Source organism: Mesorhizobium sp. M1050 (assembly GCF_040318715.1).
Taxonomy (GTDB): domain Bacteria; phylum Pseudomonadota; class Alphaproteobacteria; order Rhizobiales; family Rhizobiaceae; genus Mesorhizobium.
Genome location: NZ_JAMYMV010000017.1, coordinates 1 through 56310, shown reverse-complemented (window position 1 = coordinate 56310; position 56310 = coordinate 1). Strand labels below are relative to the sequence as shown.

Below are 56310 nucleotides of genomic sequence, written 5' to 3'. Positions count from 1 at the left end.
AACATTCATGAGAATGGCGACAACTCGAAGATCGTGCGCGCCATCACCGAGCTTGCCCGTGGCCTCGGCATCTCCATCGTCGCCGAAGGCGCCGAAACCGAAGCCGAACTCGAATCGCTGATGGCGATCGGCTGCGACCAGGTGCAGGGCTACTCCATCGCCTTCCCGATGCCGCACGACAAGGCGCTGGAATGGCTGACTGCCCGCATGCCGAAGAAGGCCAGGCTGACGGTGCTGCAGGGAAGCCTGGCATAGGCGTCGCCCAAAGCGTATCGCGCTTGAGCGGAACCGAGCGACGCGCTTTGTTATCCCAAAACCGCTGCGCACTTTTGGGCGAGATGTTCCAGGACGGCTTCGACGCAAGACGAAGCTGACCAACCTGATCACCGCTCTGAACCTGCGCCATTACACTTTTGGAACAATCCGGGGCTACGACGACTGAGCCGATGAGCCGGGCCCGCCCTCCTATCCCCCGACATTCGCCCGCAACGCCGCCAGAACCTGCGCGAACTCCGCCAGCCGCTCGTCGGACAGTCCGACCCGTAGCCGCTTGTCAAAGGACAACGCAGCCTTGCGCAAGGTCTCGAACATCGCTTCTCCCGCCGCGGTCAGTTCGACCAGATGAACCCGGCGGTTCACGGGATCGCGGCGGCGTATCAGCAGGCCCTGCGCCTCCATCGCATTGAGATGGTGGGTCAGCGTCGCCCCCTGGATGCCGATCATGCCGGCAAGCTCGCGCTGATTGGCAAGCTTGCTCGATTTGACCGACAGCAGAGTGAGCCAGACCGGCAACGTACCGCCCGCTTCGACAAGAGCAGCATCGAAGGCCTGGGCGACAAGTTTGGCGGTGCGGCCGAGATTCATGCCGACTGGCGGGCGGTCAAAGGGCGTCATCGTCGGACACTAGGCGGTGTTCTCCGTAGAGGGAACTGGGTGACAGTCTTATACATTGACATCTAATCATTTGATATCTAATTATATGCGAACGGCGGGCAAAAAAGAGGAAATGCGGTCATGCAATATGTCTACATCGTCGTCCTCGGTCTTCATGTCATGGCCGGCGTGTTCTGGGCCGGCACCACCATCGCGGTCGGCCGCGATCCGGAGATCCGGGCGGAACGGTTCTTCCGGCCCCAAATGGGCGCGGCCGGCCTGGTTTTCCTCACCGGCATACTGCTTTGGTATTTCTTCCATCAAGGCCTTTTCGGCCCGATGGAGAAGGTGCTGGCGCTGGGCATCGCCACGGCTCTAATTGCCGCCGGCGTACAGGGCGCGCTGGTCGGTTCTGCCGCCAGGCAGCTTGCCGGCACCGACGCGGCGACAGAAGCCCGGTTGCGCGCGAAAATGACAAGAGGCGAGCGCATCGCCGGCGGTCTGCTGGTCATCACCGTGCTGTGCATGGCCGTCGCGCGGATGGTCTGAGGCGCAGCACAATTTCACGGAATCGCATGTTGTCTGGCGACGAGCCAATAACGTGCGGGCGCGTGGTCGGACCGAAGTACACGGGCTCTCGTACGCAAGCCCGACCGCGCGCCACCGAGTCCCCTGGCAGCAGATTTCAAATCCGCAAGCCGAACCTGATGCCGTCATAGATGGCGGCATGGATGTTGCGCGAGGCGACCGCGTCGCCGATGCGGAACAGCACGAAGCGCGCTTCTGGATTGCGCTCGGGAAAGATGTCGCCACCACTCACCAGCCGCTCATAGTCGATCGCGCCGCCGTTCTTCGACAGCGGCTTCAGCGAGAGATAGAGATCGTCGATCGGCAGCGTGCCGTGCTCGACCACCACCTGGTCGACCCTGCGCTCGCCGCACCAGCCATCGGCGAAATCCGAGGCCAGTTCGGCGACCAACAGATTGCCCTCGCGCCTCACCGAGCGCAGCCGGGTGTTGATGGTGATGGTGACCCCCTTTTCCTGGAAGGCGCGCATGTATGGCACATGGTTCATGCCACCCATTTCCGGTGCGAAGAAGCGCTCCGGCGAAACAAGCTCGAGTTTCGAGCCGGCATTGGCGATCAGTTCGGCCGCGCCCATGCCCTGATGGCCGCCATTGTCGTCATAGAGCAGCACATTTTCGGCCGCCTTGACGCTGCCGGCCATGATGTCCCAACTCGAGGTGACGAGGTTGTCACCAGCCGTCAGCGGCGGGTTCTGCGGCAGCCCGCCGGTGGCAACCACCACAATGTCGGGCGATAGTGCCAGAACGTCGTCTTTCTCCGCCCAGGTGTCGTAACGGATCTCGACCCCGAGCCGGTCGAGTTCGGCCAATCGCCAGTCGATGATGCCGATCAATTCCTTACGCCGCGGGTTCTGCGTCGCCAGCCGAACCTGGCCGCCGGCCTGTGACGATGCTTCCAGGATCGTGACTTGATGGCCTCTCTCTGCCGCGACTCGCGCCAGTTCCAACCCGCCGGCGCCGGCGCCGACGACGACGACTTTATGCTTCGGTCCTTCAGTCTTGACGATGATGTGCGGGATGTCGGCCTCGCGGCCGGTCGCCGCATTGTGGACGCACAGCGCTTCACCGCCTTCGTAGATGCGATCGAGACAATAGGTGGCGCCGACACAAGGGCGGATTTCGTGCTCCCTGCCCTCCATCACTTTTTTGACAATGTGCGGATCGGCGATGTGGGCGCGGGTCATGCCGACCATGTCGAGCTTGCCGGTGGCGATGGCGTGCCGCGCGGTGGCGACATCGGAAATGCGCGCCGCATGGAAGGTCGGGAATTTTGTCGCCGCCCTCACCTCGCCGGCGAAATCGAGATGTGGCGACGAGCGCATGCCAGTCACCGGGATAACCTTGGTGAGTGCCGCATCGCTCTCGATCGAGCCGCGGATGATGTTGAGGAAATCGACCTTGCCGGAGCCGGCCAGCCGTTTTGCAATCTCTATGCCTTCCGCCTTCGATAGGCCTTTTTCGAAATCTTCATCGGCGACCATGCGGATGCCGACGACGAATTTATCGCCGACCGCCGCACGCACGGCATCAAGCACCATGTTGGTGAAGCGTAGGCGGTTGTCCAACGAGCCACCGAATTCGTCGTCGCGGTGATTGGTGGCCGGCGACCAGAAGCCGTCCATCAGATGCCCGTAGGCCTCGAACTCGATGCCGTCGAGGCCCGCGGCGTGGCAGCGCTGGGCCGCTGACGCATAGTCGGCGACGATGCGCTCAATGTCCCAGTCCTCGATGGTCTTCGGGAAAGCGCGATGCGCCGGTTCGCGCACGGGCGAAGCCGAGAGCACCGGCAGCCAATCGGCCTTGTTCCAGCCGGTACGGCGGCCGAGATGGGTGATCTGGATCATCACCTTGCAGTCGTGCTCGTGACAGGCGTCAGCGAGTTCGGCCAGCCACGGCACGATCCTGTCCTCATAGACATGCAGATTGCCGAAGGCGGCCGGACTGTCGCGCGAAACGATCGCCGAGCCGGCGGTCATGGTCAGCGCCATGCCGCCCTTGGCCTTTTCGGCATGGTAGAGCCGGTAGCGCTCTTTCGGCATGCCATCTTCGGAATAGGCCGGCTCATGGCTGGTCGACATGACCCGGTTCTTCAGCGTCAGATGTTTGAGCTGATAGGGCTGGAGAAGCGGATCGCTGCTGGTCATCGTCTTCCTGCGGTTTCAAATTGTGCTAATGAGCGGCAAATTTCGTTTTCAAGCATGTCGTCCCCACATTTCCCGGCATGCGATAAGGATCCCGCTCATGATCGACACCAAAACCCTCACCCAGCTCGGCGCCCACGTCGAGACGCCACAGAGCCCCGAAGCAGCGATCCTGGAGACCGTGCCGTTTGCGCGCGGCGACGGGCCGCCGGCGATCGTGCGCTTCACCTGCCCGGAATTCACCTCGCTGTGCCCGGTCACCGGCCAGCCGGATTTCGCCCATATCGTCATCGACTATGCGCCCGATGCGCTGCTGGTGGAATCCAAGTCGCTCAAACTGTTCATGACCTCGTTTCGCAACCATGGCGCCTTCCATGAAGACTGCACCGTAGTGATCGGCCGCCGTATTGTGGCGGCAACCAAGCCCTTGTGGCTGCGCATAGGCGGCTACTGGTATCCGCGCGGCGGCATTCCGATCGACGTGTTCTGGCAGACCGGCGCGCCGCCCGAAGGCGCCTGGCTGCCTGACACCGGCGTCGCGCCCTATCGCGGGCGCGGCTAGCTCGCTCATCATTCGCACTGATATTGGCTGAGTGCCCATTCACCGGTCACCGACAACAGATCCGTGATCTTCCAGTCGCCGTCGACCTTCTTGAACTTCCACTCCAGCCGGTGCGGGTTTCCAGCGATGACGAAGGCGACAATGACCTTGGCCTGGTCGCCGCTGATCGCCTCGAGCGTCTTCAGGCTCTTGGCGATCTCGGCCTTGTCGTAATCAGCGTTGTCGAGCGCCATGTTGGGGTCGAGGCATTCGCCCTGCCCGGATTTGCGCAAGGCGTCGCTCTTGTCGAGCACGGTCTTTGCCGGATCGATGAAATGGCTGCGCTGCGCCGGATCGATCTCCAGCCCAGCCTGATCGTAAAACGGCCGCACCACAGCGGTCGGGGATCCCGGCTGGACGGGCGCTGCCGGCGCTGCCTCGGCTGGCGACCATCCGACCGGCGGCGTTGTCGGTTCCACGGCCCCGCCGGGCGCATTTGCCGGCGGCGCCCCGCTGTCGCCCGGCGCGGTGTCAGCCGGGGTGTTTGCCGGCGGCGCACCCAACAAACCTTGGGCGGCGGCACCGCTCAGACTCACCGCCAGCAGGCACATGGTCGAGAGTGCCAGGAACGGGCGATGGGCCATCGCATCACTCCGATGTCTGGCCGGCCATGCATTCCAGCGCGCTGAGCTTCCAGTCGTTGGTCTTCGAGGCAATGTCCGATATCTTCCATTTGCCTTCGATCTTCTTGAGCGACCATACCATTTCGCGTTTGGAATCGTCGCCTTCGGAGAAAAGGCTGAAGGACGCTGTAACCTCTGCATTGTCGCCATCCAGCTTCTCAGACAGTTTCAGCGTTTTCGAGACGGTCTTCTGATCGAAATCCTGAGCGTCCAGGCCAGGATCGAAATCGATGCAGGCGACCTCGTCCGGGTTCTTTTTCGTTGCCTGGTCGTTCAGGTCGAACAGTTTCGTCACCGGCTCGGTGAACCGATCCCGGTATTGTTCGTCGGCCTCGAATTTGACCGCCGGAACATAGAAGAACTTCACGGCGTTGGACGCCGGTCCGGCGGCGGCGGCCGCCGGCAAACCTATCGAAACGGCGGCAACGAGCACTGTCAGTCTCATGCAGAATCTCCGGCTTTTGATGGCTTGAGCCTATCAATACCACGCATCCTGCATATCTGCTTTTTTTCGGCTCATGAAGCCCCGCAACGCTTGTTTCAACGATCCAGCCAGACGTCCTGCAGGTCCATCTCGAAAGTCTGATGGACGCCGTAGTTCTTCACCTTCTTGTTCATGTGGCTGTAGAGCTTCTGCCAGAACGGCTGAACGATGACGCCCGAATCCTGCAGGATCTGTTCGACGTCCTTCATCACTTCGCGGCGCTTCGCCACGTCGATGAGCGAGAGAGCCTGCTTGAGCTTGGCGTCGAAATCGGGATTCGAATATGCCGTTTCATTCCAGGCCTCGCCGGTGCGATATCCCAGCGCCAGCACCTGGACGCCGAGCGGGCGCATGTACCAGATCGTCATCGAGTAGGGATATTTCGTCCAGTCGTTCCAGAAGGTCGAACCCGGCAGCACCGTGCGCTTGACCTTGATCCCGGCATCGCGCAGCTGGCCGGCGATCGCGTCGCCCGTATTCTTCTGCCAATCGTCCTCGACGGTGATCAGTTCATGCTCGAAGTCGGCCTGCCCGGCTTCCGCCATCAGCTTCTTGGCGCCGGCGGCGTCACGTGTCTTCTTGGGCAGCGGGTAATATTCCGGGTGGATCGGGGCGACGTGATGGTTTTCGCCGGGGGTGCCTCGTCCGGCATAGCCAAGTTCGAGAACCGCATTGTTGTCGACGGCCATTTGCAGGGCATTGCGCACCCGCTGGTCGTCATAGGGCTTGTGGGTGATGTTGGTGCGGGCAACGAGCGTCGTCGCCGTCGCGACCTCCGATTTCACCAGGCCCATCTTGTCGAGTATGTCGATGAAGTCCGCGGGCGTCTCGAAATTGAGGTCGATCTCGCCGGAGTCGAAAGCATTGACCGAAGCGTTGAAGTCGGTGCCGTAGTCGATGAATTCGACACTGTCGAGCGGCGCTTCCCCACCCCACCATTTGCCGTTCTCGCGGCGCTTGACCACCGCCTTCTGGCCGACATCGTATGAGACCAGTTCGAACGGCCCCGTGCCGATCGGCTTCTTGATCGGATCGGCGCCGTCGGCATCGAAGTTGCGATGAACAACCAGCGCGGGATAGTCGGTGAAGTTCGGGATCAGCGAAATGTCGGGTTCGGCGAGTTTCAGCTTGACCGTGTTGTCGTCGACCTTGGTGATCGCGCCATCCCTGGCCTTGCCGGTCTTTGCGTCGATCAGCGCGCCGACGCGGGCGGCCATCGAATTGCCGGCGACGCCTTTCTCGCACCAGCGGGTCAGATTGTAGGCGACGTCATCGGCGTTGAAAGCATCGCCGTTGTTCCAGGTGATGCCCTTGCGCACGTGCAGCACGTATTCTGTGGCATCGTCGTTGATGTCCCAGCTTTCGAGCAGAACCGGTTCGAATGTGAATTGCCTGGTGTAGCGGACAAGCGGCTCCAGCCAGCAGCGCGAAATGTTGGCCAGTTCCACCCAGTCGTAAGTGCGCGGATCCTTCTGCCCCTTCACCGACATGGAAACGCGCAGCGTTCCGCCTTTCTTCGCCTCCTGCGCCACCGCCCTGTCGGGCACGGCTAGGCCGATCATGCCATAGGCAAGCGCCGTTGACGCGCCGAAGGCGCTTGCCAGCGCCAGGAATTCGCGCCGGTCGACACGACCCGCGCGTGCTTCGGCGGCCATTGCTTCGATGGCGCTCGGCACCTGATCGCCATTGCTTCTGAATAAGGTCATTGTTTCCTCCCGTCTGATTCCCTTGGTCTTGGTTCGTTGCGTCAGCTGACGCTGTCCGGCAGCTTCTCCTCGCGCCGCGCGATAAAGTCTGTCAGGCCGTCGGCGATGCCTTCGTCGAGCTTCGGCTCCTCATAATCCGCCAGCATGTTGCGTGCCTTTTCGCGGCCGCGCGTGTCGTGGTCCTTCGCCCCTTCGGCCTTCCACTGTTCGAACGAGTTGAAGTCCATGATGGTGGGCATGAAGAAGGCGGACTCGAAATGTTCGAGCGTATGCTGGGTGCCCAGGAAATGGCCCTGCGGCCCCACTTCGCGGATCGCCGCCATCGCTTCCTTGAAATCGTCGAACGGCAGCCCGCCGGCGTATTTGTACCAGCCGACAAGCTGTTCGCAGTCGGTCGCGAATTTCGAATAGCCGCAAGTCAGGCCGGCCTCGAGCCATCCGGCGGAGTGCCAGATGTAATTGGCGCCTGAAAGGATGGCGGCATGCATCAGCATGTTCGCCTCGTAACCGGCCTGCGCATCGTTCAGCTTCGACCCGACATGGAAGCCAGACGTGCGCCACGGCAGCCGGTATTTCCGCGCCAGCGCCCCCATCAGATACATCATTTGGGCCGCCTCCGGCGTGCCGCCCATGGGAGCGCCGGTCTTCATGTCCACCGTCACCATGAACTGTCCGTAGACCTGCGGCGACCCCGGGCGCAGCAGTTGCGTGAACGCGACGCCCGCCAGCGCTTCCGCATTGACCTGCGCCACCGCGCCCACGGCGGAGGCCGAGGTCGAGGCGCCGCACAGTGCGAAGGGCGCGAGGATCAGCGGCTGGTTGCTCCGCGCATAGACCTTCATCGCGTCCAGCATGGTGGCGTCCCACACAAGCGGCGAATTGCAGTTGGTGATTGACACCAGGACCGGGTTGTCGCGGACATAATCCTCGCCGAACACGATGCCCGCCATCGCCATCGTGTCTTCCGCCCGATCCTTGGACGTGACGATGCCCATGAACGGCTTGTCGGAGTGCTTCAGCGCTGAATGGATTATGTGGAGGTGACGCTTCGGCACCGCAATCTCCATCGGCTCGCAGATGATGGAGCTCGATGAATGCAGCGCCGGCGCCATGTAGGCGAGCTTGTGGAAATTGTTGAGGTCGGCGAGCGTGCCGTAGCGCCTGTTGTTGTCGAGGTCGCGCACATAAGGCGCGCCGTACATCGGCACGAAGATGGAGTTGTTGCCGCCCACGCGCACCGAGCGCTGCGGATTTCGCGCATTGAGCGTGAATTCCGACGGGACCTTCGACACGAGCTCCATCAGCAACGCGCGGTCGATGCGGACACGCGTCTCCGAAACGTCTGCCCCGGCCGCCTTCCAGATCGCAATCGCCTCGTCGTCGCGGAACTCGCATCCCACCTCTTCGAGGATCGAGAGCGACTCCTCATGGATCAGTTCCACCGCCTCATCGGGAACCATCTGATAGACGGGGATCTTGCGGACCAGCGTCGGAAACGACATTACCGGCGCTCCGCGCAGCGCCTTGCGCCCCAAGCGGCCGCCACTTCGACGGTTGGCGTGTTCGGTCACTTCAGGGGCCGGTGCGTTCATGGCAACTCCATTCCACTCATTGAGACCAGCCTAACGGGACAAAATGGTGATGTGACGCTGGAAAATCCTGATCGCTTGTATAAGCTGAGCTTATGCGAAGCCTGCGCCACCTCCTGCCCTCCGCGGGCAGCCTGATCGTCTTCGAGGCGGCCGGGCGTCTGTCGAGCTTCACCGCCGCCGGGCGCGAACTCGGCATGACGCAGGCTGCCGTCTCCTATGCGGTGCGCGGACTGGAAGAACAGCTCGGCGCCAAGCTGTTCCAGCGCCGCCATCGTCAGGTCGTCCTCACCGAGGCCGGGGAGCGCTTCCACGCCGATGTCTCGCTCGGCCTCTCGCATATCCGCAAATCGGCGGAGGATCTGCGCCTGCAGGCAACCGGCGGCCATGTGACGCTGGCCGCGTCGACGGCCTTCGGTTCCTTCTGGATGATGCCGCGCCTGCAGCAGTTCCGAGACGAACTGCCGGGCATCGACCTGCGCATCCAGACCGCCGACCGCGATCTTGACATCATCGCCGAAGGCATCCCTCTCGGCGTGCGCGGCGGCGAGCCGCGGGATTGGCCGGACTATCATTCGCTGCCGCTGGCCGACGAGGAGATATTTCCCGTTGCCGGCACCAGCTACGCGGCGAAGTTCGGCCTGCCCAAATCGGTGGCGGAACTGGCCACGCACCGTCTCATCCATCTGGAAGAGCCGTACCGCGAGGCGGCCAGTTGGGACGAATGGTTCCTGTCGGCCGGCGCCAGCCTAAGCGACACCGCGCGCGGCCTGCGCATAAACGACTATGGCCTGGTGATCCAGGGCGTCATGGAAGGGCAAGGCATTGCCCTCGGCTGGCGGCATCTTGCCGAGCGGCTGCTGGCATCAGGCCTGCTGGTGCCGGTGACGGATCATGTGCTGAGGACCGGCAAGGCGTTCTACGTCGTCTGGCCGAAGAATCGCGAGCTCAGCGACAACGCCCGCAAGGTGCGGGATTGGCTGGCCGCGCAGGCGTGAGGGACAGTGCCTCCCAGTTCCTTGGAAGTCGGCGGGACAGCATCACCGCTATTCCGCCTACATCGAATGCTTCCTCATCGGCGTCGAATCCGCCTATAGTGACGGCATGCCCATCCGCCAGCTTTCCGAAACGATGATCAACCAGATCGCCGCCGGCGAAGTCATCGAGCGTCCGGCGAGCGTGGTCAAGGAACTGGTCGAGAATGCGCTCGATGCCGGTGCCGGCAGGGTCGAGATCGTTACGGCCGGCGGCGGGCTGAACCTGGTCCGCGTCACCGACGACGGCTCCGGCATTCCAGAACCGGAGCTGGCGCTGGCGATTGCCCGCCACTGCACCTCCAAGCTCACCGAGGATATCAACGATATCCGATCACTCGGCTTCCGCGGCGAAGCGCTGCCGTCGATCGGCTCGGTGTCGCGGCTGTCGATCCGTTCGCGCACGGCCGCCGGCGACAGTGCCGCCGAGATCGGCATCGAGGGGGGCCGCGTCTTGCCCGTCCGACCGGCGGCGGCCAATCGTGGCACCACGGTGGAGGTGCGCGACCTGTTCTTCGCAACGCCGGCCCGACTGAAATTCATGAAAGGCGAGCGTGCCGAAAGCTCGGCGACCAGCGACGTGGTCAAGCGCATCGCCATCGCCTTCCCCTCCGTGCGCTTCACGCTGGCCGGCTCGGATCGTTCGACACTGGAATTGCCGGCGGCCGACGACAGCGCGGAAGGCAGCCTGCGTCGCATCGCCCAGGTGATGGGTGCCGACTTTCCTGACAATTCGATTGCCCTCAATGCGATGCGCGAAGGCGTGCATCTGACCGGTCACGTGTCGATCCCGTCCTTCACCCGCGCCAACGCGCTGCAACAATATGCCTATGTCAACGGCCGCCCGGTGCGCGACAAGCTGATCGCCGGCGCCATTCGTGGTGCCTTCGCCGACGTCCTGCCGCGCGACCGCCATGCGGTGACGGTGCTGTTCCTGACGCTCGATCCGGCCATCGTCGACGTCAATGTCCATCCGGCGAAGGCCGATGTGCGCTTCCGCGACCCTGGCCTGGTGCGTGGGTTGATCGTCGGAGCAATCCGGCAAGCACTCGCCGATTCCGGCATTCGTGCCGCGACCACGGGCGCTGCCGGTATGATGGCGGCCTTCCGGCCCGGTGCCGCATCCTACGGTGGCCCGGCGAACGGCCACCGCAGCTACGACGCGGCCTACCGCGCGTCGGGCTCGTCCGGCTTCGATGCTGCCCGTTCATCCCAGCGCCCTCTCGACATGGGTTTCGAAGGGGCTGGCTTTGAGCATCGCGGTTTGCGCGAAAATGATCAGGCTGCGTTCGATGCCGGTCCGCTTGCCAGCGCCGATGCGCGCGCCGGACAGGGCGAAGCCGCCGAGACATTGCTTGGCGCGGTGCTGGGTGCGGCGCGCGCCCAGGTGCATGAGAACTACATCGTCGCGCAGACCAGGGATTCGCTCGTCATCGTCGACCAGCACGCAGCGCATGAGCGGCTGGTCTACGAGGCGCTGAAAAATGCGCTGCAGTCGCGCCCCGTGCCCTCGCAGATGCTGCTTCTGCCTGAAATCATCGACCTGCCGGAAGAGGATGCCGAACGGCTGGCGATGCATTCGGAGACGCTGGCCCGCTTCGGCCTCGGCATCGAGCGCTTCGGCCCGGGCGCCGTCGCAGTGCGCGAGACGCCGTCGATGCTCGGTGAAACCAATGTCCAGCAATTGGTGCGCGATCTTGCCGACGAGATCGCCGACAACGACACGGTCGAGACGCTGAAGGAGCGGCTGGACAAGATCGCGGCGACCATGGCCTGCCACGGCTCGGTCCGCTCCGGCCGCCTGCTCAAGGCCGAGGAGATGAACGCGCTGCTGCGCCAGATGGAAGCGACGCCGGGTTCCGGCACCTGCAACCACGGGCGACCGACCTATATCGAGCTCAAGCTGGCGGATATCGAGAGGCTGTTTGGGCGGCGTTAGTTCAGTTCTGGGAAAGACGATGCAGGAGGAGCGTTTGGTCGGCGAAAGAGCAGACCGTAGGTGCCAGTGTTCACCAGCAATGCCGAGACAACCGTTCGCCGCGCTCGCCCCGAATGCGGCGCCGGCTTCACGCACGGCAATCGCCAGCATCGCAGCAGCCAGCAGGTAGCGCATCGCCGCCAACAGAAGTGGGGGGTAAGTCATTGAGACCGAACTTGATCGCCGTCCAGGTCAGCCCCCACATCAGCGACATCACCGCGAAGAAAGGTGAGGTTGCGAATGACCACGTGGCCGTCAGCGCAGTCCCTGCCTATCGACGAGTATCCGATGGACATCGATCCGCTTGGGCAATTCTATCAGGAACTCGGCATCGCGGTCCAAATGGTGGACTTTGGTCGGTTCGCCTTTGGTGAAGGCGGTCATCGCTTGCATATCGGCCCAATAGGAGATGGTCGTGAACCACGTCTCCTCGCCGCGGTCCTCGCGCAACAATTGGACGCCGAGCGCGGTCTTCTCGAGGGGTGGAATACCCTCGGCGCGAATGTATGACTCATAGGCGTCGGCAACCTCGCGGCGTGTGCGACCGCGCCAAATGCGCGCGATTGTCGGCTTAGTCGGCATGATAAACTCCTTCGCACAGACGGGCACGGGCACTGCGAACCCCAACCTTGAGCGACGATCAGGCGTGGACACGTGCCAAAAACTCGCGAATCAGTGGCAGGGCATCGTCGAAATGTGTCTCCAGCAGCCAGTGGCCCGCGCGATCGATCAAATACAGTTCCGCATCGGGCAGATCGCGATGATAGGCCCGGGCGGACGCTGCCGGCATATAGCCGTCCTCTGGCCCCCAGACGAACAGCGTCGGCGGATGATGGGCGCGCAGATAGGCTTGATATCGCGGGAACCAGGCAAGGTTGGCCTCCAGTTTCTCCATTAGATCGACGGCGACCTGTCGACGGACGGGTGTGTCCATCAATGGCCAGTGAAGTTTCCACAGATCGGGCGGCACGCGCATGGCGACGTCGTCCGCCACTTCGCCGATGAACTCGGCGCGAAACCCGTCCTCGCTCACCGCCGCCTCGAGTGGGCGGTGCTTGTCGGGCGTCTTGTCGGCCCACCAAGCTTTGATCACGGCGTATTTGGGACCGAGGACGTCCTCGTAGATATCACCGTTCTGGATGATGAGCGCGGTGACCCGATCCGGATACGAGATCGCGTGCCGGAGTCCTATCTGCGAGCCATAATCATGCAGCCACAAGGCGTAGCGCTCGAGACCGAATGCATCGGCAAGTTTGGCAAGCACGTCGGCATAGGCGTCAAAATCATAGCCGAAGGCGGTCAGATCGGGTGTGCTGCTGTACCCGAAGCCCGGCCAGTCGAGTGCAATCGTCCGCCAGCGGTCGGCGAGCGCGGGCATCAATTGGCGGAATTGGAATGAGGAACAGGGATAGCCGTGCGGCAAGAGCAAGACAGGTGCTTCGGGTGGCCCTGCGTCGCGGTAGAAAATGGATAAATCATCCAGTTGCATGCGCCGGTGCGTCGTTGCACCCACCATTCGGGCCTCCGTCGAATAAACACCGGCAAAACGCGTCTAGCCGGGGTTCGTTCCGGGATTTATCGGAGCGCAAGGGACACTGGCCGATCAGGTAGACGTCGGAGGGTCGGGCTTCAGCATTTCTTTGGAGTCGGACAACTCCAGCATTCATCTCTTCAAATTCACCACGATGACGCCGCCAAGCGCCAGCGCGCCACCAAGGATGCCGAGCAGGGTCGGCACTTCGCCCAGCCAAAAGAAGCCGATCAGGGCAGACATGGGCGAAACCAGGTAAAGGAAGTTCGAGGCGCGTGCCGCGGGCAGACGCGACAGTGCGGTCGCCCAGGCGGCATAGGCGATCAGGCTGGGGACGATGCCGAGAAAGATCACAGCGCCAAGGCCTGCGGTGTCAGCAGCCGCCGCCTGCGAAAAGGCTGACGGCAGGAAGGGCGACAGGCAGAGTGCGCCGAGCACCATGTTCGAAGCCGAAATGGTCAACGGATGGTGGCGGGCAAACAGCGGCTTCTGGACGATGGTGTTGACGGCCGAGCATAAGGCCGAGCCAAGTACCAGCAGGGCACCGGCGTTGAAATGCAGGCCCTGCCCGTCTGCCGTGGCGATGATGCCAATGCCGGCAAAGGAAATCACCGTGCCGAACCACGCCATGCCCGAGAAGCGCTCGCCAAGCAATGCCATCGCCATGATGGCGGTGAAGATCGGGCTGACATTGATGATGAAGCCGGCGGCACCTGCCGAGACGGTCAGTTCGCCGAAATTGAGCATGACGGTGTAGAGCGCGACGAAAATGGCGCCGCCGAAGACGAGGCGCCACACTTCGTCCAGCCTGGGCAGCGCCGGACGCTTGACCGCGAGGAAGACCGCCGCCGGCACCGCGGCGATGGAAAAGCGCAGGGCGCCGAGTTCCAGCGGCCCGAAGGCGGCAAGACCGGCGCGGATCGCCGGAAAGGCTGACGCCCAGCCAACCACCGTCAGCGCCACCGCAATGGCTGCCGTGGTGTCCACTCGCTGTGTCGAATTCAACGTGCCCGTGATTGCACCCATCTCACCGTCCTCGCATTCTTCGGTCCTGAAAGGCAGAAAACGCCTTTTCGGGCCAGTTGACAAACGACCAAATCGAGGATCACCTGTGACTATGGATCACAGCTCAGACACAATGGTGCCGCTCGAAACGCTGCGCGCCTTCGATGCGGCGGCGCGAACAGGGAGCTTTTCGGCGGCGGCCGAAAAGCTCAACATCACCCACGGCGCCGTCAGCAGGCAGATCGCCAAGCTCGAAGACTGGCTGGGACTGAAAGTCTTCGATCGTGGCGCGCGCGGCGTTTCGCTGACCATCGAGGGCAACCGGCTGCATCTGCGCACAGCCGAAGCTTTCGCGCTGATTTCCAGCCATTCCGACCGCTGGGTCGAACCGCGCGGCACCGCCGTGGTGCGTCTGACCTCGATCCCCTCGGTCAGCGGGCTGTGGCTGATGCCGCGCATGGCAGCGCTGGAGAACGATCCCTCCAAGCTGCGCATCGTGCTGGATGTCGATATACGTCAGACCGACCTTGCCGACGAAGGCATTGACCTCTCGATCCGCTGCGGCCGCGGCGGCATTCCAGGCCGCGTCTCGGTGCAGCTCTTCGAGGAACATGTCTTCCCCATCGCCTCGCCCGAGCTAGCCCGCGAGATCGGTCGCGGCGACCCTGCCCGGCTGCTCAAATTTCCGCTGATCAACGATTCCGATGCGTCGGCCTGGCGCGCCTGGTTCGCCGCGCAAGGCATGGACTACCGCCCGCGCCCGCAGGACCGTCGCTTCGAGGACTACAATCTGGTGCTCGACGCCGCTGCCTATGGGCTCGGCATCGCACTGGCGCGCCCGCCGCTGACCGGACATCAATTGAAGTCGGGCCGCATCGCTCCCGTCGACGAGCGCACCGCGCTCAATCCGGTGTCCTACTGGCTCGACCGGCCGATGGGACGGCCACGGGCCGCCGCGGCGGAACTGGCGCGCCGTATCGCGGTGCAGGCAGGACTGCCGCCGGAAAAGATGGAAGCCTTCATCGATGCTGAGGGTTAGCGTAGCACCAGAAGGACGAACCCGACGATCGCCGCGACCAACAGCCCGGCAGCCAACGACGTTAGCCCGACGCTCATCTGCCTGCTTTCGGGTTGCGCCACGTCGTTCGACCGGGAAGCCGCCCGCCCTCGTCCTGCAACCGCATTGGCTACCGCCGCGCGGCGCAGGGCTGGAACCTCACGTGAGAGGAGCGCAAGCCACGGCAGTGCTGTGGGCCTTGCGGCGGCTGCCTCATCGACCCTTGCCGGCGGCGGCGCCAGGCCACGTCGCGTATCGTCGTCGGCCGATGTCCTCGCCGCAGTCGCTGCGGGATCGCCGGTCGTTTCGCCGTCCGGTTCCGCGAGCGCCAGATAGGCCTGCAACATCTCCGCCGATGCTGGCTGCTGGGCTCTCACCGTTGTTGCCGGCAATATCAGCATAGGCAGTGTCGGTGTCACTGCCGGACGCACGGGCGCGCCGGATGGCGCCGGCGGCGCCACCAGTGCCTTCACGAGGGCGGCTTTTACCGGATTGGCCCTCGCCGACGGCACGGCCTGCGGCGTTATTGCTTCCCGAAGCAAGGCGGCAAGACGAGCAGAGGAAATATCCATAGCGCCCTGTCAACAGCGTTTTTCTTCCCAACATTAGGGGTTCAGCATTGTCTCAGGCTTGTCACATGCTTGACCTCGCCGGAAATTTATGGCGATGAAATCCCCATGAACCTCGGCGTCCCTGCATGATGAACCGTTTCGAAGGCCCCGGCGGCAGCAAGGAAGCCCGCATCCGCTATCTCGATGGCGATTTCCAGGTTACCAGCCCCGGCGCATTCGTGCGCTGCGCGGTGACCGGCGAAAGCATTCCGCTCGATGAGTTGAAATACTGGAGCGTCGCCAGGCAAGAGCCCTATGTCAGCGCAACTGCATCCCTGCGCCGCGAAATCGAGGTGCATCCGGAGCTGCGTAAGCGCGGTTAGCCCCTCATTTTACGCTGGCGCCAGGCATCGAGCGTCTCGTCGATGATGCGCGCGGGCACGTGATCGAGTTCGAAAACAGTGTCGATCTCCAGCACTTCGAGCCGGTCGAGAAAGTCCTGTGAGGCGCCGTACCGCAGCCGGGCGGCGTCTTTGGCGGTGGTGATGAGGCCAAGCCCCTCGTTGCGTGCGGTCGCCGCCAGTTCGGCAAGTTCATCCTCGCCATAGAAATGATGGTCCGGAAACGGCCGAGTCAACGCCAGCTCGCCGCCGGCATTGCGCACCGTGTCGAAGAATTTCTCGGGGTGGCCGATGCCGGCGAAGGCCAGGAGCCGCTTTCCGGCAAGCCCTGCCTTGCCGGTTGGTTCGGTATGGGCTTCGAAGATCGCCCGGCCGGCGCGCGCCGCCTGGCGTACCACGGCGTCGGCGGCGGTGCCCTCGCCCATCTTCAACAGCCCGCTGGTGAAGACCAGTTGGTCGACGATTTTGGCCCGGAGCGGACCGCCCGGAATGACACGGCCATTGCCAATCCCGTAGCGCGCGTCGACGACGACCAGCGCGTAGTCGATATGGATGCGCGCGCTCTGGAAGCCATCGTCCATGATCAAGAAATCGCAGCCATGCTTTTCCAGCAGCAGCCGGGCGCCGGCGGCGCGGTTCGGCGTCACCGCCACTGGCGCGTGTTCGGCCAAGAGCAGCGGCTCGTCGCCGACATGCCTGGCGCTGTCGTGATTGACATCGACGACATGCGGCTCGGCGAAGGAGCCGCCATGGCCGCGCGACAGGAAGCCGGGTTTCAGATGCATGCGTTTGGCCTGTTGGGCGAGCGCGATGGCCACCGGTGTCTTGCCGGTACCGCCAACAGTGAAATTGCCGACGCACAGAACCGGTGCCTCGATTTTCTCACGCTTGGCCCGCCGCATGCCCCGGCCGGCGGCAAGCGCATAGATGGCCGACAGCGGCGACAGTGCCAGGACCCGCCAGTCCGGCTCTTCCCACCAGAATGGTGGTGCTTCGGAAGCCACGTTAGCGCCCGTTAGCGCCCTTCAGGCGCGATTTGATGACCAGCGGCTGGATGTAAGGCTCAAGGGATTTCAGCGTGCGCGCCAGCGCACCGCGCATCTCATCGACGGTCGCAACGCCCGCCGCCATCATTTCGTGGCGCGCCACTTCGTTGGTCAGGAGGAAATTGACGGCGCCGGCCAGCATGTCGCGATCGCGCACCAGCTTGGCGCCGCCGCTGTCGAGCAGACGCTGGTAGGCCTCGCGAAAATTCTGCACATTGCGGCCGGCGAGAACCGCGGTGTCGAGCATGGCCGGCTCCAGCGGATTCTGGCCACCCTCCGAGGTCAGCGAGCGGCCGACGAACGCGATTTCCGTCAGCCGGAGATAGAGCCCCATCTCGCCGATCGTATCGCCGAGCAATATGTCGGTGTCGGCAGTGATCCTGTCGCCCTTGCTGCGCCGCGCGACCTTAAGGCCCATGCCGGAAATCTGCGTGGCAAGCGCCTCGGCGCGGTCGGGATGACGTGGCACGACGATCGTCAGAAGACCAGGGTGACGCCTGTGCAGTGTCGCGTGGACTTCCGCGGCGACCACCTCCTCGCCGTCATGGGTCGAGATCGCCGCCCAGGTCGGACGCGCGCCGATCTGCCGCCGCAGCGTCGCCAGCACCCGTTCGTCGACCGGCGGCGGCGAAGTATCGACCTTGAGGTTGCCCGACACGGTGACCGGCCTGGCGCCGAGCGCGAGGAAGCGCTCGCCATCGACATCCGACTGCGCCACCACATGAGCCAGATTCTCAAACAACGCCTCGGCGATGTTTGCCCGTTTCTTCCACGACCTGAACGAACGGTCGGACAGCCTGCCATTGACCAGCACCTGCGGCACGCGGCGCGCGCCAAGCTCGAGGATGGTCATCGGCCAGATCTCGGATTCGGCGATGATCGCCAGATCCGGCTGCCAGTGATCGAGGAACCGGCTGACCGCCGGCTTGAGGTCGAGCGGCACATATTGGTGGATGATGCGATCACCGAGCCGCTCGTCGGCGACCTGCGCCGAAGTGACCGTGCCGGTCGTCAGCACGATGTTGACGCCGTAGTCGAGAATGCTTTCGACCAGCGGCACGACGGCTATTGTCTCACCCACGCTTGCAGCATGGATCCAGATCACCGGACCCTGGGGCCGCGGGCGGCCGGCGACGCCATAGCGCTCGCGCCGGCGATAGCGGTCTTCCTTGCCGCGCGAGGTGCGCCAGGCGACATAAGGCCCGACCAGCGGATAGGCGGCCGCACCCGCGAAGCGGTACGCCGACAGCATGGCTCGCGCCCAGCGACCGCTCATCGCGTGGCGTCCACAAGACGGTAGGCCTCAGCGGTCGCGGCATTGAGCGCGACCGTCACTTCCTGGCGCTTGCGCTCCATTTCGGTGTCATCGGCATCAGGCGCCACGAAGATCGGCGGGCCAATGACGATCGACGAGCGGCCAAACGGCAGGTTGATGGTGGTCCTGTCCCAGCTCTTCTCGAGCACCTTACGGCGGCTTGTGGTGATGGCGACTGGCACAAGCGGCCGGCCCGAGAGGCGGGCCAGGAGAACGATGCCAAGTCCTGCGTCGCGCGGTGTACCGTGCGGAATGTCTGCGATCATGGCGACGTTCTTGCCGCTGGCGAGCGACTTTTTCAGGGCGATAAGGGCTCTTGCCCCGCCCTTGTCGAGATGCCTGGCATTTTCACGCCCACCTGAACCGCGCACCGCCTCGATGCCGAATTTCTCCAGCATCAGCGCGTTGAGCTCGGCATCGGCGCTGCGCGAAACCATGGCGACCAATGGCTTGCGCTTGGGGTAATAGGCTGGCGTCAGCAGGTGCTGGCCGTGCCACAGGGCAATGATGCCGGGCTCGAACTCGGTATAGTCACCGCCTGAAAACCGCGCCGATCCCTCGACGACACGGTTGGTGAGGCGTACGAACCGGACGAACTGGGCGAACAGGCTGGCGATGGCGTTCTTGACGAACCGCGATTCCGCCAGTGGTTGGCGAATCTTGCGCCAGAAGGCCTTGGTCGTGCGGCTGCGTCCCCTGCCCGTGGGCGAGGCCTCTCTCGCTGGCCCTTTCGCCAGATCATGCTCCATCGAAGTCAACCGGCAGCCTTGTTGTCGGGGTCCAGCAGCCGATGCAGGTGAACGACGAAATAACGCATGTGGGCATTGTCCACGCTGGCTTGCGCCTTGGCTTTCCACGCCGTGTGCGCGGATTGATAGTCCGGATAGATGCCGACGATGTCGAGCCCGTCGAGATCGCGGAATTCGGTGCCGCCAAGCTTCTTCAGTTCGCCACCGAACACCAGATGCAAAAGCTGTTTCTTTCCGTCTTCCGCGGCCATGTCGGTCCTTCACATATCGTGAGTTTGTGACAGGTCTAGACCAAAGCCGCCGACTTTGGAACCTTAGAGCCTGATGAATTCATCTCGTTCAGGAAAGCGCTTTCACGCATCCAGCCCGGCGATGACGCCGGCGAGCACGGCCAGCAGTTCGCCACTGCCGGCGGCGAGCGCGCCGTGACGGGTCACCTCGCCGGCATAGAGCGGGGCGCGGCCATGCTGGTCGAGCAACTGGCCGCCGGCCTCGCGCAGGATGAGATCGGCGGCCGCAATGTCCCAGTCATGCGCGTTCGGCTTGACGAAAGTGGCATCCAGCGCGCCATTGGCGATCATGGCCAGCCGATAGGCGAGCGAAGGACTGTAAGGCGCGCGCTTCATCCGCGCCTGCCATTCGGCAGGCATCAGGTCGGTCAACTGCTTCAGCCCGGAAATCTCGGCCGGATCTGCCAGCTTGCGCACCGCAATCCGCTTGCCGTTGCGAAAGGCGCCATGACCGGGCAGCGCCCAATAGGTCTCCTCCATCGCCGGACATTCCAGTACGCCGGCCAACGAGCGGCCATGCTCGACGACGGCAACGCTGACGCACCAGGTGCGCTGGCCCTCCAGGAACCCGCGCGTGCCGTCGATCGGATCAACGACGAAGGTGCGGCGTGCCGAAAGCCGAACCGGATCGTCGACTGTTTCTTCAGACAGCCAGCCATAATCCGGCCGCGCCGCCAGCAGCGTTTTGTGCAGAAAGGCGTCGGCGGCGTGATCGGCCTCGCTGACCGGCGATGTGCCGCCCTTCATCCAGACTTGTGGGCTGTTGCCGAAGTAGCGCATGGCGATGACACCAGCCTCGCGGGCGGCATCGCGCAGCAGCTCCAAATCCTCGGTGGCGCCGGCAGTGGTCAGGTCATGCTCCGGCAAGGGTCATCCCTTCGATCAGGAGCGTTGGGGCGGCGGTGCCGAAATTGCGGTCAAGATCGCTTGCCGGCACCATGTTGAGGAACATGGTCTTCAGGTTCGAGGCGATGGTGACCTCGGCGACCGGATAGGCCAGTTCACCATTCTCGATCCAGAAGCCCGAGGCGCCACGGCTGTATTCGCCGGTAACCATGTCGACGCCCTGGCCAAACACCTCGGTGACGTAGAAGCCGGTCTTGAGCGATTTGATCAGCTCTTCCGGCGAGCGCTCGCCCGGTTCGATGGCGAGATTGGTGGAGGACGGCGAGACGGAAGAGCCGTTGCGCGCGCCACGTCCGTTGGTGACGAGCCCAAGCTCGCGCGCCGCCGAGGTCGACAGGAACCAGTGGTTGAGCACGCCCTTTTCGACCATCAACAGCTTTTCGCCCTCGACGCCTTCGCCGTCGAACGGACGCGAGGCCTGGCCACGCCGCCTGAGCGGCTCGTCGGTGACGGTGATGGCCGACGCGGCCACCTGCTTGCCCATCATGTCGCGCAGGAACGATGTCTTGCGCGCGACCGAGGCGCCGTTGATAGCGCCGGCAAGATGGCCGGCGATGCCACGCGCGACGCGCGGATCGAACACCACGTCGACCGGTCCGGTCGCCGCCTTGCGCGCGCCGATGCGGCGCACCGCGCGTTCGCCGGCCTTGCGGCCGATGTATTCGGGCGTGTCGAGATCGGCAAAATGCTGGCGCGAGGAGAATTCATAGTCGCGCTCCATGCCCGTGCCCTCGCCGGCGATGACGCTGGCCGAGCGCGAGAAACGCGAGCCGACATAGTGGCCGAGGAAGCCGTGCGAGGTGGCCAGAACCAGCCCGCCCAGGCCCGCACTGGCGCTGGCGCCGGCCGAATTGGTCACGCCCTTGACGGCAAGGGCTGCCGCTTCCGTCGCAAGGGCTGCTTCCTTCAACTGATCGGCCGACACTTCGGTGGCATCGAACAGGTCGAGATCGCGCGTCTGTTTGGCGAGCAATGCCGGGTCGGCTAGCCCCTGGTAAGGATCCTGCGGCGACACTTTCGCCATCGCGACGGCGCGCTCGGCCAGCATCTTCGGATCCGAGGCCGCCGTCGCCGAGACACTCGCCACCCGGCCACCGACAAAGACGCGTAGCGCGACATCCTCGCTCTCGGACGATTCGGTGCCCTCGACCTTACCGAGACGCACCGACACACCGGTCGAGCGGCCGCGCACGGCCACCGCGTCGGCGGCATCGGCGCCGGCCTTTTTGGCAGCCTCGACCAGAGCCGCGACGCGGTCGGTCAATTTTGCTGCGTCTGATATATCGGTCATGCCTGAAATCCTGCTGGTGCGGCCGACGTCCGGTCGTTGCCCACCCATCTATTGTTCCGGTCCGGCTTGTGCAATGGCATAGGCTTCAATCAAAATGCAGGGTTGACGGTTCAAATCTCGAACCCCGCGACGCATAACCAGTCCGCAGCCTGCTCGGAGCATTTTCGATGACGCCTTTCCATCTCGCCTTCCCGGTCCGTGATCTCGATGAAACCCGCGTTTTCTATGGCGAGGTGCTGGGCTGCGCGATCGGCCGCTCGTCGGCGACCTGGGTGGACTTCGACCTGTTCGGCCATCAGATGTCGGCGCATCTACGGCCGCAGGCAGCACAAGCCCCCAGTGACGGCAAGGTCGACGGCATCACCGTGCCTATCCCCCATTTCGGCGCTGTGCTGCTGATGGAAGACTGGCAGCGCCTGGCGACGCGGCTGGAGGCGCGCGACGACATCGACTGGCTGAAACGGCCGATGGTCCGCTTCAAGGGCGAACCCGGCGAACAGGCGACGCTGTTCATCCGCGACCCCTCGGGCAATGCGCTGGAATTCAAGGGCTTCCGCTCGTTGGAGCAGGTTTTCGCGCATTGAACGGGTCAGGAACGGCTACCGAGTGATTCAGGGCGCCGCGACCGGCGTCCAGATGACGTCCTCGATCTTCTGTGCGCCGGTCGCCAGCATCGCCAGCCGATCGAAGCCGAGCGCGATGCCGCTGGCCTGCGGCATGATGGCTAGGGCGGCGAGGAAATCCTCGTCCAGCGGATAGCGCTCACCGTAGATGCGCTGTTTCTCATCCATCTCGATGACAAAGCGCCGGCGCTGCTCCTCGGCATCGGTCAGTTCGCCAAAGCCGTTGGCGAGTTCGACGCCGCAGCAATAGAGCTCGAAGCGCTGGGCAACGCGCGGGTCGATCGAGCTCGGCCGCGCCAGCGCCGCCTCGGCGACAGGATATTCGCACAGGATGGTCGCCCGCCCCTGCCCGAGGAACGGTTCGACCTTCTCCACCATCACCCGGCTGAACAGGTCGGCCCAGCTGTCGTCGGGTGCGGTGCGCAGGCCGGCCCGGGTCAAGGCGGCGTACAGCGCGTCGCGGTCGGTGCCGCCGTCGGCGGCGACCGTAGCCAGCAAATCGATGCCGGAATAGTGGGTGAAGGCATCCGCAACCGTTAGCCGTTCCGGCTCGGCGAACGGATCACAGTCTCGGCCGCGGAAGGAAAAGCGCGTCGCCCCTGCCCTTGTCGCGGCCAGCGCCAGAAAGGCGGCGCAATCCCGCATCAGGCTCTCATAGCCTTCGCCGACCCGGTACCATTCGAGCATGGTGAATTCGGGATGGTGCAAGGGGCCGCGCTCGCGGTTGCGGTAGACCGGACCGAAGCTGAAGATGCGCTGCTCGCCGGCGGCAAGCAGCTTCTTGCAGGCGAATTCCGGCGAGGTGTGGAGATAGAGCGGCGACCGCGCGTCGTCCGGCCCTATCGCTTCCGTGGCGAAGGCCGCCAGATGCGCCTCGTTGCCGGGCGAGACCTGCAGGGCCGCCGTTTCCACCTCGACGAAATCATGGGCGGCGAACCAGTCGCGCAGGCTGGCGGCGATGGCATTGCGCAGCATCAGCCGCGGGCGGCGGTCGGCATGGACATGCGGCGTCCACCAGGGTGAAGCTTCGGTCATGGGGCCCAGATCATGGTGGAGGGGGGCTGGCGGCGGCGGCCAAGATGCGGTAGGCCCCCATCCAGCGCCGCACAAGCCGGCAAACGCCAATCAACTATCGCAGGATTTAAAACCGTGGTGAAAGTCATCGCCAGTTCGCTCCGCAAAGGCAATGTCGTCGAAAAGGACGGCAAGCTTTATGTGATCCTCTTTGCCGAAAACATCCACCCAGGCAAGGGCACGCCGGTGACGCAGCTCGACATGCGCCGCATCGGCGACGGAGTGAAGGTTTCGGAGCGCTACCGCACCACCGAACAGGTGGAGCGCGCCTATGTCGAAGAGCGCGAGCACACCTTCCTCTATCGCGACGGCGAAGGCTTTCACTTCATGAACCCGGAAACCTACGACCAGGTGGCGGTGTCGGAAGCCGTCGTCGGCGACATGGCGCCTTACCTGCTGGAAGGCATGGCCGTGCAGTTGTCGCAGTTCAACGGCATTGCCATCTCATTGGTGCTGCCGCAGCGCGCCACCTTCGAAGTGGTCGAAACCGAGCCGACGACCAAGGGACAGACGGCCTCCTCATCCTACAAGCCGGCCGTGCTGTCCAACGGCGTGCGCACGCTGGTGCCCCCGCACATCGCGCCGGGCACCCGCGTGGTGGTGATGACGGCCGATGGGGCTTATGTGGAGCGGGCCAAGGACTGAGGGGCTCCTGTCACGTGGGATGGCTGCCTCGCAGCCGCCGCCCTCCGATAGCTCATGGGCGGCTTGAGGCGGCGATCGCGGGATAGTCGGTATAGCCAGCGGAGCCGCCGCCATAGAGCGTCGCCGAGTTGAATTCCGTCAGCGGCGTGCGCGTCTTCAGCCGTTCCACAAGGTCAGGATTGGCGATGAACGGGCGCCCGAAGGCGAACAGGTCCGCCTTGCCCTCGGCGAGCCGCGACGCCGCGAGTTCGAGGTCATAGCCGTTATTGGCGACATAGGTATTGTTGAAGCGCCGGCGGAGCGATCCGAAGTCGAACGGCGCGACATCGCGCGATCCGCCCGTGGCGCCCTCGACGACATGGATATAGACGATGCCCAAAGCGTCGAGTTGATCGACGATATAGTCGAACTGCGCCTGGGGGGCACTGCTCGAGACGCCGTTGGCGGGCGAGACGGGCGAAATCCGGATGCCGGTGCGCTCTGCGCCGATCTCCTCGACCACCGCAGTCGCAACCTCCAGCATAAGCCGGGCGCGGTTCTCGACCGATCCGCCATAAGCATCGGTGCGGACATTGGCACCGTCCTTGGCGAACTGGTCCAGCAGATAGCCGTTGGCGCCATGAATCTCGACGCCATCGAAACCGGCCTCAATGGCGTTCGCGGCTGCTTGCCGGAAATCGTTGACGATCCCCGCAAGCTCGTCGAGCCCCAGCGCGCGGGGCTCCGAAACCTCGACAAAGCTGTTGTTCACGAACGTCTTGGTCGCGGCCCGGATTGCTGAGGGCGCCACGGGCGCGGCGCCGTTCTCCTGCAGATCGACGTGCGAGACGCGGCCGACGTGCCAGAGCTGCAGGAAGATACGCCCGCCCTTGGCGTGCACGGCTGTCGTGACCTTGCGCCAGCCGTCGATCTGAGCCTGGGAGTGGATGCCGGGCGTGTCTTGGTAACCTTGTCCCTGCCGCGAGATCTGCGTGGCCTCGGAGATCAGCAGCCCGGCGGAGGCCCGCTGGCCGTAATACTCGGCGACAAGATCGCCCGGAACGAAGCCCGGGCCAGCGCGATTGCGTGTGAGGGGCGCCATGACGATACGATTGGAGAGCGTCAGCGAGCCGAGAGAATAAGGCTCAAAAAGTGCTTTGTTGGTCATAGGTCACCTTGTTTGTCCCCGCCGCGACGAGGTCGTTATCAAATGGATTCATTGGTGCTCAGGCGACCTTGCGGTACCGCTCGGCGGGATGTTCGTTCCGATAGTTCGGAAGCATGGCCTGGCGCGCGGCCTGAAGCGCGTCCCACTGACCGGCATCGGGGAGTGGCGGGATGGTCACCGGTTCGCGGCGGTCGAAGCCGACCAGCGCCGCGTCAACCAGATCGTCCACCTCCATGACGTTGGAGAGCGAGTTGATGTCGGCGCCGACGTGGCCCCAGATCTCGGTTCGCGTCGTGGCGGGTAGCACGGCTTGGACGTAGACGCCCTTCGGCTCAAGCTCGAGGCTGAGCCCCTGCGACAGGAACAGCACGAAGGCTTTGGTTGCGCCGTAGACCGTCATGCCGAACTCCGGCGCCAACCCGACCACGGAACCGATGTTGACGATCGCCCCTGCACCCGCCTTCGCAAGTCGCGGGGCGATGGCGCTGGCAAGTCGCAGAAGCGCGGTCGTGTTGAGCGCAACGAGCCGGGCGACGTCATTGGTCCTCTGCTCGATGAAGCTTCCGCCGATGGCTGTTCCGGCATTGTTGACGAGAATCCCGATGCGGGCGTCGTCGCGCAGCCTCGTCTCTATCGTTGCAAGCTCGGCAGGCTGCGTAAGATCAGCCTGGATGATGTCGATCGCAACGCCAGTTTCCTGACGGAGCCGGGCTCCCAGTGCCTCCATTCGTGCCACGTCACGGGCAACCAGCACGAGGTCGTGTCCGCGGCGGGCGAACCGTTCGGCATAGGAAGCGCCGATGCCCGTGGAGGCGCCGGTGATGAGGACTGATGGAATGGTGGTCATGGCATTGCTCTTTTCTCTGATGGAACCTATATTCATGACGATCATCATGATTGCTGCTAAATATGATGGGCATCATGTAAATGTCAACGGGGCCGACGGAGAATTTTGAAATGAAGGTCAGTCGAGAGCAGATGGCGGAGAACCGTCACCGGATATTGGATGCGGCCAGCCGACTGTTTCGCGAGAAGGGGTTCGACGCGGTCAGCGTGGCGGAAGTAATGAAAGCCGCCGGGCTCACCCATGGCGGCTTCTATGGTCACTTCAGTTCGAAGGACGACCTGATCGCGCAGACCCTTGCCCACGTCCTCGCCGCGGACTCAGTTGGAGGGGGCGATCTTCGCGCTTATGTGGCGTCCTATCTTTCGCCCCGTCATCGCGACAACGCCGCCGGCGGCTGTCCGACGGCGGGTCTTGCCGCGGCTGTCCGCCATCAGACCCCGGCTGCCCGCTCAGCCATGACAGAGGGCCTTCGATCGCAGATCGACCATATTGGCAAGGCGCTCCCGAAGCTGGAAGCGGCGGACAGACGCCGCGCGGCGATCGGAAGCTTTGCGGCGATGGTGGGGGCAGTGATCCTCGCCCGGGCGATCGACGATCCCGCGCTGTCGGATGAAGTGCTTGAGCAGACGCGTGCCTGGGTCGATGCCGGGATCAGCCAAGTGTCTGCCAGCTAGGTGGTCTGCGGCGGGAGTGCTCTTGTCGAGAGCAATGCGGCTATCGTCGGTGGTTGGGTGGCTATCTTGCAGAATATCGCACCGCAGCGTGCAATCAGGGGGATTCGCGAACCAAGAGGATTTCGAACTTCCCTGTTGAGGCAACCACGCTGTCGCCGGCAGCCGCGAGCGGCTGCGGCTCGTGCGCATGGGCTTGGCCTTGCCGTCGGTCGTAACACGGTATGCCTCAACCGGCTCCGCGATGCTCTTGACCTTCTGCAGGCCCATCGACTGAAAGCCGAAAGCCAGCTTCTTCTCAACCTCGCGCGACCTTCGCCGAAACCCAGATACCGCCAGGCTCAGCAAGTTGTTCTAGTCGCGCCGCGATATTTACGCAACGAAACCGCGCATTCCATCGCCTCGATGACAGAAGAAAACTCCGCCAGCAGACCGTCGCCCATCAGCCTGAAGATAGTGCCATGATGACGCGTCACTGTCGGCTCGAAAAGTTCCTTATGACCGGCGCGCACCCGCTGATGCGCACCTGCCTCGTCTCGCTCCATCATGGTAGAATATGACCGGGCAGGCCAAAAACCTGCATGGGGTTCTCCTATGATTCGAGCTTCGCAACCCGAGTTACGGAGAACCCTCCTCAACTGCAAGAATCTCATATCTGTCTGAGCGCGGTCAGCGACTTGATGGGGGCCGTAACCGGAATGGCAGCTTCTGGCGCCCGCATTCAAGCAGATGGGATTGTCTCTGCCTGACTCACACACGACAGCCGACATCACGGCTAAGAGGTCGGTTTGCACTAAAACCGAAGTTCCGAAGCATATCTCAACCATCGGATGGAGCGGGATTGGAACCACCGTGAACTCGTGTCCGCGCCGGTTTTCAAATCCGGTGCCTTGGCTAAAGCTTCGTGACTGAACGGATTCATGCGACGCCTTAGGTTATTGCTTCCATCTCGTTTTACTAAAACCGCTGCGCACTTTTGGGCGACATATACTAGTGCCCGGTTCCCGCAGCCTTTTGCCGACGACACTTGACCGCCTCCAGCAGTTCGCGCTCGCCGGTGTGAACATTTTGAAAAATGGCCACGACCATCACCGCCAAGATTTCGGCGTCCGGGTCTAAAGGGTCGAGATGTTCATTCGCGCAGACCCGATCGAACACACGTTCGCAAATAGCCAGATCGTGAGGGCTGAGGCAGGAGTGATTGAAACGCCGACGCAGCATCTGTGCGAACCTTTCAGCGCCTGCCGCCCGTGCTTTGCGGCGGGCTTTTTAGTGATGAACCGCTGTCACGATGGAATGCTTAGGTGACAATATCGTCCACAGGTGTATTGGAATCAGTTTACCTGCTACCTGATGATTGCTCTGTTAAGAGTCCCAAAATCAGCGCGCACTCACGAGCTCTATATTGCCCGGCAGTCATAAGCTGGTAGTAATCTCGCTGCTTGTCTTCCGGGACCTGAAATCCGCGTCGAAATTCCGCCGCTGCTTTCGGAGTTCGTGTACAGCCGAGTTTGCTGGCGGTGACTTTCAAACTGGCCAGCGAGCATCCGATCTTTGCCGCTATAGCTTTCAACGGCTCATTGTTACCGTATCCCTCAAGAATTACCTTGCGACGAGCTTCGCCGTTGAGCTTTGTGGTCATTTCGGTGACATCCTCAACTCACTATTTCACGATGCCAGATTTTATACGCATCAGGTTGAGGAGTGTCGTTATCTTCGCATCCAGAAACTTATCCCGGAATGCATTTCTTACTGTAATCCAGCGTGATCGCCGTTTCGGTCGACTGGAGTTCCGCCGGCCTTGCCAGATGCCTGAAATACACCACATGATTGAAAGGGGCATGGGCATACCCGATTCGGATATGGCGCCACGCGATGGACACCAAGAGGCAAGACGAGGCTCCTGCGAGGCAGCCGCGGGACCGTGAGCGACGTCGTTGGTCGCGCGAAGACCAACCCCGCAATGAGGCCGCTCCATCGTTCGCGCCGGCGCTGGAACCTCTGTCCTTTTCAACGCTCGAGCTGGCGCCAGGGGATCAATTCGCCGCTTGGCAAGCGCAAATGGCGCCGCTTGTCGAAGTTAGTTTGCCGGACGACAAATCGCTGGACGATGGTTTCCCCGCCGACCACACAGCCTGGAATCTCGGTGGCATGCTGATCGTTCAACAGCGCGCGCCGGCACATAGCTACATGCGTTCCGCCGCGAAGCTCCGATCCAGTTCGATCGATCATTGGTACATCGTCTTGCCGCGTAGCGGCCGGTCATGGACGGAGGTCGATCGCCGCGTTGCGGAAAACCAGCCGGGCAAGTTGGAGATCAGATCGCTTGGCTACCCGTTTCGCGGGAGGGTAACGGACTCGGAAAGCCTCTTTCTCTATCTGCCGCGTGATTTGTTCTCTGATGCGGCGTCAACCCTCGACGCAAAGAACAATTCAATTATGTCCGGCAACTTTGCCAACCTCTTTGTCGACTATGTCAACAGCATAGAAGCGAGACTGCGCAGTCTCACGGCTGAAGATCTGCCCCGCATCGTACACGCAACACGCAGCATGATCATTGCCTGCCTCGCGCCTCCGGCGGAACATGCCGCGGCCGCCGAACAATTGGCGAGTGTCGCGCTGATGGAGCGAGCGCGTCGATATGTCCAAACCAATCTGGATGCGGCTCATCTGGCACCCGATTCAATGTGCCGAGCGCTCGGCGTATCGCGCTCTCGTCTCTATCAATTATTCGAACCGAGCGGTGGTGTTCTCCATTACATACAAAGTCGTCGACTTCTGGCAGCCCATATTGCGCTTAGCGATCCGGCAGACAGCCGACGAATTGTCGATATCGCTGAGGCCTTCGGGTTTAGTTCAGCGGCTAATTTCAGCCGAGCATTCAGCAAGGAATTCGGTTACAGCCCCCGCGAAGGTCGCAGTACTGTGGTGTTGCCGCGCCCCGCCCACTCTGTTTCGCTTGCTGAACACGAGAAGGCGTGTTCCTTTGAAGGTTGGCTCAAAGCGCTCGGAAGCTGAGTACAAGATTGGCGGTGGTTGAGGGGGCGGGCTCAAAACAGGGGAAGGCCACGCCGCCTCACGGACCAGAATATTTCGTGCCGCGTCTACCGCGCCATCAATCATATAGCCAATTCGAAACAATTCCCGAATTATTAACCAACTGTGACTGTTGATCATTATCGTCGAAAACCACAGCGGAGCACGCATTGCACCTATGCCGTATGCCGCACTTGTTAAGACTGCGAGTTAAAAGTTTGCCAAACTTGATAGTTATGTTATTTTTGAACTGGCGGCGTGGATTCGCGCCGCTTATGGAGGTGGCTCTTGGCTCCAGAGGCATCAGGCGTCGGCAAGGGGAGTGACGGGCCTTCCTCAAGCGATGTTCGACGTCCCGGCGAAGCGCTTCTCGCTGACCTTTTGGCCAACACGACCGAGCTTTTGTCGTTCTACGACCGCGACTTCTGTCTGACCCACTACGCAACCAAGCTCAGGGGCGTGTACGGAGGCGCGGTGACACCGGGTGCCGCCCTTTGGGAGATCTACCCGAGCTTCCTCGATGCGAGGTATCGCGGCGAATTTCTTCGTGTGTTCCACGGTGGCTCACCCGCAAGCATCGATTTGCCGCGGTCATCGGGCGAAGTGCTGCGGTCCGTTTTTGTTTTCGCCACTGCAAATGGTGTGGGAATCATTGAATCAAGGGGGCGCGATGGGCGCACCATGACGGACGAGCAAGAGCATGTAATTCTGCTCCATCAGGCGACGCACGACATGCTGACCGGACTGCAGAATCGGCGGCGATTCGGCGAGCGGCTTCAGCAAGCGTTAGCGGCCCTCGGTGAACTGAAGCCGAAAGCCGCCCTGCTGCAGATCGACCTTGACGATTTCAAAGCAGTCAACGACACGCTTGGGCATGGAGCAGGCGATACGCTTCTTCAGCTCGCGGCGGGCCGTATCCGCGACGCGCTGCAGGACGGCGAATCCGCGTACCGGTATGCCGGCGATGAGTTCGCTGTCATTCAATTGGGAAAAGAGCAGCCAGCGGAAGCTGAGCGCCTCGCCGGATCGCTGGTCGACGCGTTCAAGAACCCGTTCGTCATCAACGGCATTCCCGTCTTCGTCGGCTCGAGTATCGGAATTGCTTTCGGGCCGGAGCACGGGACCGATGGCGAACAGTTGATGAAAGCCGCTGACATTGCTCTTTACGCGGCCAAGACAGATGGACGCGGCTGCGCTCGAATATTCAACCGTTCGATGCTGCTCTTGCTTGAGCAACGCGAGAATCTGAGACGCAGCCTTCGAACCGCGCTGGAGCGGGGCGAGCTTTATCTGGAGTATCAGCCGCTCATTCGGCCCCCCTCGTCGGTGATCGGTTTCGAAGCGCTGCTGCGGTGGCGGCACCCTGAGGTCGGAATCATTCCACCTAATGTGTTCATACCGATCGCCGAAGCCGACGGTCTGATGGAAGAGATTGGACGATGGGTGCTCGAGGAAGCCTGTCGCCAGGCATTGACGTGGCCTTCCTCGCTGACAGTCGCGGTGAACCTGTCACCAGCCCAGTTCCTTAGCGGTTCCCTGACGGACACCATCGCCCAGATCATCGACGCAGTTGGAATCGAAGCCGACAGACTTGAACTTGAGATAACGGAGACGGTCCTGCTTGAGAAGACGATCGACAATATCGATACGTTGAATACCCTGAACGTCCTGGGAATACGTATTTCGCTCGACGATTTTGGAACATACTACTCATCGCTAAGCTACCTTAAGAACTTTCCCTTCGATACTTTGAAGATCGATCAGTATTTCATTGCGGACCTGGAAACCGACCTCAAAAGCCAAACGATCGTGCGATCGATCATGAACCTGGCGCACGGCCTAGGGATAAGTGTCACTGCCGAGGGGGTCGAGACATCGGCACAGGCACGGTGGCTGATCAACGAAAATTGCGATTGTCTGCAAGGTTATTTCCTGGGGCGGCCTCTCCGAGCCGAGGCGATCGGCGATTTCATCAAGCGGTCCCCGCCGAGGATGGCACGAGCGATGCAGGAATCAAATCGGGCGCTCTAGCGCCTCGAACCCTTTTGCTAACGACGAAGTGGGGATTTGTGGAACGATCGAGGGGAATACCGCGCAATTGTTCAAGTCGGTGCCAGACTGCCTGACCACGGGCGGTGAAGTTTTTCGTCGCGGAGGCCATCCACTCCGCGGGGTTCAATACTGAAGTAACAAGTGAGAATGCCGATGGGACCTGTTCATCATGACCTGGCTGGCGGCGAACCGACCTTTGAACCCATGATCCAGATCGACATGGGAATCAAAGCTTTTGTCTCAGCCTGGAGACACTGCGATTATGTCTCGACATACATGGCCCGGATGATCAGTCAGAACAGGTCTGACTCGGTCCGGCATTCAAATCTTTTTTCCTCCGCCTTCAACGAATTGCTCGAAGTCGCCTTTCGCACGCGTCATGCCGATGGCGAACTGGCATGCAGGGTGTCTCGCCATGGCGCGACAGATAGGATCGAGTTGACATTTCCTTGCTTGCCGGCGGAGCGCCAATTTTACGAAGAAGCCATGTCGCAACTTGCAGGAATAGAGGCCAGAGAGCGATACCTCAATTCCGTGTCTGGGGATCTCCCGCCGAGCCGCGAGGTCATACTCCTGGAACTGGCTGTCGACTACAACGCGACACTCTGGATCGAGGAAGCCGACGGCGATGCAATCAAGCTTGTCGTGGATCTTCCGCTCGAGGGCTTGCAAAATTGAGCCCATACGACCTTCTCCCGCGCTTTAAGGCGCAATATAACGCGAACAACCAGGAGTTCTCCATATCGGGAGTGGTCCGGCCTCAGGCGATCGATGAGCTTGGGCCCAGCATAGCATTGCTTCGCGATGCGATCGGCCGTGTGCGCGGCGTTCTCTACGTCAATGTCAGGCGCCTGACGCAGATGAACAACGCCGCGTTTCACATCTTTTCGAGGATCATCATCGACGCTTGTCGCGCTCGGCCCGATCTCAAATTCGTCGTCATCACGTCAAGCGTCGTCGGATGGACCTCGCGAAAATTCGGTCGCCTGAGCGGAATTGAACCGAACATCACCGTCGAGGAGTATGACACCGAATTCTATCCGGGGCAGGGCTTCCTTGAGGAAGGCGGGTTCGTGCCGATCCTGCGTACTCAGACAAAGATGACATGGCGCCACGAGCGGGCAATCTTGCCGCGACACGGGATGAGGCCCGGGATCGTCATGGCCGACATCTGTTGCGGGATCGGCGATTTCGCTGTGCTCGCGCAGAAGGAGTTCCAGCCGTCACGCATCGTCGCCCTCGACCACTCCAGATCAAGCCTGAACTATGCTCGACGAGTGATGCGGGAGTTCGACATCCGAGGCATCGAATATACGTATGGCGATGCGTCGGAGATGCTGCTCGACGAAGCGCAATTCGACTTGGTCACCTGCCGACATTCCCTGCAAATCTTCAATCGACCTGAACTCATCCTCAAGGAGCTCTACCGCATCTGCAAGCCAGGCGGTCGGGTCTATATCACGAACGAAAAGAATTCGCATTGCCTCGGCGAGCCGCGCGGCGAAAGCATTCGCTGGACCTACGACGAGGTGGCGAAGCTGTTCGGGCATTTCGATATGGACGTCGAGCTCGGGCCTAAGAGTCGGCGATACCTGTTGGAAGCCGGATTCGAAGACATCCTTGTGGAGACCTTTATGGTCACTAACCTGGACGGCGAACCGCAGGACTTCGCCGATGTCATTGCGGCCTGGGCGGATGTCTATGCGGGCGAGATGGCGACCAGACGCGGCGATGGACCGGAGTTCGTCACGCGGTTTCGGCAGGGCTTCGAGGACCACATCTTCGCTGCGCTCCACCCCAAGGGTTATGCGGGTTGGCCGATCTGGGTCGCATCGGGGCGACGGCCGCAATGAAAGCCGCCGATGAGGGAACGCCGCGCTTCGGCTTGCGCTCGTTTCGAGCGAAATTCGTGTTGGTCGTTGGCGGCGCCGTGCTGTTCGACCTCCTTTTGAGCGGTGGCCTGGCGCTTTGGAACGTTCAAAAGCTGTCGCGCGATGCCACATCGGAAGTCGGTGAGGGCCTGACGACCGCAAACCAGGAATACATTCGTTCCTATGCCCAATCGACAGCGCTGAGCGTCGACCTGCTGCTCGATCGAGTTCATGGGGACGTCAAGGCGTTGGCCGGCGTGCTGCAGGCCCAGATCGACGATCCAAGCAGGCAGCAACAGGTCGGAGCCACCCTTTCGCAGCAAGCGCCCGGCTCGGTAAAGGTGGTCTATGACGCGCAGGGCGATTGGGCACAGAACCTGCCGGGCGCGCCGTCCGTGGTCAGCGTCTGGGGCTACCTGCTGGGCGCCGACCACAGTCCGCTGCCAAGCGTCCAGCAGGCAATAGAAGACAGCACCGTCCTGGACCTCGTTGCGCCGACGCTAATGGCCAGCGGGTCATCCAAACTGCAGATGTATTATATTGGTCCAAAAGAACGGCCGATATTTAGGACCGTACCGTATACGGACCAGGCACAGACCTTCGACAAGCTCTATCCGGGCCACAACAAGGCGGAATTCTGGGAGTTCTTCTTTCCGGGTATCTACGGGTCGTGGCAGCAATGGGCTAGGGATCCGGCCTCTCGGCCGGTGCCCGATGACATTACCCAGACGGCGCCCTACACCGATGCAATCACGGGAAAGCTGATCGTCAGCTTTTTCCATCCGCTGTGGACGCGTGATCACACCGGTATTGCCGGTACAGCGGGAGCAGACATCACTCTCGACCAACTCGCGGAAGTCGTCGAACGCGTGAAGATCGCTGAAACCGGGTTCGGCTTTCTCACGATGTCGACTGGCAACGTGGTGGCGATCAATCCGTCGGGCCAGGCAATCATCGGCCTGACGTCATCGAGCGATGCGGGCAGCCAGGGCGTCACTGGCCTGGAGAGGTCACTGCGGGGAAGCACGCAGCCGGCTATCGCATTGCTGCCTCTCGACCGGAACAATGACGGCGTGATTCAGCATATCATGCTCGACGACAAGGGCGAACACGTACCCTACATTGTTGTCCTCAAAAGATTGAAGCCAACCAATCTGTGGAGTTCGGGACCGATCAAGTCCGAAACGATGTCGGTCGGGATCGTCGTTCCCGAACGGGAGATCTATGCGTCTCTGTTCGCCGCGCAGGACAGTATTTCCCGCGCAACCAACCGTATCCTGCTTTTTCAGCTCGCTGCGATTGCCGTTTCGCTTCTGATAGTTTTTGCCGCCGTGCTCGGAATTTCGAAGCGGATCACCGCGGGTCTCAGGGCGCTCGCCAGCGCCGCCCAGCGGCTACAGTCCAAAGATTATTCGGTCCGCGTGAGCATTCCAACGCGCGACGAGGTTGGAGCGGCAGGAATCGCTTTCAACCGGATGGCCGAGCAGATCAGCTTTCATACGGAAAACCTCGAGCAACTCGTCGACGAACGAACTCGGGAACTCGGGGACGCCAATCAGGAGATTTCCGCACTCAACGAAAAGCTGCAGGACGAGAACGTCCGCCTTGGCGCCGAGCTCGCGGTCGCCAGGCAGATACAGATGATGGTCCTGCCGAAACAATTCGAACTCGAAGCGATTCCGGGTCTGGAGATCGCGGCCTACATGCGGCCGGCCGACGAGGTCGGCGGTGACTATTATGACGTCCTGCAGAACGGGTCACGGGTCAAAATCGGCATCGGCGACGTGACCGGTCATGGTCTCGAGAGCGGCGTGCTGATGCTCATGGTCCAATCCGTTGCACGCGCGCTGCAGGAGACTAACGAAAGGGATCCGCACCAGTTTCTGGATCGGCTGAACAGAGCGATCTACAAGAACATCGAGCGGACGAACACCGGCAAGCATCTCTCGCTGGCCTTCCTTGACTTCGAGGATGAGCGGGTAACGCTATCCGGCCAGCATGAGGACGTTCTCGTCGTGCGTGCGGACGGGAACGTCGAACGTATCGACACGATGGATCTGGGTCTGCCGGTTGGCCTGGAGAATGACATCTCGAAGTTCATTGCCACGCGCGACATCGTGTTCGGGAGCGGCGACGTGATCGTGCTGCATACGGACGGAGTGACCGAGGCGGAAGACCAAGACAGAAAATTGTTCGGATTCGAGCGCCTCTGCGAGAGCGCACAAAAACGTCGCGGCAGCAGCGCCGAGGACATCAAGACCGGCATCATCGACGATCTGATGGCCCATATCGGGATCCAGAAGATCCACGACGACATCACCCTCGTGATCATAAGGCACACATAGCCATGACAACGCTGTTCGGGACCCCTGACGTTGCAATCGGGATGAAGGAGAGCGTCAGTCGCGTGCGGCTGTTCGACGGACCTCTCGACTTGAGTTGGCGTCATTGTGCCACGACCTCGGACTTCATCGCGGATCTTTTCGCATTGCGCTTCCGGTCGTCCCGCAATGACTACATGGAAGTGCGGCACAGCATTGGATATCTGGTCAACGAACTCATCGAAAACGCCGTCAGGTTTCGCGCACCGGGTGAGATTTTGATCGAGGCGTCGATGGATTCGGAATGCTTCAAGCTCAAGGTGTCGAATGACGTCGATGGTGAAGATGCGTCCGAGTTCCAAAGTCTCCTGGCAGACATCACGGTTGGCGACCCCATGGACCTGCTGATACAGCGAATTGAAGCCAATGCCGCGAACCCCGACGTAAGAGGCTCCGGACTTGGATTGCTGACGTTGATGAGCGACTACGGCGCGCGCCTGGCTTGGATATTCAGCGCCGCCGACGAAAGCAATCGGATTTGCGTGGAGACATATGCCTCCATTCCGATCTCGCAAATTCACAACTAAATGAAACGAAGCCAGGCTATGGAAATCAAGACAGACGACTACCGCGTATGGACTGAAGGAAGTGAAATTTTCTTCGACGGTGCGATGCGGCTTGCCAGTTCCGACGCCGGTGCGCCTATCACGGCGTTGGCGACCAGTGTGCTTGCCTCGAATCCCGCTTCCATTACGCTCAATCTGAAGGACCTTCACTTTCTCAACTCTTCCGGCATCAACCTGCTGGCGAAATTTACCATCGAGGTGCGCAAGCATCCCGATGTTCGACTCGTCGTGCGTGGAACGCCCGACATACCCTGGCAATCGAAATCGTTGCCGAATCTGAAGAAGCTGCATCCTGCTGTGGTGCTTTTGATGGACTAATCAGCTCGCTCGAAATTAGCCGAAACACCGCCTGGTGCCAGACCGCCGCAACGAGCGAGATATGTACGCCAGGACAAGTATGTGGATGCGAAGCTAACGACAATTCGGCCTGATGCGCGGATGCTCGCAATGGCTCGGCGGGGGCTCGGCACAGGCGGCAGGCGTCCAGGTTGGGGGGACGTCGGGCTGCCTGTGCCGATCAGCCGCCGCTGCGCGATCAAAGGTGGCGTCATTGAGTAAGCATGCCAAGGTGAACGGCGGCCGGCTGGAGTTCATTCCACCGCTGATCCCGACTCGGGTCAAGGAACCGCCCGAAGATGAGGGATGGCTGCACGAGGTCAATCTTGACGGCTACCGAACGCAGATCATCATCGATCAAGGCGGCGTGCGTCTTTACAGCAAAAACGGCCGCGACTGGACCACGAAATACTGGCCCATCGCGCTGGCTGTCGAGCTGCCATGCCGGGCTGCCATTATCGACGGCGAGGTCATTGTGCCAGGCGAGCAGGGCGCTCCCGATTGCCCTGCGCTGGAAGCCGCGATCTGGAACGAACCGAGCCGGCTGGTGTTCGTCGCGTTCGACATCCTCCATCTCGACGGTCGCAATCTAGACTCCTTGCCGCTGCTGCAGCGCAAGCAGGCGCTGTGGCAACTGGTTGAGCACGGCCCCGGCAAGATCCAGTACAGCGAGCATTTCGAGGGCAGTGCGCTAGCGATTTTCCGCGCCATCGAAAAAATGGGGCTCGAAAGCATTATCTCGAAGCGCGCCGATAGCCGCTACAGGAGCGGACCCTCGAATACATGGCTGAAGGCCAATTGCTTCGAGGCACCCGATTTCTGAGCTTCGACGACCGCTTCTGGCGTAACGACGACCTCAGGATGGCGCCAGCAATTACGCGGTCAAGTCGGCCGGAATGACCGACATCAGACGCATTGCCGCCGTTCGGTCGTGAACTCGCCCATGGCCGCATCGGGTCAAACGCGACCGTTCCCATATGTCGCCTTTTGTTCGCTTAAGCCAGGTCCGCAAGCAGAATAGGCGTCAGGCCTTACCGGCACGCCACCATCTTCACCCGATCAGCTTTCCCCGCCTCGCTTTGACGGCAGCGCCAAGCCGCGCCTCCAGCGCCTTCTCCACCTGCCGTTTTAGCTCGTCCTTGATGCCAACCGTCTCATTCATCAGGGCGTCGATCTTCAGGAAATCGAGCACGCGGTATTTCGACACTGCCGGGCGGACCAGGATGTCGGGGCGGCATTGCTTCAGCTTGTTGGCGATGATCGACTGCATCATCAGCTGCGTGGCGCCGAATATCAGGTCGACGGTGGTCGGGTGCTTGCGGTCGAGCTCTACCGGCGCGCCGACGACGTCGACGCCGATGATGATGTCGGCATCGTTCTCGATCAGGTCGAAGGGCACGGGGTTGTAGATGCCGCCGTCGATCAGCAGCCTGCCGTCGCGCATGACCGGGCGGAACACGGCGGGTATGGCCGCTGACGCCGCCAGTGCCGAGTGCAGGTCGCCATCGTCGAAGACGGCCAGCTTGTGGCCGAAATAGTCCGTCGCCGTCACCTTCAGCGGAATTTTGAGCTCGGCAAAAGTTTCGGGAATGGCTTCGGGCAGAAAAGCCTTGAGTATCCGTTCGACGTTGAACTGGCTGACGCGGACCTGCATGGCTTCGGCGATCGTGCCCGGCCTCGCCCGCCACATGCGGCTCGCCACCTGGGCGCGGCGGCCGAGAATCGCGCGGGCATAGTCGTGGATGTCCTTGCCGGTCATTCCGGCGGCCATGCCCGCGCCCATAATGGCGCCGATCGACGAGCCGGCAATCGCCACGGGCTTGATGCCCAGCTCGTCCAGCGCCTCGATGACATGGATATGCGCCAGCCCACGCGCACCGCCGCCGCCGAAGGCGATGCCGAAGGTCGGGCTCATCCCTTGCCGGCCCCTGCCAGTTTCGGGCCGATGACCATGATGGTCGGCTCTGTGGTCAGCAGCTTTTTCGCCGCCGCCTTGACCTGGTCGAGCGTCACCGCGTTGATGTAGCTCGCGCGGCGTTGCATGTAGTCGATGCCGAGACCGTCGAGCTGCAGCTCGACCAGCGTCGAGGCAATGGCACTCGACGAGTCCAGGTTGTTGATGGCGTAGGCGCCGATCATGTATTTCTTGGTCGCCGCCAGCTCCGCTTCGGTCGGGCCTTCATCGGCCAGTTGCTTGACCACATCGCGGACGATAGCCAGCGTCTCGGCCGCCCGGTCCGAGCGGGTCCCGGTGCTGACGATCAGCGCATTGGCGTGGTCCTGATTGATCAGCGAGGAGTTGACGCTGTAGGCCAGCCCGCGCTTTTCGCGCACCTCCTGGAACAGCCGCGAGGTGAAGGTGCCGCCGCCGAGGATCTCGTTCATCAGCACGGCGGGAAAGAAATCCGCCGCCTTGCGCTTCACTCCGGGATAGGCGAGTTGCAGCGAGGTCTGGGGCAGGTCGTAGTCGACCTCGACATGCTGCGCCAGCTTGGGGTCGATATCGGCCACGGGAGCGAGCGCCTGGTTTTGCGGCAGGCCGCCAAACACCATGTCGAGCTTCTTCTTCAGCGTCTCGGGGTCGATGGCGCCAACCACCGCGACATGCAGGCCGCCGCGCGCGAACACAGCCCTGTGCAGGGCTTTCAGGTCGTCCGGCTTGATGGCGGCGATGCTCTCCCTGGTGCCCTCGTCCGAGCGGGAATAGGGGTGGTCGCCGTAGAGTGCCCGCGCCCATTTGCTCTGCGCGACCGTATCGGGGTCGTTCTCGCCGGCGATGATGCCGGACAGTATCTGAGCCCGGATGCGATCGATCGGCAACTGGTCGAAGCGCGGCTCGTTGACCGCCAGCCGCAGGAGGTCGAACGCCTCGTCGCGCTGCTCGGCCAGCATGCGCATCGAGCCGTAGGTGCCGTCGCGGCTCTCTTCGAAACTCATCTCGGCGCCGGCATCGTCGAGCTTGATCTGGAAGTCTTCCGAGTCCAGCGGCCCGGCACCTTCGTCGAACAGGCCGGTCATCAGATTGGCCAACCCTTCCTTGCCCGGCGGATCCTGCGTCGAGCCGCCGCCGAAGACGAAGCGGATGGCGACGATCGGCACGGAATAGTCCTCCACCAGCCAAGCGGTGATACCCTTTGGCGAGGTGACGGACTGGATGTCCATGGCACGTGCCGTAAGTGCCGGCAGGATCAGGAAGACGATTGAGAGGAAGAGGGTTGCGAGGGCGGCGAGCGCTCTTCCTTCTCCCCTTGTGGGAGAAGGTAAGGGCGCGCCGGCGTGCATCGCGTTCGTGTTCGTCATCGAATCAATTCCCCGCCTGTTGCTGCGGCAAGAGATAACCGGTCGTCGACCGGGCAAGCACCAGATAGCGCGCGGCGACGGCCTTGACGTCTTGGGCGGTGACCTTGCCGATGCGATCCGGCCATTGCTGGACGTCCTGCACATTGCCGCCGGTGGCCAACGTCGAGCCGTAGATGTTGGCCATGGAATCCTGCTTGTCGCGGGCAAAGACCATCGACCTGATATAGCGGTCCTTGGCCTTTGCCAGCTCCGAGGGCGTCACGCCATCCCTGACGATGCGAGCCACCTCGGCATCGACCGCCGCCTCGAGATCGACGAGCTTGGCATCGCCGCGCGGCGAGCCGTAGATGGTGAAATTGGTGTCGTCGAGCATGGTGCCCTGGAAATAGGCGCCGGCGTTGGAGGCGATGCCTTGCTGCACGACGAGGGCCTGGTAGAGCCGGCTGCGGTTGCCGCCGCCGAGGATTTCCGCCAGCAGATCGAGCGCTTCCGCCTCGCCCGGCTTGCCCGAATGATAGGACGGCACCACCCATTGGGTGGAAAAGCTCGGCACGCTGACGCGGGCATCGGCGAGCGTTACCGTGCGCCTGGTGTTCTGCTCCGGTTCCACCGGGCGGATGCGCGGCGGTAAATCGGGGCCGCGCGCGACCTTGCCATAGGTCTTTTCGGCAAGCGTCCGCACCGTGTCCGGTTCGACATCGCCGGCCACGATCAGCACGGCGTTGTTGGGCCGGTAGTATTTGTCATAAAAGGCGGTGGCGTCGGTGCGGTTCAGCTGCCGCATTTCCTGCATCCAGCCGATGACCGGGATGCGATAGGGCTGGTTCTGCCACAGCGTGGCGTCGACCTCCTCGTCCAGCACGGCCTCGGGATTGTTGTCGATGCGCGAGCGGCGCTCCTCAAGGATGACGTCGCGCTCGGTTTTGATCACATCGTCGGTGAGGATGAGATTGCGCATGCGGTCGGCCTCGAAGCTCATCATCAGCTCGAGCGCCGACGGCACAACCGTCTCATGGAAGGCCGTGTAGTCGTAAGAGGTGAAGGCGTTGTTGGAGCCGCCGATGTCGGAGACGGCGCGGTCGAACTCGCCGGCCGCATGATGGGTCGTCGCCTTGAACATCAGGTGCTCGAAGAAATGGGCAATGCCGGACTTGCCCGGCGGCTCGTCGGCGCTGCCGATCTTGTACCAGACCATATGGGTGACGATCGGTGCGCGGTGGTCGGGAATGACGACGACCTCCATGCCGTTGTCGAGCAGGAAATCCGTGACCTTGAACGTGGCTGGAATCGTATCGGGCAAGACGAGGCTCTCGGCCAGCGCCGGGCCGGTCATGACGAAAGCCAGCGAGGTCGCCAGCAGAGTCCCGCGCAGCCATTCAGCCCTAGATGTCATCAACGGCTCCGATTTCCTTGGCAGACGATAGGCAGGGTATGAACCACAAGCAAAGTGAATTGTTGGCCATCTTGCCGTCAAAGGCGGCGGCAAAGAGGCCGGGCGTCAAAAGCTATCAGCCCGCCTCGATGAAGCGGATCACCGTCTCGCCGTAACTGCGCTCATCCAGCACGGAAAAGCCGGGGCCTGGCTCGAAGGGCGCCACTGCGGCCTCCTCGACCACGCACAGCGCGCCGGGACGGAGCCAGCCGCCGGCCTTGGCCGACTGCAGGGCACGCTCGCCAAGACCCTTGCCGTAGGGCGGGTCGGCGAAGACGAGGCCGAAGGGCGCAAGCGTGCCAGCCTCGCCGAGGCCGGTGGCATCACGGCGGAAGATCTTGGTACGGCCGGTCAGGCCGAAGGCCTCGACATTGTCGCGGATCAGGCCACGGCCTTCGGCCGACTCCTCGATGAAGACGCCGTAGGACGCACCGCGCGACAGTGCTTCGAGCCCGAGCGCACCGGTGCCGGCGAACAGGTCGAGCACGCGCGCTCCGTCGAGTTTCTCCGCGAAGCGATGCGCCAGCACGTTGAAGACGGCCTCGCGGGTGCGATCGGTCGTCGGACGGATGGCGCTTGAGCGAGGCGTCGCCAAGGGACGCCCGCGAAACTCACCGCCGACAATTCTCATCTCGCTTTGGGCCTCATTTCGTTCTGGGACCCTTCGGGCCGCCGCGCGGCCGCTCGCCGCCGCCCGGCTCGCCTCTCGGCTTGCCGAATGGCTTTGCGCCGGCCGGTTTGCCATAGGACGGCTTGAACGACGCCTTGCGCGCCTTGGCGTCAGCGGCCTTGGCCGCATCGGCTTCAGCCCTGCCCTTGCCGATCGGCCGCGCGCCCGGCGCCATCCAGACATTGGCCTTGCGCTGGCCGGGCGGCTCGATCGGCCGCTGCTCGCGCTCGGATTTCTTGCCACCGGGCTTGCCGCCAAAAGCACCACGCGGTTTGTCGCCAAAGCCGCCGCGCGGCTTGTCGCCAAAATTGCCGCGGGGCTTGTCGCCAAAGCTGCGCTCGGGCCGCGGGCCGCGTTCGCCGAAACTCTTTTCCGGTGCGGAGCTTCTGTCGGGACTGGTCGATAGCTTGCCCAGCGCCTCGTCGCGGCTGCCTTCGCGGCGTTTGCGGTTCTTGATCAAACCGCCCTCGCCGATCGGACGGCGCTCGCCATCACGGGTGAATTTTGGCCGTTCCGGCTCCGGCTCGCGGATTTCGGTGCGACGCACCGGCTTGTTGGAAAACGGCTTGGTGACCTCGGCGTCGAAATTGGCGCCGGATTCCTCGACCAGGCGCTCGCCAAGCTGGTCGCGCAGCACCCTGCCCTTGATCTCCAGCACATGGCCCTCGGCGAGGTCATCGAGCTGGAACGGACCGTAGGAGATGCGGATCAGCCGCGTCACATCAAGGCCGAGCGAGCCGAGGATGTTCCTGACTTCGCGGTTCTTGCCCTCGCGCAGGCCGATCGTCAGCCAGGCATTGGTGCCCTGCTCACGGTCGAGCGTCGCTTCGATGGCGCCGTAAAAGACACCGTCGACGGCAATGCCTTCGCGCAGGCCGGCAAGCGCGCTCTCCTCGACCTTGCCGTGGACGCGTACGCGGTAGCGGCGCAGCCAGCCGGTGGCCGGCAGTTCGAGCACGCGCGACAGGCCGCCATCGTTGGTAAGCAGCAGCAGGCCTTCGGTGTTGATGTCGAGCCGGCCGATGGTCATCAGCCGCGGCAATTCAGCCGGCAGCACGTCGAAAACAGTCTTGCGGCCCTCGGGATCGCGGTTGGTGGTGACGACGCCGGCCGGCTTGTGGAAGAGGAACAGGCGGGTGCGCTCGATCGGCGGGATTTCCATGCCGTCGAGATGGATGATGTCATCAGGCATGACATTGAAGGCCGGCGACGTCAGGGCGCGGCCATTGACCTTGACGCGACCGGCGGCGATCAGCTCCTCGGCATCACGGCGCGAGGCCAGACCGGCGCGCGCCAGCCGCTTGGCGATGCGTTCGCCTGCCTCTTCGGCAGCGTCGGCGGGACGCGGGCGTGGCTTGAAGCTGCCACCCGATGCGCTTTGCGGTCGATCGCCAAAGTCGCGCTTGGGACGGTCGCTGAAATCGCGCTTGGGGCGATCAGCGAAGTCGCGCGGTGCGCGGTCGCCAAAATCGCGCGTGGGGCGGTCGAAACGCTTTTCGCCGCCCTCCGCCGCTGCAGCCGGGCGGTCGCCACGCGGCGCATAGGGTTTGCGTGGCCCTTCGCGCTTTTCATAGCGTTTGCCTTCGGGGCGCGGGCCTTTGTGGAATGGTCTCTCACCGCGCGGAGCGCCACCCTCACCGGCTTCGCGCGGCTTGTAGTCGCGCTTCGGCCGTTCGCCTTCAGCCGCCATCGGCCGGTCGCCGCGCGGTGCATAGGGCTTGCGCGGCCCTTCGCGCTTTTCATAGGGCCTGCGCTCGCCTTCAGACGCCATCGGACGGTCGCCACGCGGTGCGTAGGGCTTGCGTGGTCCCTCACGCTTCTCAAAAGGCTTGCCTTCGGGACGCGGGCCTTTGCTGAATGGCCTGTCGCCGCCCTTGAAATCGCGCTTCGGCCGCTCGCCCTCGGCGGCCATCGGCCGATCGCCGCGCGGCGCGTAGGGTTTCTTGGCGCCAAAGGACGGCTTGCCGCCCTTGCCGGCGGCGCCATCACGGCCGCGGGGTCCCGCCGCTTTCGAGCCGCTCCTGGCCGGACCCTTCTTGGGTCGGAATTTCTTGTCGTTGTCGTCCATGTGGCCTTTGTCCGTTTGCGCTGCTACAGCGTGGCGCATCCCCTCGGGCGCGCAACGAACGCTGTAGCACTTTGATTTGGCGCATGATCATTTCCGAAAATCGAGTCCGATTTTCGGGTTGATGCGCTCAATAACAGGATCATCAGAGTTTGTCAGGGAAAAGTGGAGACCGGTTTTCCGGCAAGACAAACGAAAACCAAAAGCCGGGGGTGGCGAGGAGATAATCGGAATGGACACCAAGTGAAGCGACCGGATTTCATGGCGATGGCGCTGAAAGAGGCGGAAGCGGCAGCCTTGCGCGGCGAAGTGCCGGTCGGCGCCGTCATCGCCAACGGCGGCACGGTCGTTGCCAGTGCCGGCAACCGCACCCGCGAGCTTGCCGACCCCACGGCGCATGCCGAGATGCTGGTCATCCGCGAAGCCTGCCGCAAGCTGTCAGCGGAGCGGCTGACCGGCCATGATCTCTATGTAACGCTGGAGCCATGCGCCATGTGCGCCGGCGCTATTTCCTTCGCCCGGCTGCGCCGGCTTTATTTCGGCGCCGCCGATGACAAAGGCGGCGCGGTGGTCAATGGCGTGCGCTTCTTCGCCTCGCCAACCTGCCACCACACGCCCGACATCTATCCAGGGCTCGGCGAGACCGAAGCGGCCCTATTGCTCAAAGGATTTTTCCAGGAACGGCGCGACTGAACCGGGCGCAAGGCCGGTCAACGGCAGGCAACGCGGACCGTCCGTTTTTTAGAGCGACGGCAGCCAGTCGAACCAGCCGCTGCCCTTCTTGCCCTCCGCCTCTTTCTTCAGGCGGCGTTCCTTCTTGTACTCGTCCTCGCCAAGCTCGTTCTGCGGCGCCGTGCCGGCTGCGACACGATACTGCACCGGCGGTTCGCTCAGATATTTGCGGGTGTTCGGGTCGCCCTGCTTGCTGTCGGCAAGCCGGCGCTGGATCTCGGCGGCGCGACCCTTGTCTGAATCGGCTGGGCTCCACGCCGGCGGGTGGCTCGAGCCTGAATCCGCCATTGCCTTCTTCACCGAGGCCGGGTCGGTCTGCACGTCGTCGACGATCTCCGACTGGTAAGCCGGGTCGTTCTGGTGGGCGGTGGCGTCGGCGCGCAAGCGGGCGCGGCGCTGCTCGGGCGATTCGGGCCATTCGGCGCTCGCCGTCTCGATGCTGTCCTGCGGCGCCGGCAGCGCTTCCTTCTGGCCTGGCGCCGGTTTCACCAGCGTCGGACGCGGCTTGTAGTCGATCTGCTCCTTGTGCTTCGGCGCGATCGAAAAGGCGCCGGTCAGATCGCCAGCCAGCTGTTCGCCGGCGGTCTTGTCGGTGCCATAGGTCGGAGAGCCCATGCAGCCGGACAAAGCCAGGCCCGATGCGACAAGCGGCGCCAGCAGCGCCAGGCGCGCATTATATCTCTCGGTCATGCCAAAAAGTCCCACTCTAGACAGCCCTTTCGATTGCCACCGGCGTTGTGACCGGTTCCCATCGTCCAAGCACTTGCGACTGAAATCCGGCGACAATTTGTCTTCCGAAGTTTCGCGTGTTTACCTCAACCAGTCGTTAAGGGCAACGCGCGGGCGGTTTTCGCCCGCCCGGCGTGGCATTTGTGCACCCATCAACCTGGCTGGCTGGCCTGTCAAAGCCGGCCAAGCGCCTTCAATTCGTGCAGCACCGCCGCATCGCGCGCCGAAACGTCGGGGAATTCCGGATCCTGACCGACATCCGCGGTGTAGCGCCAGGAGCGTGCGCATTTCACCAAGCTGCGGTCCTCGGCCTTTTCGACCACCACGGCGACACCCCTGACGTCGTCAAGCGTGAAGGCTCCCACAGGCGTTTGCCCATGAGCGATTACCAGATCGCTGGTGATCGCCATCTCGGCCATGTCGACATCCGATATCGCCGCTTCGAGTGCCGCATCGTTGATGGTGACGACCGGCACCGCTTCCAGCGACGACCCAATCACCTTCTGGGCGCGCGCGATCTCCAGCGCGCCGGTGACGACGCGTCGCACCTGCCGCACCTTGCGCCACTTTTCGGCCAGCGCCTCGTTCTTCCAGTCCGCCGGGATTTGCGGGAACTGGTCGAGATGCAGCGAGACGGCGTCAGGATGACGGTCAAGCCAGGCCTCTTCCATGGTGAAGGGCAGCATCGGAGCCAGCCATTTCGCCAGACAGTCGAAGAGATGGCGCACCACTTGCACCGAAGCCTTGCGCTTCACGCTCGAGGGCGCGTCGCAGTAGAGCGCGTCCTTGCGGATGTCGAAGTAGAAGGCCGACAGCTCGACCACCATGAAATCGAGCAGCATACGGGTGATGCGCTTGAATTCGAAAGCGTCGTAGCCCGCGCGCACGACCTCATCGAGTTCGGCAAGCCGGTGCAGCATCAGCCGCTCCAGCTCCGGCATTTTCTCCAGCGGCACCTCCTCGCCATCGTCATGGGCAAGCGTGCCCAGCATCCAGCGGATGGTGTTGCGCAGCTTGCGGTAGGCGTCGATGTTGGTCTGCAGCACATTCTTGCCGAGGCGCTGATCCTCCCAATAGTCCGTCGTCACCACCCACAAGCGCAGGATGTCGGCGCCCGACTGCTTGATGACGTCCTGCGGCACCACGGTGTTGCCAAGCGACTTCGACATCTTGCGGCCGTCCTCGTCCATGGTGAAGCCATGGGTGACGACGGTTTCGTAAGGCGCCCTGCCCCTGGTGCCGCAGCTTTCCAGCAGCGAGGAGTGGAACCAGCCACGATGCTGATCGGAGCCTTCGAGATAGACGTCGGCCGGCCATTTCAGATCCGGACGATCCTCCAGCGTGAAGGCGTGGGTCGAGCCCGAATCGAACCAGACGTCCAGGATGTCCATCACCTGCTTCCACCTGGACGCATCGTGATTGCCGAGGAAGCGTTCCCTGGCGCCGGCGGCGAACCAGGCGTCGGCACCCTCCTTCTCGAATGCGTCCATGATGCGCTGGTTGACCGCCTCGTCCTTCAGCACATTGCCGTCGGCATCTGCGAAGACGGCGATCGGCACGCCCCAGGCGCGCTGGCGCGACAGCACCCAGTCGGGACGTTCCTCGATCATTGCGCGGATGCGGTTCTGGCCGGCGGCGGGCACGAAACGGGTGTCGTCGATCGCTTTCAGCGCACGGCTGCGCAGCGTCGAGCCGTCGCCGAGATCCTTGTCCATATAGACGAACCATTGCGGCGTGTTGCGGAAGATGATCGGCTTCTTCGACCGCCAGGAATGCGGGTAGGAGTGTTTCAGCCGGCCGCGCGCGAACAGCGCGTTGCGCTTGATCAGCTCGTCGATGACGGCCTGGTTGGCGTTGCCCTTCTTGCCGTTGTCGTCAATGACGCGCGCCGGTCCACCCTCGCGGTCCGGTCCGAAACCCGGCGCGTCCTTGGTGAAGAAGCCGCCGTCGTCGACGGCGAACGGGATGGCGCTGTCGATGCCGCGTGCGCGCAAATCCACCGCCGCATCCATCCAGGCGTCAAAGTCCTCGCGGCCGTGTCCGGGTGCGGTGTGGACGAAGCCGGTGCCGGCATCGTCGGTGACATGGTCGCCGGCGAGCATCGGCACGGCAAATTCGTAGCCGCCGCCAAGCCCCTTGAACGGATGCGAAAGCGTAAGGCTTCCAAGCTCTTGCGCCGAAACGCTGCGAAGTCGATCCAGGGTGACCTTGGCCTTGGCCGAGGAGTCTTCGGCCAATGCATCGGCGAAAATCAGCTTTTCACCCGGCTGCGGGCCGAACGCGTTCTCGGCCGCCATTACCTCGTAGAGGCCGTAGCTGATGCGCGGCGAATAATTGACTGCCCGGTTGCCCGGGATCGTCCACGGCGTCGTCGTCCAGATGACGACATGGGCCTGCAGCAGATCGAGCGCTCCTTCCGTCAGTTTGGTCTCGCCCCCTTCGATTGGGCGGACGAGGCTGGCGACCGGAAACTTCACCCAGATCGTGTCGGACTCATAGTCCTGGTACTCGACCTCGGCTTCGGCCAGCGCCGTGCGCTCGACCACGCTCCACATCACGGGCTTCGAGCCGCGATAGAGCTGGCCCGACATGGCGAATTTCAACAGCTCGCCGGCGATGCGCGCCTCGGCGTGGAATGCCATCGTCGTATAGGGATTCTTGAAGTCGCCGATGACGCCGAGCCGCTGGAACTCACCGCCCTGCACCGAAATCCAATGCGCGGCGAATTCACGGCATTCCTTGCGGAATTCGTTGACCGGCACCTCGTCCTTGTTCTTGCCCTTGGCGCGATACTGCTCCTCGATCTTCCATTCGATCGGCAGACCGTGGCAATCCCAGCCGGGCACATAGTTCGAGTCATAGCCGCGCATCTGGAACGAGCGGGTGATGACGTCCTTGAGGATCTTGTTCAGCGCGTGGCCGATATGGATGTTGCCATTGGCGTAGGGCGGGCCGTCATGCAGCACGTATTTCGTACGGCCGGCCGCGCTCTCGCGCAGCTTGCGGTAGAGGTCCATATCCTGCCAGCGCTTGACCAGCAGAGGCTCCTTCTCCGGCAAGCCGGCGCGCATCGGGAAATCCGTTTGCGGCAGATAAAGCGTCTTGGAATAATCGATCGTTTCTTTGGTGTCGGTCATCGCTGTATCGGTCATTGATCTGCCATGTGCATTTGCCCGGCGGCTAAGCAGCTCGGGCGTTGAACTATACTTTTACGCATGTCGTTTTCCCAAAACCGGGGCCACTTTTGGGCGACATGCCTTATGATCTGGAAAAGCGCGAGAGGCCGCGCGCAACATTCCCGGCGGTTCCGGCGACCTTCAGGCCGCCCGGAACACCGGGCTCATAATTCGTATCGTCAGCCTGCAAAGGCGCGAAAAGCTCGTCATGCCCCGGCTTTTAGCGGAGATGAGCGCAGGAATAAAGCGTCTCGTTCGATTCACTTACATCGTGAAATCGAAGCGATAGGTGGTCGACACGCCGATCATGAACTGATTGCGGTCGCCGCGTTCCTTGACCAGGCTGGAATCGGCGGCCGGTCCCATCAGGCGCGAATATTCGCCAAACAGGCTGGCGGTCATCGGCTCGGTCACCTTCCAGGTTATTGCGCCGCCGAGGCCGGTCGATTTCAGGCCGCCACCGGGGTGATATTCGCTAAGGCCCGAGGCCACGGCTTCCTGCGCGTCGACGCCATAGTAGGCGTCGAAGTAACCGGCCGAGGCGAATGAAACACGCGGTCCGCCCGAAATCCTGAGGGTTGGCGTCACATCGTAGAAAGCGTCGGCAGAGATGTCGGCGACAAAGCCGTTGTGAGCGCGAATGCCGTGGCGCAGCTCGGCGCGGGCACGCAGCCAATCCGTCGGATAGAATTCGAAGAAGCCGCCGACTTCGCCGCCCCAGCGCACCGGATCGAGGCCTTTCAACTCATCAGCATTGTCATCGTCACGGGAAAACAGGAATTTGCCGGTCAGGCCGGCGCGGACACCGCCATCGTCGACCAGCGCCAGCGAGATGTTGTCGTTGCGCGAGGTGAAACGTGCCGCCGGTCCGACCTTGCCCAGCGATATGATCGGAGAAGCGCTGAGCAGATACTTCTTGCCGCCCTCGAAGTTCGGCGCCACCATGCCCGTGGCGCCAACTGTCAGATACCAGTCACCGGACAACCAGCTGCCCTCGCCCGCATTGGCAGTGCCCGCCCAACCGACCAGCGCTGCGGCCAACACCAGAGAGATTTTTCCGACCGGACTCATGGCCACTCCACTAACACGACGCACACCGTTACCGATGACAGCTTTGACGGCCGTTTGGTAAAATTTGATTTAAACCCGAGACATCGGCTGGGTTTGCGACGATCCCTCACTGCCGGCCATCGACTGGACGCTGACCGGCGCCGGGACTAACGTCCGGCATCATCCCGCAGCCCTTGGTGGAGACCGCGACAATGACCCTGAATGGCGACGCCTTGAAAATCGCGATCGAACAGACCCGGACAAAATGGGGGTGGTTTGTCGCGCTCGGCGTGCTGCTGCTCATCTTCGGCGGCATTGCATTCGGCAATCTGTTCATCGCCACGGTGGCTTCGGTCTACGTCGTGGGATGGCTGATGCTGGTGGCGGGCGTCATCGAGATCGTGCATGCGTTCGGGGTCAAGACGTGGGGCCGCTTCTTCTACTGGCTGCTCAGCGGATTGCTCTATGCCGTCGCAGGCTTCTTCGCTTTCAACAATCCGCTGCTTGCCTCGGCGGTGCTGACGTTCCTGCTGGCGATCGCGCTGGTCGCGTCAGGCGTGCTCAGGGCCTGGGTCGGCTACAGCCACCGGCCGCAACGCGGCTGGGGCTGGGTCGTCGCGGCCGGTGTCATCAGCGCACTTGCCGGCCTGGTCATCGCCATGGGCTGGCCGGTCAACAGCCTGTGGGTGCTCGGGCTCTTCCTGGCGATCGACCTGATCTTCCAAGGCTGGACCTTCATTGCCGTCGGTTTGGCGCTGAAAAGGTAGTGTCCCGTTTGTGCATGATCTGGTCCGAAAACCGGTTCCCACTTTTCGGGATCATGGTTCAAAAGGCTATAGCAGCGTCAAGGTCGGAGAGCGGCTTGACGCCGGCAAGCAGCGTGCGCGCCTCGGCTTCATCGCGCTTCATCTGCGCGACCAGCGCGTCGAGCCCTTCGAACTTCACCTCGGGGCGCAGGAACCCGAAGAAGGAAACCCGGCAGATCTCGCCATAGAGATCCCCGGAGAAATCAAAGACGAAGGTTTCCAGCAGCGGCGCACCATTGTCGTCGACCGTCGGGCGACGGCCGAAGCTGGCGACACCGTCGTGAAGCGTGCCGTCAGCGCGGCGAAAGCTGACGGCATAGATGCCCTCCTTCAGGGCGGCTTCGGCCGACAGCCTCATATTCGCAGTCGGAAAGCCAAGTGTGCGGCCGAGTTGCTGGCCGCCGACCACCTCGCTTTCGACGGTGAAGTGATAGCCGAGCAGTCCGGCGGCCTCGGCCACCTCGCCCTCGCTCAGCAACCCGCGGATGCGGCTGGACGAGATCACCTCGGCGCCCTCGTCACGGAAGGCGTCGACGAGCGTGACGCCGAAGCCGTGACGCTCGCCGGCTGCCATCAGGTAAGCCGGACCGCCTTGACGATCCTTGCCGAAATGGAAATCGAACCCGGTCACGGAGTGGGTTATGCCAAGGTTCTTTTCCAGCACATCGGTCACGAATGCTTCTGCCGACAGCGAGGCGAAGTCGCGTGTGAACGGCTGTTCGACGAGCGCGGCAAAACCCAGCAGGGACAGGAGCCGCGCTTTCATCGGCGGCGGCGTCAGCACGAACAACGGTATTTCGGGCCTGAAAATCTTGCGCGGGTGCGGTTCAAATGTCAGCACCAGGGCCGGCACCCCGCGCCGCCCGGCTTCAGTCAATGCCCGCTCGAGCACCGCCTGATGACCGCGATGGACGCCATCGAAATTGCCGATCGCCACCACGCCGCCGCGCAGGTCGGCGGGCAGCGGTGCGGTTGCGAGAATGTGTTGGAAAGCTGCCATAGTCACCTACCGCAGTCTGGGAATGACGGCCACCGGACGATATCCATGCTTTTCCAGGAAGGCCGCCAGCCTTGCCGGATCCGGTTGAAGTGCGTCGCCATAGTCGCGGGCATGGATACCGCCGGAGACATAGAGAACGTCGAAACCATTGTCGGCAGCGCCCTTCACATCCGTCATCATTCCGTCGCCGATGGCCAGCACCTGGCCGCGCTCGACCGGCCGGCCGAGAAGCTCCACAACCTCCTTCATGGCGACGTTGTAGATCGGCGCGTAGGGTTTTCCGGCGATCAATGTGCGGCCGCCGAGTTGGGCATAAACGCGTGCCAGCGCGCCGGCACACCAGATGAGGCGTTCGCCACGCTCGACCACGATGTCGGGATTTGCACAGATGAAGGGCAGGTTCCTGGCGCGCAGCCGCCGCAGAAGCTCGGTGTAATCCTCGGGCTTCTCGACCTCGTCATCGAATAGACCGGTGCAGACGACGCCGGACGCCTCGAATTCCTCGACAAGTTCGACGTCGAGACCTTCATAGAGGGTGAAGTCACGGTCGGCGCCGATATGGAAAATCTTGCGCGGGCCCTCGGCGATCAAATCTCGGGTCACGTCGCCCGACGTGACCACCCGGTCGTAGGCTGATAGTGGAACGCCGATCGCGTTCATCTGCGCCACGACATCGGCACTTCTGCGCGGCGAATTGGTGATCAGGACGACGGGGATTTCTACCTCTCGAGCCCTCGCAAGCGCCGAGGTCGCCACCGGGAAATGGCTCTCGCCATTGTGGACCACGCCCCAGACATCGCACAGGATTGCCGAATAGGTCTTCGACACGTCTTCGAGCGAGCCGATGATTTCAGGCGAATCCGCCATGCCATTTCCTTTAGTCATGATCACCACGAGCACCACGGCCGACGGTTCGCCGCAGCCGGTTCGGATTAGCCGAACCGCCCCGGCCTGTCACCCGCTTTCGGCGTGGCCGCGAGAGCGGTAGCGGATGCCTCGCACAAAGGAGTGCGGCGCCGATGTTTTCGCCGCTTCAGAGAGTTGTCACGGCGGCGCATTACTGTGCCGTCGAGGCCGCATGGTTAACGAACCATCAAAGAGCTGGCCGGTCTTTGAGGCATCCAGCAACATGAAATTTAGCATTTTGTCAGCATTGTCATGCCGAAAACTGGCTTCTGGGCAGGGATGCTGAAGGCGATGATCCTCAGATTCGCGCGCGACAGGCGCGGCAACTTCGCCTTGGCGACCGCCATAGCGATGCTGCCGATAATGGTCGGCGTGGCCGGCATCATGGATCTGGTGGGCACGAGCGACGACGCCGCGCAATTGCAGAACTCACTGGACGCGGCTGGGCTCGCCGTCGGCACGAAGTACTCGCCCGGCATGACGGCAGGTGATGTCCGGGCGCTCGGGCTGACATTTTTCTCGGCCAACATGAGCACCGCCGACCAGCAGGAATATTCGGGCAGCGTCTCCAACTTTTCGGCGGCAGCCAGCCGGGACGCGAGCGCCTACTACATCTCGGTTTCCTCCAGCATCAGCCGAGCAAGCTTTATCCGCGGCGCGCCGTCCTGGCAGGCTCACCGCTCCGCCTCGGTCAAACTGGAACCCGGCGCGCAAGCCTGCGTGCTGGCGCTCGATCCGCAGGCATCGGCCGCCGTGAGCCTGCAGGGCTCGACCAATGTCTCGATGACCAACTGCGTGATCGCGGCAAACTCCGATGCGTCCGATGCTGTGAACAGAGGCGGTTCCGCGCTGGTTTCAGCGGGCTGCGTCTCGACCGTCGGCGGCACTTCCGGCCTTTCGTTACCCAACGCCAATCTCACCTGTGGAACGCCGCTCGAACATCAATATGCGTCGTTTGATCCTTTGGCCGACGTCGTCCCTCCTCCCTTCACATTGTGTCTGCCGGTCCCGAACGGGAACGGCAAGACCTACAGGCTGTCACCCGGCACCTATTGCGACAAAACATTGTCGGGAAACATCACACTTGATCCGGGCGTCTACATCCTGCGCGGCACCGCCATCAAGCCCGGAGGCAACGGTAGCCTGACCGGCCAGGGCGTGACTATATTCCTCATGGAGGGCGCACAGATCTACATAAACGCCAATGAGCAGGTGAACCTTTCCCCGCCGACCAGCGGCCCTTACGCCGGCATCACCATTTTCGAGGATCGCGGGAACACGTCCGCCCTGACGCTGAATGGCGGCGCAAATTCCGTGATCAGCGGCTTCGTCTATGCGCCTGACGCTCCCATTTCCTACGCCGGCAACTCGGATATGAGCGGCCAAGGCGACTGCCTGAGACTTGTTGGCAAGACCGTGCAGATGACGGGAAACTCATCCGTCAGAACGGATTGCACGGCCGCTCTTGGAAATCGCGAGATGTATGCTAGCCGCCGTATTACTCTCGTGAAATGAAAGAAGTCTCCGAACATTTGACCCACATCGTCGGTTGATGCGAAGGCATCGGCAACCAACTGGCGCAACGGCTGGCGCAACCATGCTCTTGCGCGCGCCTGCCGGGACAGGCACATCTCAACGGCTCGCGGGATCATGTACCCACGGCAGGGGAACGAACCGATGCCCGAAACCGCCAATCATCTCGCCTTCGCGCTGGTCTGCCTCGGCATGGTGCTGACGCCGGGCCCCAACATGATCTATCTGATCTCGCGTTCCCTGTCGCAAGGGCCGAAGGCCGGGCTGATCTCGCTCGGTGGCGTGGCGCTCGGCTTTCTCTTCTATGTGCTGGCGGCGGCCTTCGGCATCACCGCACTGCTGCTCGCCGTGCCCTATGCCTATGACGCGCTGCGCTTTGCCGGTGTGCTCTATCTCCTTTGGCTTGCCTGGCAGGCGGTGAAGCCGGGCGGGCGTTCGCCATTCCAGGTGCGCGAACTGCCAAGGGATAGGCCGCGCAAGCTGTTCGCGATGGGCCTGATGACCAATCTGCTCAATCCGAAGGTGGCCGTGCTGTATCTGTCGCTGCTGCCGCAGTTCATTAGCCCGGGCAAAGGCCATGTCCTGTCGCAGCTTCTGGTGCTGGGCGCCACGCAGATCACGATCAGCCTCAGCGTCAATGCCATCATCGCGGTGACGGCCGGTTCGATCGCTACCTTCCTCGCCGGCCGGCCGCTATGGCTGGTCATCCAGCGCTGGATGATGGGCACCGTGCTGGCGGCCCTGGCGCTGAAGATGGCGACCGACGCGCAGCGCTGAGAGCGCTTCGTTACATCGGCCTCTTTGGCTGCTGCGCGCGCTCCGGCTCGACCACCTTGCGGTAGAGATGCCAGGTGGCATGGCCGAGCACCGGCATGACCACCGCGAGCCCGGCAAACACCGGGATCGAGCCGATCACCAGAAGCACGGCGACCATCAGCCCCCATAGCGCCATCTGCAGCGGATTGGTCAGGACCGCCCGCGCCGAGGTCTCGATGGCCGAAACGGCGCCGACATCGCGGTCGAGCAGCAGCGGGAAGGCAATCACGGTGGTGGCCAGCACGACCGCGGCGAAGACAAAACCCGCAGCATTGCCGGCAAGGATCAGCGTCCAGCCCTTGCTGGTCGTCAGCACCTCGCGGACGAAGCCGCCGATCGAGGACGGGGGCCGATCGCCGAACAGGCCAGTGTAGATCGACTGGGCGGTGTACAGCCACAATAGGAACAGCGCGACCAGCATCACCCCGATCACCACGATCGACGGAATCGCCGGCGAGCGGCGCACGTCAAGGGCATGCCACCAGGAGGTGTCCATGCCGAGCTCGCGCCGGCGGCTGATCTCGTAAAGGCCGATCGCGGCAAACGGCCCAACCAGCGCGAAACCCGACATCAGGGGGTAGATGAGCTGGATGGCATTGGCGCCAGACGACGTCCACCGCGTCAGGATCAGGCCGACTATGGGATAGATCAGGCACAGGAACACGTAATGCGATGGCTTTGCCCAGAAATCCTCGGCGCCGAGGCGCAGTGCATCCCAAAGGTCCGACGTGGTAATGCGCCGCACTGCTGGCTGCACATGCATTCCACGTGCGTCCGCCATGACATGAAAGCCGGCCATAACCTTCCTCCCGTATGTCGGGGCGGTCACCGCCAGGATGGCCGCCCGGAGCTGCCACTTTTCGTTCAAGCGCTATTCTAGTCGATTTAGAGCCGCTTGTCGCCAAGTCCATGGATCGGGTTGGGGTTGATTCCGGTTCTCTCCCCGGATCGGCAACCGGCATTGCAGTCGCGGGGGGGGGGGGGGGGGGGGGGGGGGGGGGGGGGGGGGGGGGGGCGGGGGGGCGGGGGGGGGGGGGGGGGGGGGGGGGGGGTGGGGGGGGGGGGGGGGGGGGGGGGGGGGGGGGGGG

General features: G+C 62.7%; 55 protein-coding genes and 1 pseudogene (1 of these 56 only partly in view). 22 read left to right on the top strand and 34 right to left on the bottom strand.

The genetic code is table 11. From position 1 onward, the window contains the following. Positions 1-255: the 3' portion of a putative bifunctional diguanylate cyclase/phosphodiesterase gene (locus NKH57_RS12575; RefSeq protein WP_023762135.1), read on the top strand. Its footprint begins 1812 nt before the window's first position; the window shows 255 of its 2067 coding nt (coding positions 1813-2067); its start codon lies off the left edge, out of view; the stop codon is at positions 253-255. A gap of 210 nt (positions 256-465) precedes the next feature. Here NKH57_RS12575 and NKH57_RS12570 read toward each other — a convergent pair whose 3' ends face one another. Further along, positions 466-894, bottom strand: a complete 429-nt coding sequence (locus NKH57_RS12570) for a MarR family winged helix-turn-helix transcriptional regulator (protein WP_352598865.1) — start codon at positions 892-894, stop codon at positions 466-468. Positions 895-1014: 120 nt separating this feature from the next. On the opposite strand from NKH57_RS12570, the gene NKH57_RS12565 reads away from it, so the two are divergent. After that, complete coding sequence (locus NKH57_RS12565) at positions 1015-1422, top strand: hypothetical protein (RefSeq protein ID WP_352944531.1); 408 nt, start codon at positions 1015-1017, stop codon at positions 1420-1422. Positions 1423-1558: 136 nt separating this feature from the next. Here NKH57_RS12565 and NKH57_RS12560 read toward each other — a convergent pair whose 3' ends face one another. Beyond that, on the bottom strand, positions 1559-3604 hold the full coding sequence (locus NKH57_RS12560) for an oxidoreductase (RefSeq protein ID WP_352944529.1): 2046 nt from the start codon (positions 3602-3604) through the stop codon (positions 1559-1561). Between the two features lie 97 nt (positions 3605-3701). Here NKH57_RS12560 and queF point away from each other — a divergent pair, with 97 nt between their 5' ends. Beyond that, the gene (queF, locus tag NKH57_RS12555) at positions 3702-4163 is read left to right on the top strand and encodes a preQ(1) synthase (RefSeq protein WP_352598872.1); all 462 of its coding nucleotides are present in this window, start codon (positions 3702-3704) and stop codon (positions 4161-4163) included. Between the two features lie 8 nt (positions 4164-4171). On the opposite strand, the gene NKH57_RS12550 is transcribed toward queF, so the two are convergent. From NKH57_RS12550 to NKH57_RS12535, 4 genes are all read right to left on the bottom strand, one after another. After that, entirely contained in the window at positions 4172-4786 is a 615-nt protein-coding gene (locus NKH57_RS12550; RefSeq protein ID WP_352944527.1) for a YqhG/Tai3 family protein, read from the bottom strand. Positions 4787-4790: 4 nt separating this feature from the next. Further along, a complete protein-coding gene (locus NKH57_RS12545; protein WP_352944525.1) occupies positions 4791-5270 on the bottom strand; it encodes a DUF3828 domain-containing protein in 480 nt (159 codons plus the stop codon). Between the two features lie 95 nt (positions 5271-5365). Next, positions 5366-7015 (bottom strand): ABC transporter substrate-binding protein, encoded by a 1650-nt coding sequence (locus NKH57_RS12540; RefSeq protein WP_352944523.1) that lies wholly within the window; start codon positions 7013-7015, stop codon positions 5366-5368. Between the two features lie 41 nt (positions 7016-7056). After that, positions 7057-8607, bottom strand: coding sequence for a trimethylamine methyltransferase family protein (locus NKH57_RS12535; protein WP_352827556.1), 1551 nt, complete (start codon positions 8605-8607; stop codon positions 7057-7059). Positions 8608-8699: 92 nt separating this feature from the next. Between NKH57_RS12535 and NKH57_RS12530 the strand changes: the two genes are divergently transcribed. Then, positions 8700-9602, top strand: coding sequence for a LysR substrate-binding domain-containing protein (locus NKH57_RS12530; protein ID WP_352598882.1), 903 nt, complete (start codon positions 8700-8702; stop codon positions 9600-9602). A 106-nt stretch (positions 9603-9708) separates the two neighbouring features. After that, on the top strand, positions 9709-11577 hold the full coding sequence (mutL, locus tag NKH57_RS12525; protein WP_352944520.1) for a DNA mismatch repair endonuclease MutL: 1869 nt from the start codon (positions 9709-9711) through the stop codon (positions 11575-11577). A 294-nt stretch (positions 11578-11871) separates the two neighbouring features. On the opposite strand, the gene NKH57_RS12520 is transcribed toward mutL, so the two are convergent. The 3 genes from NKH57_RS12520 to NKH57_RS12510 form a co-directional block, all read right to left on the bottom strand. Beyond that, a complete protein-coding gene (locus tag NKH57_RS12520) occupies positions 11872-12198 on the bottom strand; it encodes an antibiotic biosynthesis monooxygenase family protein (protein WP_023762123.1) in 327 nt (108 codons plus the stop codon). Between the two features lie 58 nt (positions 12199-12256). Continuing rightward, positions 12257-13132: an alpha/beta fold hydrolase gene (locus tag NKH57_RS12515; RefSeq protein WP_352944518.1), complete on the bottom strand. Its 876-nt coding sequence runs from the start codon at positions 13130-13132 to the stop codon at positions 12257-12259. Between the two features lie 147 nt (positions 13133-13279). Further along, positions 13280-14173, bottom strand: a complete 894-nt coding sequence (locus NKH57_RS12510) for a DMT family transporter (protein ID WP_352944516.1) — start codon at positions 14171-14173, stop codon at positions 13280-13282. 91 nt (positions 14174-14264) lie between these two features. On the opposite strand from NKH57_RS12510, the gene NKH57_RS12505 reads away from it, so the two are divergent. Beyond that, positions 14265-15191, top strand: a complete 927-nt coding sequence (locus tag NKH57_RS12505; RefSeq protein ID WP_352944514.1) for a LysR family transcriptional regulator — start codon at positions 14265-14267, stop codon at positions 15189-15191. Here the strand turns inward: NKH57_RS12505 and NKH57_RS12500 are convergent. After that, positions 15188-15781, bottom strand: a complete 594-nt coding sequence (locus tag NKH57_RS12500; RefSeq protein WP_352944512.1) for a hypothetical protein — start codon at positions 15779-15781, stop codon at positions 15188-15190. The genes NKH57_RS12505 and NKH57_RS12500 overlap by 4 nt on opposite strands. Positions 15782-15906: 125 nt before the next feature. Here NKH57_RS12500 and NKH57_RS12495 point away from each other — a divergent pair, with 125 nt between their 5' ends. Then, on the top strand, positions 15907-16143 hold the full coding sequence (locus tag NKH57_RS12495; protein ID WP_031261032.1) for a DUF2093 domain-containing protein: 237 nt from the start codon (positions 15907-15909) through the stop codon (positions 16141-16143). Here NKH57_RS12495 and lpxK read toward each other — a convergent pair. From lpxK to NKH57_RS12465, 6 genes are all read right to left on the bottom strand, one after another. Next, the gene (lpxK, locus tag NKH57_RS12490) at positions 16140-17165 is read right to left on the bottom strand and encodes a tetraacyldisaccharide 4'-kinase (RefSeq protein ID WP_352944510.1); all 1026 of its coding nucleotides are present in this window, start codon (positions 17163-17165) and stop codon (positions 16140-16142) included. The genes NKH57_RS12495 and lpxK overlap by 4 nt on opposite strands. 1 nt (position 17166) lies before the next feature. Next, entirely contained in the window at positions 17167-18483 is a 1317-nt protein-coding gene (gene waaA / locus NKH57_RS12485) for a lipid IV(A) 3-deoxy-D-manno-octulosonic acid transferase (RefSeq protein WP_352731204.1), read from the bottom strand. Next, on the bottom strand, positions 18480-19271 hold the full coding sequence (locus NKH57_RS12480) for a lysophospholipid acyltransferase family protein (RefSeq protein WP_352944508.1): 792 nt from the start codon (positions 19269-19271) through the stop codon (positions 18480-18482). The genes waaA and NKH57_RS12480 overlap by 4 nt, the downstream gene beginning before the upstream one ends. Before the next feature lie 5 nt (positions 19272-19276). Then, on the bottom strand, positions 19277-19522 hold the full coding sequence (locus tag NKH57_RS12475) for a DUF4170 domain-containing protein (RefSeq protein WP_013532345.1): 246 nt from the start codon (positions 19520-19522) through the stop codon (positions 19277-19279). A 102-nt stretch (positions 19523-19624) separates the two neighbouring features. After that, positions 19625-20428, bottom strand: coding sequence for a 3'(2'),5'-bisphosphate nucleotidase CysQ (locus NKH57_RS12470; RefSeq protein WP_352944506.1), 804 nt, complete (start codon positions 20426-20428; stop codon positions 19625-19627). Next, on the bottom strand, positions 20415-21758 hold the full coding sequence (locus tag NKH57_RS12465) for a TldD/PmbA family protein (protein WP_352944504.1): 1344 nt from the start codon (positions 21756-21758) through the stop codon (positions 20415-20417). The genes NKH57_RS12470 and NKH57_RS12465 overlap by 14 nt, the downstream gene beginning before the upstream one ends. A gap of 167 nt (positions 21759-21925) precedes the next feature. Here NKH57_RS12465 and NKH57_RS12460 point away from each other — a divergent pair, with 167 nt between their 5' ends. Continuing rightward, the gene (locus NKH57_RS12460; protein WP_352944502.1) at positions 21926-22342 is read left to right on the top strand and encodes a VOC family protein; all 417 of its coding nucleotides are present in this window, start codon (positions 21926-21928) and stop codon (positions 22340-22342) included. A gap of 27 nt (positions 22343-22369) precedes the next feature. Here the strand turns inward: NKH57_RS12460 and epmA are convergent, their stop codons facing one another. Beyond that, complete coding sequence (gene epmA, locus NKH57_RS12455; protein ID WP_352944500.1) at positions 22370-23416, bottom strand: EF-P lysine aminoacylase EpmA; 1047 nt, start codon at positions 23414-23416, stop codon at positions 22370-22372. A gap of 114 nt (positions 23417-23530) precedes the next feature. Between epmA and efp the strand changes: the two genes are divergently transcribed. Then, positions 23531-24100 (top strand): elongation factor P, encoded by a 570-nt coding sequence (efp, locus tag NKH57_RS12450; RefSeq protein WP_023762108.1) that lies wholly within the window; start codon positions 23531-23533, stop codon positions 24098-24100. A gap of 52 nt (positions 24101-24152) precedes the next feature. Here efp and NKH57_RS12445 read toward each other — a convergent pair whose 3' ends face one another. Both NKH57_RS12445 and NKH57_RS12440 read right to left on the bottom strand, forming a co-directional pair. Continuing rightward, positions 24153-25247: an alkene reductase gene (locus NKH57_RS12445; RefSeq protein ID WP_352944498.1), complete on the bottom strand. Its 1095-nt coding sequence runs from the start codon at positions 25245-25247 to the stop codon at positions 24153-24155. A gap of 58 nt (positions 25248-25305) precedes the next feature. Beyond that, positions 25306-26094 carry an SDR family NAD(P)-dependent oxidoreductase gene (locus NKH57_RS12440; RefSeq protein WP_352944496.1) on the bottom strand — a complete coding sequence of 263 codons (789 nt, stop codon included), beginning with the start codon at positions 26092-26094 and terminating at the stop codon, positions 25306-25308. A gap of 110 nt (positions 26095-26204) precedes the next feature. Between NKH57_RS12440 and NKH57_RS12435 the strand changes: the two genes are divergently transcribed. Next, on the top strand, positions 26205-26768 hold the full coding sequence (locus NKH57_RS12435) for a TetR/AcrR family transcriptional regulator (RefSeq protein ID WP_352944575.1): 564 nt from the start codon (positions 26205-26207) through the stop codon (positions 26766-26768). Positions 26769-26960: 192 nt separating this feature from the next. Here the strand turns inward: NKH57_RS12435 and NKH57_RS12430 are convergent. From NKH57_RS12430 to NKH57_RS12420, 3 genes and pseudogenes are all read right to left on the bottom strand, one after another. Continuing rightward, positions 26961-27313, bottom strand: a pseudogene (locus NKH57_RS12430) (adenylate/guanylate cyclase domain-containing protein); the annotation flags it as partial. Between the two features lie 442 nt (positions 27314-27755). Further along, positions 27756-27986 carry a hypothetical protein gene (locus NKH57_RS12425; protein ID WP_031260381.1) on the bottom strand — a complete coding sequence of 77 codons (231 nt, stop codon included), beginning with the start codon at positions 27984-27986 and terminating at the stop codon, positions 27756-27758. Positions 27987-28104: 118 nt separating this feature from the next. Further along, positions 28105-28407 (bottom strand): hypothetical protein, encoded by a 303-nt coding sequence (locus tag NKH57_RS12420; protein WP_352735388.1) that lies wholly within the window; start codon positions 28405-28407, stop codon positions 28105-28107. A 233-nt stretch (positions 28408-28640) separates the two neighbouring features. On the opposite strand from NKH57_RS12420, the gene NKH57_RS12415 reads away from it, so the two are divergent. The 8 genes from NKH57_RS12415 (at position 28641) to NKH57_RS12380 (ending at position 37830) form a co-directional block, all read left to right on the top strand. Further along, the gene (locus NKH57_RS12415; protein WP_352487073.1) at positions 28641-29783 is read left to right on the top strand and encodes a helix-turn-helix domain-containing protein; all 1143 of its coding nucleotides are present in this window, start codon (positions 28641-28643) and stop codon (positions 29781-29783) included. A gap of 306 nt (positions 29784-30089) precedes the next feature. Further along, complete coding sequence (locus NKH57_RS12410) at positions 30090-31832, top strand: putative bifunctional diguanylate cyclase/phosphodiesterase (RefSeq protein ID WP_502907281.1); 1743 nt, start codon at positions 30090-30092, stop codon at positions 31830-31832. A 174-nt stretch (positions 31833-32006) separates the two neighbouring features. Beyond that, on the top strand, positions 32007-32531 hold the full coding sequence (locus NKH57_RS12405) for a ubiquinone biosynthesis methyltransferase UbiE (protein ID WP_352944491.1): 525 nt from the start codon (positions 32007-32009) through the stop codon (positions 32529-32531). Next, a complete protein-coding gene (locus NKH57_RS12400) occupies positions 32528-33706 on the top strand; it encodes a methyltransferase domain-containing protein (RefSeq protein WP_352944489.1) in 1179 nt (392 codons plus the stop codon). The genes NKH57_RS12405 and NKH57_RS12400 overlap by 4 nt, the downstream gene beginning before the upstream one ends. Beyond that, a complete protein-coding gene (locus tag NKH57_RS12395; protein WP_352944487.1) occupies positions 33703-36069 on the top strand; it encodes a SpoIIE family protein phosphatase in 2367 nt (788 codons plus the stop codon). Before NKH57_RS12400 ends, NKH57_RS12395 begins: the two co-directional genes overlap by 4 nt. Before the next feature lie 2 nt (positions 36070-36071). Then, positions 36072-36632 (top strand): slr1658 superfamily regulator, encoded by a 561-nt coding sequence (locus NKH57_RS12390; RefSeq protein ID WP_352944485.1) that lies wholly within the window; start codon positions 36072-36074, stop codon positions 36630-36632. Between the two features lie 18 nt (positions 36633-36650). Next, positions 36651-36989 carry a slr1659 superfamily regulator gene (locus tag NKH57_RS12385; RefSeq protein ID WP_352663269.1) on the top strand — a complete coding sequence of 113 codons (339 nt, stop codon included), beginning with the start codon at positions 36651-36653 and terminating at the stop codon, positions 36987-36989. A gap of 232 nt (positions 36990-37221) precedes the next feature. Continuing rightward, positions 37222-37830 carry an ATP-dependent DNA ligase gene (locus tag NKH57_RS12380; protein WP_502907280.1) on the top strand — a complete coding sequence of 203 codons (609 nt, stop codon included), beginning with the start codon at positions 37222-37224 and terminating at the stop codon, positions 37828-37830. Between the two features lie 228 nt (positions 37831-38058). On the opposite strand, the gene NKH57_RS12375 is transcribed toward NKH57_RS12380, so the two are convergent. The 5 genes from NKH57_RS12375 to NKH57_RS12355 form a co-directional block, all read right to left on the bottom strand. Further along, positions 38059-38922: a patatin-like phospholipase family protein gene (locus tag NKH57_RS12375; protein ID WP_352944481.1), complete on the bottom strand. Its 864-nt coding sequence runs from the start codon at positions 38920-38922 to the stop codon at positions 38059-38061. Continuing rightward, positions 38919-40307: a M16 family metallopeptidase gene (locus NKH57_RS12370; RefSeq protein WP_502907279.1), complete on the bottom strand. Its 1389-nt coding sequence runs from the start codon at positions 40305-40307 to the stop codon at positions 38919-38921. The genes NKH57_RS12375 and NKH57_RS12370 overlap by 4 nt, the downstream gene beginning before the upstream one ends. Positions 40308-40311: 4 nt before the next feature. Beyond that, a complete protein-coding gene (locus NKH57_RS12365; RefSeq protein ID WP_352598924.1) occupies positions 40312-41700 on the bottom strand; it encodes a M16 family metallopeptidase in 1389 nt (462 codons plus the stop codon). 115 nt (positions 41701-41815) lie between these two features. Beyond that, positions 41816-42370, bottom strand: coding sequence for a 16S rRNA (guanine(966)-N(2))-methyltransferase RsmD (gene rsmD, locus NKH57_RS12360; protein ID WP_031261126.1), 555 nt, complete (start codon positions 42368-42370; stop codon positions 41816-41818). A 13-nt stretch (positions 42371-42383) separates the two neighbouring features. Further along, positions 42384-44477 carry a pseudouridine synthase gene (locus tag NKH57_RS12355; RefSeq protein ID WP_352944478.1) on the bottom strand — a complete coding sequence of 698 codons (2094 nt, stop codon included), beginning with the start codon at positions 44475-44477 and terminating at the stop codon, positions 42384-42386. 240 nt (positions 44478-44717) lie between these two features. Between NKH57_RS12355 and NKH57_RS12350 the strand changes: the two genes are divergently transcribed. Beyond that, the gene (locus NKH57_RS12350; protein WP_352944476.1) at positions 44718-45167 is read left to right on the top strand and encodes a nucleoside deaminase; all 450 of its coding nucleotides are present in this window, start codon (positions 44718-44720) and stop codon (positions 45165-45167) included. Between the two features lie 48 nt (positions 45168-45215). On the opposite strand, the gene NKH57_RS12345 is transcribed toward NKH57_RS12350, so the two are convergent. The 3 genes from NKH57_RS12345 to NKH57_RS12335 all read right to left on the bottom strand — a co-directional run bounded on the left by NKH57_RS12345 (position 45216) and on the right by NKH57_RS12335 (position 50182). After that, entirely contained in the window at positions 45216-45896 is a 681-nt protein-coding gene (locus tag NKH57_RS12345; RefSeq protein ID WP_352598930.1) for a hypothetical protein, read from the bottom strand. 212 nt (positions 45897-46108) lie between these two features. Further along, positions 46109-49072 (bottom strand): isoleucine--tRNA ligase, encoded by a 2964-nt coding sequence (gene ileS, locus NKH57_RS12340; RefSeq protein WP_352598932.1) that lies wholly within the window; start codon positions 49070-49072, stop codon positions 46109-46111. A 303-nt stretch (positions 49073-49375) separates the two neighbouring features. Beyond that, positions 49376-50182: a MipA/OmpV family protein gene (locus tag NKH57_RS12335; RefSeq protein WP_352944474.1), complete on the bottom strand. Its 807-nt coding sequence runs from the start codon at positions 50180-50182 to the stop codon at positions 49376-49378. Between the two features lie 191 nt (positions 50183-50373). Between NKH57_RS12335 and NKH57_RS12330 the strand changes: the two genes are divergently transcribed. Beyond that, positions 50374-50928: an HdeD family acid-resistance protein gene (locus NKH57_RS12330; protein ID WP_352944472.1), complete on the top strand. Its 555-nt coding sequence runs from the start codon at positions 50374-50376 to the stop codon at positions 50926-50928. A 58-nt stretch (positions 50929-50986) separates the two neighbouring features. On the opposite strand, the gene NKH57_RS12325 is transcribed toward NKH57_RS12330, so the two are convergent. Then, positions 50987-51967 (bottom strand): bifunctional riboflavin kinase/FAD synthetase, encoded by a 981-nt coding sequence (locus NKH57_RS12325; RefSeq protein WP_352944470.1) that lies wholly within the window; start codon positions 51965-51967, stop codon positions 50987-50989. 6 nt (positions 51968-51973) lie between these two features. Next, positions 51974-52834 (bottom strand): TIGR01459 family HAD-type hydrolase, encoded by an 861-nt coding sequence (locus NKH57_RS12320; protein ID WP_352944468.1) that lies wholly within the window; start codon positions 52832-52834, stop codon positions 51974-51976. 318 nt (positions 52835-53152) lie between these two features. Between NKH57_RS12320 and NKH57_RS12315 the strand changes: the two genes are divergently transcribed. Beyond that, positions 53153-54388, top strand: coding sequence for a TadE/TadG family type IV pilus assembly protein (locus NKH57_RS12315; protein ID WP_352944466.1), 1236 nt, complete (start codon positions 53153-53155; stop codon positions 54386-54388). A gap of 162 nt (positions 54389-54550) precedes the next feature. Beyond that, positions 54551-55183 (top strand): LysE family translocator, encoded by a 633-nt coding sequence (locus tag NKH57_RS12310; protein ID WP_352944464.1) that lies wholly within the window; start codon positions 54551-54553, stop codon positions 55181-55183. 10 nt (positions 55184-55193) lie between these two features. Here the strand turns inward: NKH57_RS12310 and NKH57_RS12305 are convergent, their stop codons facing one another. After that, positions 55194-56021, bottom strand: coding sequence for a DUF2189 domain-containing protein (locus NKH57_RS12305; RefSeq protein WP_352944462.1), 828 nt, complete (start codon positions 56019-56021; stop codon positions 55194-55196). 86 nt (positions 56022-56107) lie between these two features. Further along, a partial coding sequence (locus tag NKH57_RS12300; RefSeq protein WP_352944460.1) for a hypothetical protein occupies positions 56108-56310 on the bottom strand: 203 nt, incomplete at its 5' end.

Coding starts and splice junctions, on each gene's coding strand:
- NKH57_RS12570 (WP_352598865.1), bottom strand. CDS start 894: ATGACGCCCTTTGACCGCCCGCCAGTCGGCATGAATCTCGGCCGCACC.
- NKH57_RS12565 (WP_352944531.1), top strand. CDS start 1,015: ATGCAATATGTCTACATCGTCGTCCTCGGTCTTCATGTCATGGCCGGC.
- NKH57_RS12560 (WP_352944529.1), bottom strand. CDS start 3,604: ATGACCAGCAGCGATCCGCTTCTCCAGCCCTATCAGCTCAAACATCTG.
- queF (WP_352598872.1), top strand. CDS start 3,702: ATGATCGACACCAAAACCCTCACCCAGCTCGGCGCCCACGTCGAGACG.
- NKH57_RS12550 (WP_352944527.1), bottom strand. CDS start 4,786: ATGGCCCATCGCCCGTTCCTGGCACTCTCGACCATGTGCCTGCTGGCG.
- NKH57_RS12545 (WP_352944525.1), bottom strand. CDS start 5,270: ATGAGACTGACAGTGCTCGTTGCCGCCGTTTCGATAGGTTTGCCGGCG.
- NKH57_RS12540 (WP_352944523.1), bottom strand. CDS start 7,015: ATGACCTTATTCAGAAGCAATGGCGATCAGGTGCCGAGCGCCATCGAA.
- NKH57_RS12535 (WP_352827556.1), bottom strand. CDS start 8,607: ATGAACGCACCGGCCCCTGAAGTGACCGAACACGCCAACCGTCGAAGT.
- NKH57_RS12530 (WP_352598882.1), top strand. CDS start 8,700: ATGCGAAGCCTGCGCCACCTCCTGCCCTCCGCGGGCAGCCTGATCGTC.
- mutL (WP_352944520.1), top strand. CDS start 9,709: ATGCCCATCCGCCAGCTTTCCGAAACGATGATCAACCAGATCGCCGCC.
- NKH57_RS12520 (WP_023762123.1), bottom strand. CDS start 12,198: ATGCCGACTAAGCCGACAATCGCGCGCATTTGGCGCGGTCGCACACGC.
- NKH57_RS12515 (WP_352944518.1), bottom strand. CDS start 13,132: ATGGTGGGTGCAACGACGCACCGGCGCATGCAACTGGATGATTTATCC.
- NKH57_RS12510 (WP_352944516.1), bottom strand. CDS start 14,173: ATGGGTGCAATCACGGGCACGTTGAATTCGACACAGCGAGTGGACACC.
- NKH57_RS12505 (WP_352944514.1), top strand. CDS start 14,265: ATGGATCACAGCTCAGACACAATGGTGCCGCTCGAAACGCTGCGCGCC.
- NKH57_RS12500 (WP_352944512.1), bottom strand. CDS start 15,781: ATGGATATTTCCTCTGCTCGTCTTGCCGCCTTGCTTCGGGAAGCAATA.
- NKH57_RS12495 (WP_031261032.1), top strand. CDS start 15,907: ATGATGAACCGTTTCGAAGGCCCCGGCGGCAGCAAGGAAGCCCGCATC.
- waaA (WP_352731204.1), bottom strand. CDS start 18,483: ATGAGCGGTCGCTGGGCGCGAGCCATGCTGTCGGCGTACCGCTTCGCG.
- NKH57_RS12480 (WP_352944508.1), bottom strand. CDS start 19,271: ATGGAGCATGATCTGGCGAAAGGGCCAGCGAGAGAGGCCTCGCCCACG.
- NKH57_RS12475 (WP_013532345.1), bottom strand. CDS start 19,522: ATGGCCGCGGAAGACGGAAAGAAACAGCTTTTGCATCTGGTGTTCGGT.
- NKH57_RS12465 (WP_352944504.1), bottom strand. CDS start 21,758: ATGACCGATATATCAGACGCAGCAAAATTGACCGACCGCGTCGCGGCT.
- NKH57_RS12460 (WP_352944502.1), top strand. CDS start 21,926: ATGACGCCTTTCCATCTCGCCTTCCCGGTCCGTGATCTCGATGAAACC.
- epmA (WP_352944500.1), bottom strand. CDS start 23,416: ATGACCGAAGCTTCACCCTGGTGGACGCCGCATGTCCATGCCGACCGC.
- NKH57_RS12445 (WP_352944498.1), bottom strand. CDS start 25,247: ATGACCAACAAAGCACTTTTTGAGCCTTATTCTCTCGGCTCGCTGACG.
- NKH57_RS12440 (WP_352944496.1), bottom strand. CDS start 26,094: ATGACCACCATTCCATCAGTCCTCATCACCGGCGCCTCCACGGGCATC.
- NKH57_RS12435 (WP_352944575.1), top strand. CDS start 26,205: ATGAAGGTCAGTCGAGAGCAGATGGCGGAGAACCGTCACCGGATATTG.
- NKH57_RS12425 (WP_031260381.1), bottom strand. CDS start 27,986: ATGCTGCGTCGGCGTTTCAATCACTCCTGCCTCAGCCCTCACGATCTG.
- NKH57_RS12420 (WP_352735388.1), bottom strand. CDS start 28,407: ATGACCACAAAGCTCAACGGCGAAGCTCGTCGCAAGGTAATTCTTGAG.
- NKH57_RS12415 (WP_352487073.1), top strand. CDS start 28,641: ATGGACACCAAGAGGCAAGACGAGGCTCCTGCGAGGCAGCCGCGGGAC.
- NKH57_RS12405 (WP_352944491.1), top strand. CDS start 32,007: ATGGGACCTGTTCATCATGACCTGGCTGGCGGCGAACCGACCTTTGAA.
- NKH57_RS12395 (WP_352944487.1), top strand. CDS start 33,703: ATGAAAGCCGCCGATGAGGGAACGCCGCGCTTCGGCTTGCGCTCGTTT.
- NKH57_RS12390 (WP_352944485.1), top strand. CDS start 36,072: ATGACAACGCTGTTCGGGACCCCTGACGTTGCAATCGGGATGAAGGAG.
- NKH57_RS12385 (WP_352663269.1), top strand. CDS start 36,651: ATGGAAATCAAGACAGACGACTACCGCGTATGGACTGAAGGAAGTGAA.
- NKH57_RS12375 (WP_352944481.1), bottom strand. CDS start 38,922: ATGAGCCCGACCTTCGGCATCGCCTTCGGCGGCGGCGGTGCGCGTGGG.
- NKH57_RS12370 (WP_502907279.1), bottom strand. CDS start 40,307: ATGACGAACACGAACGCGATGCACGCCGGCGCGCCCTTACCTTCTCCC.
- NKH57_RS12365 (WP_352598924.1), bottom strand. CDS start 41,700: ATGACATCTAGGGCTGAATGGCTGCGCGGGACTCTGCTGGCGACCTCG.
- rsmD (WP_031261126.1), bottom strand. CDS start 42,370: ATGAGAATTGTCGGCGGTGAGTTTCGCGGGCGTCCCTTGGCGACGCCT.
- NKH57_RS12355 (WP_352944478.1), bottom strand. CDS start 44,477: ATGGACGACAACGACAAGAAATTCCGACCCAAGAAGGGTCCGGCCAGG.
- NKH57_RS12345 (WP_352598930.1), bottom strand. CDS start 45,896: ATGACCGAGAGATATAATGCGCGCCTGGCGCTGCTGGCGCCGCTTGTC.
- ileS (WP_352598932.1), bottom strand. CDS start 49,072: ATGACCGACACCAAAGAAACGATCGATTATTCCAAGACGCTTTATCTG.
- NKH57_RS12335 (WP_352944474.1), bottom strand. CDS start 50,182: ATGAGTCCGGTCGGAAAAATCTCTCTGGTGTTGGCCGCAGCGCTGGTC.
- NKH57_RS12330 (WP_352944472.1), top strand. CDS start 50,374: ATGACCCTGAATGGCGACGCCTTGAAAATCGCGATCGAACAGACCCGG.
- NKH57_RS12325 (WP_352944470.1), bottom strand. CDS start 51,967: ATGGCAGCTTTCCAACACATTCTCGCAACCGCACCGCTGCCCGCCGAC.
- NKH57_RS12320 (WP_352944468.1), bottom strand. CDS start 52,834: ATGGCGGATTCGCCTGAAATCATCGGCTCGCTCGAAGACGTGTCGAAG.
- NKH57_RS12315 (WP_352944466.1), top strand. CDS start 53,153: ATGCTGAAGGCGATGATCCTCAGATTCGCGCGCGACAGGCGCGGCAAC.
- NKH57_RS12310 (WP_352944464.1), top strand. CDS start 54,551: ATGCCCGAAACCGCCAATCATCTCGCCTTCGCGCTGGTCTGCCTCGGC.
- NKH57_RS12305 (WP_352944462.1), bottom strand. CDS start 56,021: ATGGCCGGCTTTCATGTCATGGCGGACGCACGTGGAATGCATGTGCAG.